The sequence below is a fragment of the Enterobacter sp. I4 genome (genome assembly GCF_022669095.1).
GTDB lineage: Bacteria > Pseudomonadota > Gammaproteobacteria > Enterobacterales > Enterobacteriaceae > Enterobacter > Enterobacter pasteurii.
On sequence record NZ_JALBUO010000002.1, the window covers coordinates 1,086,261 to 1,142,880 of the forward strand.

A 56,620-nucleotide genomic window follows, 5' to 3' on the forward strand; every position below is an offset into this window, starting at 1 on the left:
CGCCAATGTGGTACTGGTTTGCCACCGAGCAGGGCCAGGCCGTGGATATCAACAGCCTGAAGCGCTCGCAGAAGCAGCAGCAGGCGCTGGCGGCGCTGCGCCAGGGAAAAATCTGGCGCCATCAGGTGGACGAGCTTGAGGTGAGCGAAGCCGCGCTCCAGGCATTAAGAAAGAAGGGGCTGAGCGAGCTGGCCAGCGAAGCACCCGCCCTTCACGACTGGCGCGACGGCTTTTCCGTCTCGGGCGATCGCCTGCGTCTTAACACCGAGCAGGCCACCGCCGTGGGGGCGATTCACAGCGCCTCCGACCATTTTTCCGCCTGGCTGCTGGCGGGCGTCACCGGCTCCGGTAAAACCGAAGTTTATCTGAGCGTGCTGGAAAACGTGCTCGCGCAGGGCAAACAGGCGCTGGTGATGGTGCCGGAAATCGGCCTGACGCCGCAAACCATCGCCCGCTTTCGCGAGCGCTTTAATGCGCCCGTTGAGGTGCTGCACTCCGGCCTGAACGATAGCGAACGCCTCAGCGCCTGGCTGAAGGCAAAAAATGGCGAAGCGGCGATTGTGATCGGCACCCGTTCCTCGCTGTTTACGCCGTTTAAAAATCTCGGCGTTATCGTAATAGATGAAGAGCACGACAGCTCCTATAAGCAGCAGGAAGGCTGGCGCTATCACGCCCGCGACTTAGCGGTATACCGTGCACACAGCGAGCAAATTCCCATTATTCTCGGCTCCGCCACGCCCGCGCTCGAAACGCTGCACAACGTTCGCCAGCGCAAGTACCATATGCTGCGCCTGACGCGTCGCGCGGGAAATGCCCGTCCGGCGATCCAGCACGTGCTGGATCTGAAAGGTCAGCAGGTGCAGGCCGGGCTAGCCCCGGCGCTGATTAGCCGCATGCGTCAGCACCTGCAGGCGGGCAACCAGGTGATCCTGTTCCTTAACCGACGCGGCTTCGCGCCCGCCCTGCTGTGCCACGACTGCGGCTGGATTGCCGAGTGCCCGCGCTGCGATCACTATTACACCTTCCACCAGGCTCAGCGCCACCTGCGCTGCCACCACTGCGACAGCCAGCGCCCGGTGCCGCGCCAGTGCCCGTCCTGCGGCTCAACGCATATCGTACCGGTCGGTCTGGGCACGGAACAGCTTGAACAGGCGCTCGTGCCCTTCTTCCCGGACGTGCCGGTTTCCCGTATCGACAGGGACACTACCAGCCGTAAAGGGGCGCTGGAACAGCAGCTGGCGGAAGTGCATCGCGGCGGCGCGCGCATCCTGATTGGCACCCAGATGCTGGCGAAAGGGCACCATTTCCCGGACGTGACGCTGGTCGCCCTGCTGGACGTCGACGGCGCGCTGTTCTCAGCAGACTTCCGCTCCGCCGAGCGTTTCGCCCAGCTTTATACCCAGGTGGCGGGTCGTGCCGGGCGTGCCGGGAAACAGGGCGAGGTGGTGCTGCAAACGCACCATCCTGAACACCCGCTGCTGCAAACCCTGCTGCACAAAGGCTATGACGCCTTCGCAGAGCAGGCGCTGGCCGAACGCCAGACGATGCAGCTACCCCCGTGGACCAGCCACGTCCTCATCCGCGCGGAAGACCATAACAACCAGCAGGCGCCGCTTTTCCTGCAACAGCTGAGAAACCTGCTGCAAGCCAGCCCGCTGGTGGACAATCAGCTGTGGATTTTAGGCCCGGTGCCCGCGCTCGCTCCGAAGCGCGGCGGCCGTTTCCGCTGGCAAATTTTACTTCAGCACCCCTCGCGTATCCGTTTGCAGCAGATCGTCAGCGGCACGCTGGCACTAATTAATACCCTGCCGGAAGCGCGCAAAGTAAAGTGGGTACTGGACGTCGATCCGATTGAAGGCTGAATGCGGATCGAAAAATTTAACGCGCCTCACACTTTTTATGAAAATTCTGTAACCGATTCCATTAACTATCTGTAAAAATGGTGATGTCCGCAGTTCGGTGTTCAGGCGAGGAGAAGACGTTGAAGTCCAGGAAAGAGGTTGCCTCGGCGACCATGAAAGACGTTGCCGAGAAAGCACAAGTTTCAACGGCAACCGTGTCCCGCGCATTGATGAACCCTGACAAAGTCTCCCAGGCGACCCGAAACCGGGTTGAAAAGGCGGCGCTCGAGGTCGGTTATTTCCCGCAGGCCTTGGGGCGCAACGTGAAACGCAATGAATCCCGCACCATTCTGGTGATTGTGCCGGATATCTGCGATCCCTTCTTTAGTGAAATTATCCGCGGCATTGAAGTGACGGCCGCAGCCCAGGGCTATCTGGTGCTGATTGGCGACTGCGCCCATCAGAACCAGCAGGAAAAAACGTTCATTGACCTGATTATCACCAAGCAGATTGACGGCATGTTGCTGCTTGGCTCACGCCTGCCGTTTGATGCCAGCATCGAGGAACAGCGCAATTTGCCGCCGATGGTAATGGCTAACGAGTTCGCGCCGGAGCTGGAGCTGCCGACGGTGCATATCGACAACCTGACCGCCGCGTTTAACGCCGTGAACTATCTTCAGGAGCTGGGGCATAAGCGTATCGGCTGTATTGCCGGGCCGGAAGAGATGCCGCTGTGCCATTATCGCCTGCAGGGCTATGTTCAGGCGCTGCGCCGTACCGGTGCTGTCGTCGATCCGCACTACATTGCGCGCGGTGATTTCACCTTTGAAGCAGGCGGACAGGCGCTGGAAAAACTGCTGGCCTTGCCGGAGCCGCCTACCGCGGTCTTCTGTCACAGCGACGTGATGGCGCTGGGTGCCTTATCGTACGCTAAGCGCCGGGGCCTGCGCGTGCCGCAGGATCTGTCGATTATCGGCTTTGATAATATTTCGCTTTCGGAATTTTGCGATCCGCCGCTTTCTACCGTCGCACAACCACGGTATGACATCGGCCGGGAAGCGATGCTGCTTTTACTCGATCAGCTGCACGGTCAAACAGTTAGCAGCGGGTCACGGCTACTGGACTGTGAGCTAATTGTACGTGGCTCTACCCAGGCATTAACTTAAAGTAAATACCTTTCGGCACCCTTATCTGGTCAAAGCCCCGTCGCTTAAGTAACATGGCGGGCTGACGAACGAATAAATACAGCGAAACGATAGTGGCACAACGAGATTATGTACGTCGCGGCCAGCCGGCACCTTCGCGACGCAAAAAGAGTAGTTCAAAAAGCAAGCAACGTAGCCTGTCTGCTGTCTCGCCAGCTATGGTCGCCATTGCTGCGGCTGTGCTGGTGGCCTTTATTGGCGGCCTCTACTTCATTACGCACCATAAAAAAGAAGAGTCTGAAGCCCTTCAGGGTAATAAGGTTGTCGGCAACGGCCTGCCTCCGAAGCCTGAAGAGCGGTGGCGCTACATTAAAGAGCTGGAAAGCCGCCAGCCTGGCGTACGTGCGCCTACCGAACCCTCAGCCGGGGGAGAAGTGAAGAATGCCGACCAGCTGACGGACGAACAGCGTCAACTGCTTGCTCAGATGCAGGCGGACATGCGCCAGCAGCCTACGCAGCTGAACGAAGTGCCGTGGAATGAACAAACTCCGGCGCAGCGTCAGCAGACGTTACAGCGCCAGCGTCAGGCTCAGCAGCAAACGCAACAGCAGCAGTGGACGCAAACGCAGCCGGTACAACAGCCGCGCACGCAACCGCAGCAGCAGACGCGTACCGCACAAACGCAGCCTGTCCAGCAGCAGCCGAAAGCGCAGCCGCAAAAGCAAACGGCTCAGCCGTATCAGGATCTGCTGCAGACGCCTGCGCATACGACCGCGCAACAGCCTAAAACGCAGCAGGCTGCGCCGGTCTCCAGAGAGACCGAAGCACCAAAGCAGACGGCTGAGAAAAAGGATGAACGTCGCTGGATGGTTCAGTGCGGTTCATTTAAAGGCGCAGAGCAGGCAGAAACGGTGCGTGCTCAGCTGGCATTTGAAGGATTCGACTCACGCATCACCACCAATAACGGCTGGAATCGCGTGGTGATTGGCCCGGTCAAAGGCAAAGAAAATGCCGATGGCACCATTTCCCGTTTGAAAGTGGCTGGCCACACAAACTGCATTCGACTCGCCTCCGGGGGTTGAAACCCCCAAAATCTCCCCCATCTATCATTTAATTCAGCCCTGAGCACAGGCTCAGGGCTTCTGTTTCCCGAATTTGTAACCAGGGGGTCTGCTCGTGACAACAATAGTAAGTGTACGCCGTAACGGCCAGGTGGTAATTGCCGGTGATGGCCAGGCCACGCTGGGTAATACCGTCATGAAAGGCAACGTGAAGAAAGTGCGTCGTCTTTATAACGATAAGGTGATCGCCGGTTTCGCAGGCGGCACGGCGGATGCCTTCACGCTGTTTGAACTGTTTGAACGCAAGCTGGAAATGCATCAGGGCCATCTGGTGAAAGCCGCCGTTGAGCTGGCAAAAGACTGGCGTACCGACCGCATGCTGCGCAAGCTCGAAGCGCTGCTGGCCGTGGCCGACGAAAACGCCTCACTGATCATCACCGGTAACGGTGACGTGGTTCAGCCAGAAAACGACCTGATTGCCATCGGCTCTGGCGGCCCGTACGCCCAGGCTGCAGCCCGTGCGCTGTTGGAAAATACCGACATGAACGCGCGCGATATCGCGGTGAAAGCGTTGGATATTGCAGGTGATATCTGCATCTATACCAACCACAATCACACCATCGAAGAATTACCGTCTAAAGCGTAAGGATCGCCCATGTCTGAAATGACCCCACGCGAAATTGTCAGCGAACTGAACAAACACATCATCGGCCAGGATAACGCCAAGCGCTCCGTGGCTATCGCCCTGCGTAACCGCTGGCGTCGTATGCAGCTCGACGAAGAGCTGCGCCACGAGGTGACGCCGAAAAACATCCTGATGATCGGCCCGACCGGTGTCGGTAAAACCGAAATTGCCCGTCGCCTGGCCAAACTGGCTAACGCGCCGTTCATCAAAGTAGAAGCCACCAAGTTCACCGAAGTGGGCTACGTGGGTAAAGAAGTGGACTCCATCATCCGCGATCTGACCGATTCCGCGATTAAAATGGTGCGCGTCCAGGCTATCGAGAAAAACCGCTATCGCGCTGAAGAGATGGCCGAAGAGCGTATTCTCGACGTGCTGATCCCACCGGCAAAAAACAACTGGGGCCAGGCTGAACAGCAGTCTGAACCTTCCGCTGCGCGTCAGGCATTCCGTAAAAAGCTGCGCGAAGGCGAGCTGGACGACAAAGAGATTGAAATCGATCTCGCTGCCGCGCCAATGGGCGTTGAAATCATGGCCCCTCCGGGCATGGAAGAGATGACCAGCCAGCTACAGTCCATGTTCCAGAACCTGGGCGGCCAGAAGCAGAAAGCGCGTAAGCTGAAAATCAAAGACGCGATGAAGCTGCTGATTGAAGAAGAAGCCGCGAAGCTGGTTAACCCGGAAGAGCTGAAGCAGGACGCTATCGACGCGGTTGAACAGCACGGTATCGTGTTTATCGACGAAATCGACAAAATCTGTAAGCGCGGAAACGCGTCCGGCCCGGACGTCTCCCGCGAAGGCGTACAGCGCGACCTGCTGCCGCTGGTGGAAGGCTGCACCGTCTCCACCAAGCACGGGATGGTGAAAACTGACCACATCCTGTTTATCGCCTCTGGTGCGTTCCAGATTGCCAGCCCGTCTGACCTGATCCCGGAGCTGCAGGGTCGTCTGCCAATCCGCGTTGAGCTGCAGGCGCTGACCACCGAAGATTTCGAACGCATCCTGACCGAGCCAAACGCCTCTGTAACCGTACAGTACAAAGCGCTGATGGCGACCGAAGGCGTGAACATCGAGTTCACCGACGACGGCATCAAGCGCATCGCCCAGGCCGCGTGGCAGGTCAACGAAACCACCGAGAACATCGGTGCGCGTCGTCTGCACACCGTCCTGGAACGTCTGATGGAAGACATCTCTTACGATGCAAGCGACCTGAACGGCCAAAGCATTACCATTGACGCAGAATACGTGGGCAAACACCTGGATGCGTTAGTGGCAGATGAAGATCTGAGCCGTTTTATTCTATAATCGCGTTCAATGCATTTTCATCACTGTTGATGGGGGCTATGGCCCCCATTTTTATTGGCTAAATAACTATGACTGATATCAGCCGTACGCAGGCCTGGCTCGAAAGTCTGCGCCCTAAAACGCTTCCTCTGGCTTTTGCCGCCATTATTGTCGGCACCACTCTTGCCTGGTGGCAGGGCCATTTCGATCCGCTGGTTGCGGGTCTGGCGCTGATTACCGCAGGACTTCTGCAAATCCTCTCTAACCTCGCGAACGACTACGGCGATGCGGTAAAAGGCAGCGACAAGCCTGACCGTATCGGGCCACTGCGCGGAATGCAAAAAGGGGTGATTACCCAGGCACAGATGAAGCGCGCGCTGATTATCACCGTGGTACTGATTTGTCTGTCAGGGCTGGCGCTGGTGACGGTCGCCTCGAAAACCACCAGCGATTTCATTGGCTTCCTGGTGCTGGGTCTGCTCGCTATTATCGCGGCCATTACCTATACCGTTGGCACGCGCCCTTACGGATATATTGGCCTGGGCGATATTTCCGTGCTGGTGTTCTTCGGCTGGCTGAGCGTAATGGGAAGCTGGTATTTACAGGCGCATACGGTGATCCCTGCCCTGTTCCTCCCCGCGACTGCCTGTGGCCTGCTGGCGACGGCGGTACTTAACATCAACAACCTGCGCGACATCAACAGCGATCGTGAGAACGGCAAAAACACGCTGGCCGTGCGTCTGGGGCCGGTGAATGCACGCCGCTATCACGCCTGCCTGCTCATCGGCGCGCTGGTTTGCCTGGCGCTGTTTAACCTGATTTCGCTGCACAGCCTGTGGGGCTGGCTGTTCGTGCTCGCCGCACCGCTGCTGATTAAACAGGCCCGCTTTGTCATGCGTGAACTCAGCCCGGCCGCCATGCCGCCGATGCTGGAGCGCACCGTAAAAGGCGCATTGCTGACTAACCTGCTGTTCGTCATCGGGATTGTCTTAAGCCAGACGCTCAGTTAGCTGACAAATATCAATTAACAATTGATGATTTTGCCAACAACGCATTTCGCACGATATACTGAACACATTCGCAGCAACAGAGCGTTAAACCTATGAAATACGATACCTCCGAGCTTTGCGACATCTACCAGGAAGATGTCAACGTCGTTGAACCCCTGTTCTCCAACTTTGGCGGACGGTCGTCGTTTGGCGGGCAAATCATTACGGTGAAATGTTTCGAGGACAACGGGTTGCTGTACGATCTGCTCGAAGAGAACGGCCGTGGCCGCGTCCTGCTGGTCGACGGTGGCGGTTCGGTGCGCCGTGCGCTTATCGATGCGGACCTCGCTCGCCTCGCCGTGCAAAACGAGTGGGAAGGCATTGTGGTCTACGGCTCCGTACGCCAGGTAGACGATCTGGAAGACCTGGATATTGGTATTCAGGCCATCGCGGCCATTCCGGTAGGCGCGGCGGGTGACGGCATCGGCGAAAGCGACGTGCGCGTTAATTTTGGCGGCGTGACCTTCTTCTCCGGCGACCACCTTTACGCTGACAATACCGGCATTATCCTTTCCGAGGATGCGCTGGATATTGAGTAGTTAATCGGTAAGCGAGATGCATAAAAAAACCGCCAACAGGAATGTGGCGGTTTTTTTGTCCCTCGGGATTCGCGGTCCGTTGGGTGATATTGCAACCTTTAACCAGGATTTTTATCTTATCCTGGTTCATTCCTCACGTAACCCCTGTCGACCCTTTATAAATTCCTAATTATGTGTGGAAACCTTAACTCCGCAGCTGTTGCTCATTATGATGCTGTGTCCCTTTCCGCCATCTCGCAAATGGGCATCGGTCCTGGGAAAGGTGTATTCACAACCGTAAAGCAACCTTTAACCGGGCTTGTGTCCACCGACTTATCACCGGTGGTGAACGGTGGAGCGGTAAGCAGCAGGGACCGCATAATGAAACGCTATTTATGTATCGCGTTCATTGTCGCCAGCGTACTCGTTGTAAAGAGTGATGAACCTATTGGGTTTGTTGCTTTTACTACGACAGCGCAGGACAAGTAGCGTTAAGGCCGCCTCGGGCGGCCTTTTTTATGGTTATTGTCAGTTGACGAAAACCATAAAAAAAGCCGGGTGGCGGCTTCGCCTTACCCGGCCTACTCAATTCATTCCTAACGGAAATCAGACTTCTTCCATACGTCCCAGCAGCGCCTGAAGGCGATCCTGCCAGCCGTTCTGCTGTTCGCGCAGCTGGTTGTTTTCGCGCTCCAGTTCTTCGCGGCTGTGCTGAGCGTTCTGAACTTCCTGAGACAGGGAGTTGTTCTTCTCTTTCAGCTCTTCAATTTCCATTTGCAGCAGCGTGATGGTGTCAATCGCCTGCTGTACTTTCGATTCCAGTTTCTCAAACACTTCTAAAGACATGATCCTACCTCTCCTGAATTGCAAGGCGACGCTTTAACGTAAACGCGCACAACATATGTTCCGATTGTATGGAGCGCCGTCGCCCCTGTCCAGCGGCATGCCACGCAGATCGCGGTTTGCAACACTTTTCGGCCTCGTCCTGGTGCGTTCGCGGCATATACCCCTAAGTTGTTAACCCATAAGTTAAAGAAATGATTCAGCAGGCTTTCATCGGTTGATGCAAAAACGCGCTTTATGACGCGAAAACGCTCATTTTATTGACGCGTACCACACATTTTGATTTCGATATTTCTCGTTTTTGCTCGTTAACGATAAATTAACACTGTGTCTACAGGACATCGTGACCGTCACGGGCAGTCACGCTAACAATAAACATTACTCTTATGCAGGATTCCGATTATGAGTCAGACATCAACCTTAAAAGGCCAGTGCATTGCCGAGTTCCTTGGTACCGGGTTGTTGATATTCTTCGGAGTAGGCTGTGTTGCTGCACTGAAAGTGGCGGGTGCCAGTTTCGGTCAGTGGGAAATCAGTATCATCTGGGGTCTGGGCGTGGCGATGGCCATCTACCTGACCGCAGGCGTTTCCGGCGCACATCTTAACCCGGCGGTGACCATCGCGTTATGGCTGTTCGCGTGCTTTGACGGACGCAAAGTTGTTCCCTTCATCATTTCTCAGTTTGCCGGCGCCTTTTGCGCAGCGGCGTTAGTTTACGGGCTTTATTACAATCTTTTCATCGACTTCGAGCAGACGCATCATATGGTGCGTGGTAGTGTCGAAAGTCTGGATCTGGCTGGCATTTTCTCAACGTATCCAAATCCGCATATCAATTTTGTGCAGGCGTTCGCTGTTGAAATGGTGATTACCGCTATTCTGATGGGCGTCATTATGGCGCTGGGCGACGACGGTAACGGCATTCCGCGTGGCCCGCTGGCGCCGCTGCTGATTGGCCTGCTGATTGCGGTGATTGGCGCATCAATGGGTCCGCTGACCGGCTTTGCGATGAACCCGGCGCGCGATCTGGGTCCAAAAACCTTCGCCTTCTTTGCAGGATGGGGCGACGTCGCCTTCACCGGTGGCAAAGACATTCCTTACTTCCTGGTTCCGCTGTTCGGGCCGATCGTAGGGGCTGCGCTGGGCGCCTTCGGCTACCGCAAATTAATTGGTCGCCACTTGCCGTGCGACACCTGTGTGGAGGAGGAGAAAGAGACGACTTCCACCACACAACAAAAAGCTTCGCTGTAATCTGACTACGGGACACATACCATGACCGAAAAAAAATATATCGTTGCGCTCGACCAGGGCACCACCAGCTCCCGCGCTGTCGTAATGGATCATGACGCGAACATTGTCAGCGTATCTCAACGCGAATTTGAGCAAATTTATCCGCGTCCAGGCTGGGTTGAGCACGACCCGATGGAGATCTGGGCGTCACAAAGCTCCACGCTGGTGGAAGTGCTGGCGAAAGCCGATATCAGTTCCGACGAAATCGCCGCGATCGGTATCACCAACCAGCGTGAAACCACCGTGGTCTGGGAGCGTGAAACCGGAAAACCGATTTACAACGCCATCGTCTGGCAGTGCCGCCGTACGTCAGAGATCTGCGAACAGCTGAAGCGCGACGGAATGGAAGAGTACGTGCGCAGCGCCACCGGCCTGGTGGTTGACCCCTATTTCTCCGGCACCAAGGTGAAGTGGATCCTCGACCACGTGGAAGGCTCACGCGAGCGCGCAAAACGCGGCGAGCTGCTGTTCGGCACCGTCGATACCTGGCTTATCTGGAAGATGACCCAGGGGCGCGTCCACGTTACCGACTACACCAACGCCTCGCGTACCATGCTGTTCAACATCAACACTCTGGAGTGGGACGACAAGATGCTGGACGCGCTGGACATTCCGCGCGCCATGCTGCCGCAGGTGCGTAAATCGTCAGAAGTGTACGGCCAGACCAACATCGGTGGTAAAGGCGGCACGCGCATTCCTATCGCCGGTATCGCCGGTGACCAGCAGGCGGCGCTGTTCGGCCAGCTGTGCGTCAAGGAAGGGATGGCGAAGAACACCTACGGTACCGGCTGCTTTATGCTGATGAACACCGGCGAGAAAGCGGTGAAATCGGAGAACGGCCTGCTGACCACCATCGCCTGCGGCCCGCGCGGCGAAGTGAACTACGCCCTGGAAGGCGCGGTATTCATGGCGGGAGCGTCCATTCAGTGGCTGCGTGACGAGATGAAGCTGATCGGCGATGCGTTTGACTCCGAATACTTCGCGACCAAGGTGAAAGACACCAACGGCGTATACGTGGTGCCCGCGTTTACCGGCCTGGGCGCACCGTACTGGGATCCGTATGCCCGCGGCGCGATTTTCGGCCTGACGCGTGGCGTGAACGCTAACCACATCATTCGCGCCACGCTGGAATCCATTGCCTACCAGACGCGCGACGTGCTGGAAGCGATGCAGGCTGACTCCGGCATTCGCCTGCACGCCCTGCGCGTGGACGGCGGCGCGGTGGCCAACAACTTCCTGATGCAGTTCCAGTCCGACATTCTGGGTACCCGCGTGGAGCGTCCTGAGGTGCGTGAAGTGACGGCGCTGGGCGCTGCGTATCTGGCAGGTCTGGCGGTAGGCTTCTGGCAGAACCTCGACGAGCTTCAGGAAAAAGCGGTGATCGAACGCGAATTCCGCCCCGGCATCGAAACCACCGAGCGTAACTACCGCTACAGCGGCTGGAAGAAAGCGGTGAAACGCGCCCTGGCGTGGGAAGAGCACGACGAGTAAGACAGACTCACCCCTCACCCTAACCCTCTCCCCAAAGGGGCGAGGGGACTTAAAACACCCTCTCCCCTTTGGGGAGAGGGCCGGGGTGAGGGGCTCCGGCCGCACCGGTTCCCTCACCCTTCCCCACTCTATGATAAACTTCGTGCAATTCCTTTTGATTGTACGAGTACCTCATGAAACGTGAACTTGCTATCGAGTTTTCCCGCGTCACCGAAGCGGCCGCCCTCGCAGGCTATAAGTGGCTGGGTCGTGGCGACAAAAATACCGCAGACGGCGCGGCTGTCCATGCCATGCGTATTGTGCTTAATCAGGTCAATATTGACGGCACTATCGTCATTGGCGAAGGCGAAATCGACGAAGCCCCGATGCTCTACATTGGCGAAAAGTCGGAACCGGCAAAGGCGATGCGGTGGATATCGCGGTCGATCCGATTGAAGGCACGCGCATGACGGCGATGGGCCAGGCCAACGCGCTGGCAGTACTCGCCGTGGGCGATAAGGGCTGCTTCCTTAACGCGCCCGATATGTATATGGAAAAGCTGATTGTCGGCCCCGGCGCGAAGGGCGCTATCGACCTCAGCCTGCCGCTGGACGCTAACCTGCGCAATATCGCGGCGGCGCTGGGCAAGCCGCTCAGCGAGCTCACCGTAACCATTCTGGCAAAACCACGCCACGACGCCACCATCGCATACCTGCAAACGCTGGGCGTGCGCGTGTTTGCCATTCCGGATGGCGACGTTGCCGCGTCTATTCTGACCTGCATGCCGGACAGCGAGGTCGACGTGCTGTACGGCATCGGCGGCGCGCCGGAAGGCGTGGTCTCTGCGGCAGTGATCCGCGCGCTGGACGGCGATATGCAGGCGCGCCTGCTGCCGCGCCATGAGGTCAAAGGCGACAGCGACGAGAACCGTCGCATCGGTGAGGACGAGCTGGCGCGCTGCGCGGCAATGGGCATCGAAGCCAATAAGGTGCTCGCGCTGAACGAGATGGCGCGCAGCGATAACGTGGTCTTCTCCGCAACCGGCATCACCAAAGGCGATCTGCTGGACGGCATTACGCGCAAGGGCAACATGGCAACCACCGAGACCCTGCTTATCCGCGGTAAATCGCGCACCATTCGCCGCATACAGTCTATCCACTATCTGGATCGTAAAGACCCGGACGTGCAGACGCACATTCTGTAAAACCGTTTGATCGATCGAGCTTTCCGGCCCGAAGGGGCTGGAAATGTTTCCCATAAGTACGGAAGATAGAACAGAGAAACAGCACAGGAGAAGATCATGGCGGACTGGGTAACAGGTAAAGTCACAAAGGTACAGTTCTGGACCGATGCGCTATTTAGTCTCACCCTTCACGCTCCCGTTCATCCGTTTACCGCCGGGCAGTTTGCCAAGCTCGGGCTGGATATCGACGGTGAACGCGTACAGCGGGCCTACTCTTACGTTAATGCGCCTGATAACCCGGATCTCGAGTTCTACCTTGTCACCGTCCCGGACGGTAAGCTCAGCCCGCGCCTGGCCGCGCTGAAGCCGGGCGATGAAGTGCAGATTGTCAGCGACGCGGCGGGGTTCTTCGTGCTGGATGAAATCCCGGACTGCAAAACGCTCTGGATGCTGGCGACCGGCACGGCCATCGGCCCGTATCTCTCTATTTTGCAGTACGGTAAAGATCTGGAGCGCTTTAAAAACATCGTGCTGGTTCACGCCGCGCGATATGCCGCAGACCTGAGCTATCTGCCGCAGATGCAGGCGCTGGAACAGCGGTATGGCGGGAAGTTAAAAATTCAGACGGTGGTCAGCCGGGAAAACGCGGCCGGCTCGTTAACCGGCCGCGTTCCGGCGCTGATAGAAAGCGGCGCGCTGGAAGAGGCGGTTGGTTTGCCGATAAATACTGAAACCAGCCACGTGATGCTGTGCGGCAACCCGCAGATGGTGCGCGACACGCAGCAGCTGCTGAAGGATACCCGGCAGATGACGAAACACCTTCGCCGCCGGCCGGGCCATATGACCGCCGAACACTACTGGTGATCAGCGGTACTTCACCTCAAGGGTATCTTTTCCGTATTTGTTCTCGCTCTGGGTGCCGATAAACGCGCCCAGCTCGACCACCATCATCACAAAAATAATGGTCGGTAGCAGCCTGCCTACCACCCAGGGAAGGATCGAGGGCAGCATCGCCCAGTTCCCCGCCACCAGCATCCACGCCAGAATAATCAGAAATGCCCATGCGCCGGAGCGGCCACGATCGTGCAGACGCTTAACCACCACGGCGGCGGTTGGCCACAGTAAACAGACCAGCGCAAACGCCGCGGTCTGCGTGCTCAGCCAGGCGTTGAAGGCAACAAAAAACAGAAGCAGCATGGCGATAACCCACGTTGCCATCCAGATCCAGAAGTCACGGCGTCCAATACGCCCTTTGAATGAAAACAGCCACTGCTGTATGGTCATGTAAGGTTCCTTATTATCGTTTAGCCCGCATTTTACCCTGGAGTTGTGACCTTTTGACAAGCCGACCAGATATCGTTTTAATCATGGGCAATGACGGCCAGGGGCAATGTTGATGAAAAGTTCGGCACACTCTCTTTTTATGTGTTTAGCGATGCTGAGCGCCAGTTTCACCCTGCATGCCGCGGAAACCGCGTCCCCGGTCACCGCCCCCTATCTTCTGGCGGGCGCCCCCTCCTTCGATCGGTCAATCAGCCAGTTCCGCGAGGCCTTTAACAAAGACAATCCCTCGCTTCCGCTGGGAGAGTTCCGTGCGATTGACAGCGCCCGCGATACGCCGACCCTGACCCGCGCGGCCAGCAAAATTAACGAGAATCTGTATGCCTCCACCGCGCTGGAGCGCGGAACGCTGAAAATCAAAAGCATGCAGATCACCTGGCTGCCGATTCAGGGGCCAGAGCAAAAAGCGGCGAAAGCAAAAGCGCTGGAGTATATGAGCGCTATCCTGCACGCCTTTACGCCCACCTTCACCAAAGCGCAGAGCCAGCAAAAGCTGCAAAAACTGCTCGCTGCCGGTAAAAACAAACGCTATTACGCCGATACGGAAGGTGCCGTTCGCTATGTTGTGGCAGATAACGGCGAAAAGGGGCTGACCTTCGCAGTTGAACCGATTAAGCTGGCACTATCAGACGCACTCGAGGGGGCGAATTAATGACAAAAAGCAAAGCCTTTCGAGGGAAAATCTCTATACTGATTCACAGACCATGCTGCCCTTAAGGGTGGCCATATTCCTTAATTCGCTTATTGAGCGTGGAGAATTGAAATGCGACATCCTTTAGTGATGGGTAACTGGAAACTGAACGGCAGCCGCCACATGGTAAACGAACTGGTTGCTAACCTGCGTAAAGAGCTGGCTGGCGTGACCGGCTGCGCGGTTGCTATCGCTCCGCCGGATATGTACCTGGATCTGGCTAAACGTGCCGCTGACGGCAGCCACATCGTGCTGGGCGCGCAGAACGTTGACGTTAACCTGTCCGGCGCATTCACCGGTGAAACCTCCGCTGAAATGCTGAAAGATATCGGCGCGAAATACATCATTATCGGCCACTCTGAGCGTCGCACCTACCACAAAGAATCTGACGAGTTCATCGCGAAGAAATTCGCCGTGCTGAAAGAGCAGGGTCTGATCCCGGTTCTGTGCATCGGTGAAACCGAAGCAGAAAACGAAGCGGGCAAAACTGAAGAAGTGTGTGCTCGTCAGATCGACGCCGTGCTGAAAACTCAGGGTGCAGCAGCGTTCGAAGGCGCGGTTATCGCTTACGAGCCAGTATGGGCGATCGGCACCGGCAAATCTGCAACGCCAGCGCAGGCTCAGGCGGTGCACAAGTTCATCCGTGACCACATTGCTAAAGCAGACGCGAAAGTGGCTGAGCAGGTTATCATCCAGTACGGCGGTTCCGTTAACGCATCCAACGCTGCCGAGCTGTTCACCCAGCCAGACATCGACGGCGCGCTGGTTGGCGGCGCATCCCTGAAAGCTGACGCTTTCGCGGTGATCGTTAAAGCAGCAGAAGCGGCTAAACAGGCGTAATGGCCTTTGCGGCGGGTGGCGCTTGCGCTTGCCCACCGCTCTTCTCCTCCCTCTCCCTGTGGGAGAGGGTTGGGGTGAGGGGAAACCCCTCGCACCGAACTACACTTTCCCCAACACGCTAAACCACAAGTAATCCAGCGGCAGCAGCACCAGATACGTCGCAATCGCCAGCGCCAGGCAGAGCAGCATTCCCGCCTTCGCGGGCACTTTCCCTAAGCCCATCGCCACCACAATCGGCGACGCCTGATACGGCAGCAGCGGCGTGGAGTACCCCAGCACCTGAATCATAATCACCGACAGCAGCGGAAAACCGGTCGCGTCGGAAAAGCTCTGCGCCAGCGTGGTATAGAGCGCCGGAACGCCGTTGGCGGTCATAATGAAGTTGAGCGCCGTGGTGATCCCGGTCAGCGCCAGGAAGCTGGTAAACGGTCGGTCCGCATCCAGCGGCATGATATGAAGCAGCGCCTCTCCCACAGCCGAACCGATACCGGTTTGCGTCACGACGATCGCCAGCCCGAGAATACCCGCAACGTAAATACAGGTGCGCATATTTACCCCCGCCGAGAACTCCTCGCCGGTGATAAAACCAACGCGCGGGAGCATGACGATGATCGAGGCCGCCAGCCCCGTCCACGCCGGCCCCACGCCGTGCCAGCTCTCCGTCACCCACATCATCAGCACCACCGCCAGCAGCCAGGCGAGTCGTTTTTCGTCACGCCCCATCGGCTCAGACGGCGTGAGATCCTTCGCCGGTTTCGGGCTGCCGGGGAACAGCCAGCAGATCAGGCCAATCAGAATCAGGCCCTTGAGCATGCCCAGAACAGGCGTGTGCAACAGCAGGTAGGGAACGTAGTTCAGGTGAATGCCGTACGAGCCTTCTGCCGCGCCGCTCATGACCAGGTTAGGCACGTTGGCGGGCAGGATAGTGGCCGAGAGCTGGAAGGTGCCGAAGCCGACCGCCAGCGCCAGGCCAAACCAGGCGCGCGAGCCGTCGGGAATGTCGGCCCGCTTCGCCATGGCCGCGACAATCGGCATCAGCAGCGCAATACGCCCCATGTTTGACGGCATCACGAACGCCAGGGCGTAGCTCAGCAGCACCACGCTCGCCACCATCAGCACCCAGGAGTCAGTGAGTTTCGCCGACAGCGCCCGGGCGGCCCTGTCTGCCAGACCGGTTTTACGGATCGCCACGCCCAGCACAAAGCCGCTGAATACCAGCCAGAAAGCCGACGAGGCAAAACCGCCGAAGATCGCTTCCGGCGGGGCAATTCTGGCGGCCATCGCCGCCGTGAAGAACAGCAGCGCGGTGATAAATTCCGGCAATAGCGACGTCGCCCACAGGACGATGGTGACGCCGACGATCAGCGAGGGAAGCAGCAGAGGATGCGTTAACCAGAGCGACATACCTGTCTCCTGTAGAATTTTTCAGCAAGTCTACGGCGACAGGCAGGACGAGTAAACGCTATTTATGGTGGGGTCACTTCAGGATATCGCATTGATGATCCTGTAATTCCTCAGCCGACGCGCGGTTAAAGGCAAGCCAGTTACGCTCCGTCGCCAGCAGCACAAACGATCCGTCAGACTGCTGCGCCATCGCCAGCGCGAAGCGCCCCATATGGTCGCGCGCTTCCGGCAGTTCCTCCGCCAGCATCATAAAAGGACTGCGCTGCACCAGCTCGTTCTCCGTCACCCGACGGGCAAGGTACTCGTGCCCTTCCAGCCCGCCCGGAAGCGGTAGCCACTGGGTGCTGATTTGCCCCTGCGCCGCGTTAAGCTTCTCGCGCACGTCCGGGCGCAGGCAGGAGATATGGATATGGAAATGGTTTTGCGTGCGCCCGGTAGGGGAGTTGATGGTCAGCGAAACGGCGCTGTCGGGTACCTCAGCCCCCCGCTTCATGCTCATAAAGTTACGCGACTGCCATGCCAGCCAGAAGAAGTTCGGCGTCTGAGGCTCGGTCAGCAGCGGACTTTCGGTGCCGTTGATACGGTAGGTGGGCATCAGAAGATATTGCAGCGGCCCGTTGCGGTCTTTAAACACCACGTAGCCGGCATCCGGCTTCACCTCCGCGCACGGCGCCGGATTATGGTTTTGCAGCTGGTTAGGCACACACTGGTCGAGAACGATATGGCGCAACGCATTCGGATTACCCGCTTTCATCCAGTACACGCCGCCTGCGGCAAGGGCGATAATAATCAGGATCGATAAGATAATTTTTTTCACAACGCGTTCCCTGTTTTCAATAAAGGCAAAAGAGTAACGCAAAATGATGACCAAATAAAAAACCCGGTGGATTTCTCACACCGGGTAACCGTGTCGTGCGTCGTGAAACGCTTAACGCTTGCTGATCTGGGCGAAGGTGCCGCCGTTAGAGAAGTGCTCCTTCTGCGCTTTCGTCCAGCCGCCAAACACCTCATCGATAGTGAACAGCTTCAGCTTCGGAAAGGCGTTTTCATACTTCTTCGCGACAGATTCATCCCGTGGGCGGTAGTAGTTTTTCGCCGCGATTTCCTGGCCTTCCGGCGAATAGAGATACTTCAGGTAAGCTTCCGCCACCGCCCGGGACCCTTTTTTATCCACGACCTTATCAACCACGGAGACGGTCGGCTCGGCCAGAATGGATTCGCTCGGGGTCACGATCTCAAACTTGTCTTTACCCAGCTCGTGGGTTGCCAGCAGGGCTTCGTTTTCCCAGGCAATCAGCACGTCGCCAATGCCGCGCTCAACGAAGGTATTGGTCGCGCCGCGCGCGCCGGAGTCCAGCACTTCGACGTTTTTAAACAGCGCCTTGACGAAGTCCTGCGCTTTCGCCTGGTCACCGCTGTTGTGGTGCAGCGCATAGCCCCAGGCCGCCAGGTAGTTCCAGCGTGCGCCGCCGGAGCTTTTCGGGTTCGGAGTAATGACGGACACGCCCGGCTTAACCAGATCGTTCCAGTCTTTGATCTGTTTCGGGTTGCCTTTACGCACCAGGAAGACAATGGTCGAGGTATATGGCGCAGAGTTATCCGGCAGGCGCTTGATCCAGTTTTTGTCGATACGGCCACGTTCGGCAATCGCGTCCACGTCATAGGCCAGCGCGAGGGTGACCACATCGGCTTCGATGCCGTTGATCACGGACGTCGCCTGCTTGCCGGAACCGCCGTGAGACTGGCGAACCACCACGTTATCGCCGGTTTCCTGTTTCCAGTGCGCCGCGAAGGCCTTGTTGTACTGGTCGTACAGTTCACGCGTCGGATCATACGACACGTTCAGTAGCTGAATGTCCTTTGCCAGTACGCTGGTCGATGCCAGCAATAATGTTAACCCCACGCCCCATTTGTTCATCGCCCGGCTCTCTTATGCAGTGTTTTGATGAATGCAGCGTGCCAGAAAGCGAATCGATGATTAAAGAATAAAAAAAGATTGGCTATAACGTGAGGGAATAAAAAAGTGGATGATTGGCCTGATGCTCTCACCCCAGCCCTCTTCCACAGGAGAGGGAGCACACAAAAAAACGGTAACCCTGAGGTTACCGTTTTGCATTTATCCAGGATGCCGATCAGTACAGTTTTTTCGCGCAGTCCAGCCAGTCACCTTTGAAAGGACGCTTCATGTTTTCAATCGCGTCGATGATGTCATGGTGAACGAGCTGTTCGTTCTGGATGCCGACGCAACGACCGCCGTGACCCTGCAGGAGCAGCTCGATAGCGTACGCGCCCATGCGGGACGCCAGGATGCGGTCGTATGGACCCGGGGAACCGCCACGCTGGATGTGGCCCAGAACGGTTGCACGGGTTTCGCGTTTGGTTTCGGTTTCGATGTACTTCGCCAGTTCATCAACGTCACAGATGTGCTCGGTGATGGCAACGATCGCGTGTTTTTTACCCTTCGCGATACCGGCTTTGATTTCAGCAACCAGATCTTCGCGGCTGAATTCCACTTCCGGAACCACCACGAACTCACACCCACCGGCAATGGCCGCCGCCAGGGTCAGGTCACCGCAGTAACGGCCCATCACCTCAACGATAGAAATACGCTGGTGCGAAGAAGAGGTATCACGCAGGCGGTCGATAGCTTCCACAACGGTACCCAGCGCGGTGAAGTAACCGATGGTGTAATCGGTGCCTTTGATATCGTTATCGATGGTGCCAGGCAGGCCGATGCACGGGAAGCCCATTTCGGTCAGACGTTTTGCACCCATGTATGAGCCGTCGCCGCCGATAACCACCAGCGCGTCCAGGCCGCGTTTTTTCATGTTTTCGATAGCCACTTCACGGATGTGTTCGTCACGGAATTCCGGGAAGCGCGCGGAGCCGAGGAATGTACCACCACGGTTGATCATGTCAGACACGCTGTAACGGTCGAGTTGAACCATGCGGTCTTCATACAGACCCAGATAACCGTCATAGATACCAAAAACTTCCAGACCTTCCGTCAGCGCTGCACGGACAACCCCACGAATTGCCGCGTTCATGCCCGGCGCATCACCGCCGCTTGTCAACACACCGATTTTCTTAATCATGACTACCTCTGAACTTAGGAATGCAAAATTGAAATCTGCTGCCGGAAGAAACTGCTCAACCGTCGAATACTGCAAATAGTATATCAATCCCTTCCAGCTGAATTGATTCAGGTCAGGCCATATGGTGGTAATTTATCCACAAAATGCTGGTCTGGCTCACTTTTTTACAACGAATTACGAAAGCTCAAATGCCCTGGGAACGACCGAGCACGGATCCTGGTGAATAATGACGTCTGACCCAGGGAAACGCTGCAAAATCGCCTGCTCCACCTGTTCAGCTATCATATGCGCCTGAACCAGCGGCAGGTTGTCTTCCATTTCCAAATGAATCTGAATAAAGCGGGTCGGCCCTGACTGCCGCGTACGAAGATCGTGGGCACCACTGACGCCAGGCCAGGAGGTCACGATGGTATAAATTTCATCGCGTTCTGCGTCGGGTAGCGCACGGTCCAGAAGCGACTGTACCGCGTCATACCCCATGCGCAACGCGCTGTACAAAATATAGATCCCTATCCCTAACGCAAACAACGCGTCGGCCCGGTGCCAGCCATACCAGGCCAGACCAAGCGCAATAAGAATAGCCCCATTCATCATAACATCAGACTGATAATGAAGCATATCTGCCCGTACCGCCTGGCTTTGTGTTTTTCTTACCACCCAGCGCTGGAACGTTACAAGAACAAGTGTGCTTATAAGTGCAACTACCGTTACGACCACGCCAACGCCCGGATCGTTCATCGGAGAAGGCGAAATAAGGTGCTGAATGCCGGTTAAAAACAGGAACAGCGCCGAGCCGGAAATAAACATGCTTTGCGCCAGCGCGGCCAGCGATTCCGCTTTGCCGTGGCCGAACGTATGCTCTTCATCCGCCGGTTGCAGCGAGTAGCGCACCACCAGCAGGTTGGTCAGCGAGGCGGCGATATCCACCAGAGAGTCCACTAACGCCGCCAGAATACTGACCGACCCGGTGTACCACCACGCGAAAATTTTAATGATCAGCAAACACGACGCCATTACCGTCGCGGCTATTGCGGCCCGGCTTACCAGCCGTCCATAGGATTGATTCATAAACACTCCTGTCATGCCATGGCGCTAGTATAACGGATGGTGGTGGAGTGAAAGGATGAATAAAGCGTTAACAAACCTGAACGACGGGCAAAAAAAACCCCCACATCATGTGGGGGAAGACAGGGATGGTGTCTATGGCAAGGAAAACAGGGTTTACTGGTTACTACGGGTACTGCTATTGCTACTGAAAAGCGTCATATCTGAGCTTCGCTGCATCCGTGCAACCTCACGCAGCTGGTTCATACGCTGCTGATGTTTGGTATTCAAAACCGCCTGCTGCTCGGGCGTTAACAGGTGGAACATCTGGTTGCGGACCTTCGCCATTTCTACCTGGCGGGCAACCTGTTCCTGCGCCATTTTTTCTGCCTGAGCGCGTACAGCGCTTTCGTCAAAATTTTCTGCGGTGACAAGGCGATGCATTGTCTCCATTTCGCTAACATTAACAGGGGGCTGATCGTGTCGTGCCCTCTGCATCAGATCTCGCATCTGTTGACGCTGATGTTCGGTTAAACTTATGCCGTCAAACATATGGCTTTGGCTGCTGTGCTGCGTTGCGCCCTCCAGTGAGGAACCGTTATCGCTGTTGATAGCTACAGCAGCCTGGCTAAACGCACTGAACGCCAGCGTTGAGGCCATGACGGCAGCGGTAACTTTGCGCATCACTTGCTCCCAAAATCTTTCGTGTCGCGATTCAACGAGAGACAGTCTACGATTCAGGCTGCAAACATGCGTCAGGGGGTGTAAAACAACGTAAAGTCATGGATTAGATAGCCTTGATGTCGTAATTTCTGCCTCGGAGGTATTTAAACAATGAATAAAATCCTGTTAGTTGATGATGACCGAGAGCTCACATCCCTTTTAAAGGAGTTGCTCGACATGGAAGGTTTCAACGTCCTGGTTGCCCATGATGGGGAACAGGCGCTGAGTCTCCTTGACGACAGCATCGATCTACTTTTGCTCGACGTAATGATGCCGAAGAAAAACGGTATTGATACGCTGAAAGAGCTTCGCCAGACACACCAGACCCCCGTTATCATGCTGACCGCGCGCGGCAGCGAGCTTGACCGTGTACTCGGCCTTGAGCTGGGTGCGGATGACTATTTACCTAAGCCGTTCAACGATCGTGAACTGGTGGCCCGTATTCGCGCCATCCTGCGCCGTTCCCACTGGAGCGAGCAGCAGCAGAATACCGACAACAGCTCACCAACGCTGGAAGTTGACTCCCTGAGCCTGAATCCGGGCCGTCAGGAAGCGAGCTTCGACGGTGAAGTTCTTGAGCTGACCGGTACCGAGTTCACCCTGCTGTATCTGCTGGCGCAGCATCTCGGCCAGGTCGTGTCGCGTGAACATTTAAGCCAGGAAGTGCTGGGTAAACGCCTCACGCCGTTCGACCGCGCTATCGATATGCATATCTCGAACCTGCGCCGTAAGCTGCCGGAGCGTAAAGACGGTCATCCGTGGTTTAAAACCCTGCGTGGTCGCGGTTATCTGATGGTTTCCGCTTCATGATAGGCAGCTTAACTGCCCGCATCTTCGCCATCTTCTGGCTGACGCTGGCACTGGTTTTAATGCTCGTTTTGATGTTGCCAAAACTCGACTCACGCCAGATGACGGAGCTGCTGGACAGCGAGCAACGTCAGGGCGTGATGATCGAGCAGCACGTGGAAGCGGAGCTGGCAAACGATCCGCCGAACGATTTAATGTGGTGGCGCAGGCTGTTTCGCGCTATCGACAAGTGGGCGCCCCCCGGACAACGCCTTTTGCTGGTGACCAGCGAAGGCCGCGTCATTGGGGCCGATCGCAATGAGATGCAGATTATCCGCAACTTTATTGGCCAGGCGGATAACGCCGATCACCCACAGAAAAAGAAATATGGTCGGGTAGAGATGGTTGGCCCTTTCTCGGTACGGGATGGGGAAGACAACTACCAGCTCTATCTGATTCGCCCAGCGAGCAATTCCCAGTCCGACTTCATCAACCTGCTGTTTGACCGTCCGCTTCTGCTGTTGATTGTCACGATGCTGGTCAGCTCTCCGCTGCTGTTATGGCTGGCATGGAGCCTGGCGAAACCAGCCCGTAAGCTGAAAAACGCGGCGGACGAAGTGGCACAGGGCAACCTGAGGCAGCATCCGGAGCTGGAATCCGGGCCGCAGGAGTTTCTGGCCGCGGGAACCAGCTTCAACCAGATGGTAAGCGCTCTCGACCGCATGATGACCGCACAGCAACGCCTGCTGTCGGACATCTCGCATGAACTGCGTACGCCGCTCACGCGCCTGCAGCTGGGTACCGCCCTGCTGCGTCGCCGCAGCGGCGAGAGCAAAGAGCTGGAGCGTATTGAGACGGAAGCCCAGCGGCTGGACAGCATGATCAACGATCTGCTGGTGATGTCGCGCAATCAGCAGAAAAACGCGCTGGTGAGCGAAACGGTGAAAGCCAATCAGCTGTGGCACGAGGTGCTGGACAACGCGGCGTTCGAAGCGGAGCAGATGGGCAAATCCTTCACCGTCAATTTCCCGCCGGGCCCGTGGCCGCTGTACGGTAACCCCAACACGCTGGAAAGCGCGCTGGAGAATATCGTGCGTAACGCCCTGCGCTATTCCCATACGAAGATTGAAGTGGCGTTTTCGGTGGATAAAGACGGGATCACCATCATCGTGGACGACGACGGTCCAGGCGTCAGCCCGGAAGATCGCGAGCAAATTTTCCGTCCGTTCTACCGTACAGACGAAGCGCGCGACCGTGAATCTGGCGGTACGGGGCTTGGGCTGGCGATTGTCGAAACCGCCATGCAGCAGCACCGCGGCTGGGTGAAGGCCGATGACAGCCCGCTGGGCGGGTTGCGGTTAACGCTGTGGCTGCCGCTGTATAAGCGTTCGTAATCCCCTCACCCTAACCCTCTCCCCATAGGGGAGAGGGGACGGCTCGGTGCGGTCTTTTCACCCTCGCCCCTTTGGGGAGAGGGCCGGGGTGAGGGGCATTATTTACCCCACAATCTCCGCGAACTGCTCTCGATCTTCCCGCTTATCCGCCGCTTCTGCATCGTTCTGGTCCAGCTTGTCGACAGCCCCGCCGCCGACAGGAGCCGATGATACTGCTCGTCATCGAACGGCATATGCCATGCAATGGCGCAGGCCTCATGCACGGAGACATCGCTCAGGCGTGAGGCGAGCGCCAGCGGCGCATCCGCAGCAACCTCTCCCGCCTGCACCACGCGGTACAGCCAGCCGGTTTTAGCCGCGTTTTGCAGCTGGGCCGACATATCCTGAATGCCGAAATGGTAGTTAAGCTTGAAGCACGGCGAGCGTGGCTGCGTCACCTGAATCAGGACATCGCCCCAGCGGTAAATATCGCCGATAAAGACGTTCTTCTCCGTCAGCCCTTCGGTCGACAGATTTTCACCAAACGCCGGCGCGACGAACAGGTCCGCCTGTTCAGGAAATTCGGTTTTCCAGTGCTGATAGTGCTCGCGCGGATAGTGGCACAGCGCGCGCTCGGGCCCGCCGTGGATCTTCTTTTCAGCCTGCTGGTCACCCGCCAGGCCGAGCTCGGTCAGCGTCAGCTCGCCGTCGACCTGCACCTTGGCGATGGCGCTCGGGCGGCTGCCGTCGTACTCCCTTACCTTGCCTGTAAACACATTCACCGGGTAATGCATCTCTACTCCTTCAGATACAAAAAAAGCGAGTCATCAGACTCGCTTCTCACAGGCGTCAATGCAACCTTATTTTTTAGCGGCGAAACGCGCTGCTGCTTCGTCCCAGTTCACTACATCCCAGAACGCTTTGATGTAGTCAGGGCGACGGTTCTGGAACTTCAGGTAGTAAGCGTGCTCCCACACGTCCAGACCCAGGATTGGGAAACCGGATGCGCCAGAAATAGCTTCACCCATCAGCGGGGAGTCCTGGTTCGCAGTAGAAACAACCGCCAGCTTGTCGCCTTTCAGCACCAGCCACGCCCAGCCAGAGCCGAAACGGGTTGCAGCCGCTTTTTCGAATTCCGCTTTGAAGTTATCAACGGAGCCGAAGTCGCGCTCGATAGCCGCTTTCAGGTCGCCCTGAAGGGTGGTGCCGGTTTTCAGGCCTTTCCAGAACAGGCTGTGGTTAGCGTGACCGCCAGCGTTGTTACGCAGCACGGTTTTTTTGTCTGCCGGCAGCTGGTCCAGTTTGGTAATCAGCTCTTCAACAGGCAGGTTTGCGAACTCTGGCAGGCTTTCCAGCGCAGCATTCGCGTTGTTCACGTAGGTCTGGTGGTGTTTAGTGTGATGGATTTCCATCGTCTGCTTGTCGAAATGCGGTTCCAGTGCGTCGTAGGCATACGGCAGGGATGGCAGTGTATAACTCATAATCCTCTCCATTAGTGTCGGGCGGCACAGCTGTTAATGCCGCGTAAGCAGTTGGTTCATTATAGTTAATTAAATGATATTGAAAATGATTATCAATGCCGTATCTTTTATAAGGTTATTCGCGTTTCGATAAATCACAAAATTGTGAGTCTGCTCACCTGCTTAACGTGATAATTGCCACCCTGAACAAAAGTGCGGCAACCTTCTCAAGGTTACTGAACCGCCTAATTTTTACACTCATCAGGTCGGCGGGAAGCCACCGACTATAAAAACGATGAGGATGTAAAAATGAATCATGCGATTACGATGGGTATCTTCTGGCATTTGATAGGCGCGGCCAGTGCAGCCTGTTTCTATGCCCCGTTTAAAAAGATTAAGGGCTGGTCATGGGAAACCATGTGGTCCGTTGGCGGTACGGTCTCATGGCTGATTTTGCCCTGGACCATCAGCGCCATGCTGCTTCCGGATTTCTGGGGCTATTTCTCCTCCTTCAGTGCCTCCACCCTGCTGCCGGTGTTTCTGTTCGGCGCGATGTGGGGCATCGGTAATATCAATTACGGCCTGACCATGCGCTACCTCGGCATGTCGATGGGGATTGGCATCGCGATTGGCATTACGCTGATCGTCGGCACGCTGATGACGCCGATCCTCAACGGCGACTTCGACGTGCTGATCAACACCCAGGGCGGGCGGATGACCCTGCTGGGCGTGCTGGTGGCGGTGATCGGCGTGGGTATCGTCACCCGTGCGGGCCAGCTGAAAGAGCGCAGGATGGGCATCAAGGCCGAAGACTTTAACCTGAAGAAAGGGCTGCTGCTGGCGGTGATGTGCGGCATCTTCTCGGCGGGCATGTCGTTCGCCATGAACGCGGCGAAACCTATGCACGAAGCGGCCGCTGCGCTGGGCGTCGACCCGCTGTACGTGGCCCTGCCAAGCTACGTGGTGATCATGGGCGGCGGCGCGCTGGTAAACCTCGGCTTCTGCTTTATTCGTCTGGCAAAAGTGAAAAATCTGTCGGTAAAAGCCGACTTCTCGCTGGCAAAATCCTTAATCATTACCAACGTGCTGCTCTCCGCCCTTGGCGGCCTGATGTGGTATCTGCAGTTCTTTTTTTACGCCTGGGGCCACGCCAGCATTCCGCCGCAGTACGACTACATAAGCTGGATGCTGCACATGAGCTTCTACGTCCTGTGCGGCGGGCTGGTTGGGCTGGTGCTGAAGGAGTGGAATAACGCCGGGCGTCGTCCGGTGGGCGTGCTGAGCCTGGGCTGCGTGGTGATTATCATTGCCGCCAACATTGTCGGCCTCGGCATGGCGAGCTGATCAGGCCGCCTTTCGACTGCGATGACGCCACTGAACCGGCGTCATCCCCACCTCGCGGTTAAACACCACCGAAAAGTAGTTACTGTCCTCAAAGCCGCAGCGCATCGCCACCTCGCTGACCATCAGCTCCGTATGCTGCAGCAGGTACTGGGCGTGGCAGATGCGCAGCTGGCGCAGGTAGTGGTTCACCGTCATCCCCGTCTGGGTGCGGAACTGCTGGCGCAGCGCGCGCTCGCTGCACTGCTCCTGCTCGCAAAACTTTTCCAGCACGAAGCTTTTGTTCAGGCTGCCCGCGAGCCGGGCGATCAGCTTGTCCAGCAGCGCTTCCTGCGCGGTAGCGGAGGGGTTATCGGTGGCGTAACGATGGCGCCTGAGGGTTATAACCAGCTGGGCGAAAAGCAGTTCCGCCATCTGGTTAGCCACCGGATCGCTTTTCTGGCTCTCCTGCTCCAGCTGGGAGATCGTCTGGCGCACCTGAGCCATGCCGCTGCTGCTTAAGCGCCAGTGCGGTTCGCCGCCGGCATCAAGAAAACGGGGGATGCTGGCCGCCCAGTCGATATTCAGCCTGAGCCTGTCCGGGCAGTAGATGACGTTCTGCAACACCAGATCGTTAACCGAGGCGTAGGCGTGCTTGTCTTCGGCGCGGATGTAGAACAGATCCCCGCGCGTAATGCGGTAGGGCCGGTCGTTGAGGATGTGTAAACCGTTGCCGCGCCACACCAGCACTAGCTCGCAGAACTCGTGGGTGTGCCCGGCAAAGACGTTTTGCGGGTAGCGGTCCGCCACCGCGACGGCCTGACTCGCGGAGGCGAAAAAATCATCTTTGCGAAGAATTAACTGAGCGGCCACACCACAACCTCTACGGTGAATAACCGGACATTATTAGCCTTTTTGCGGTCTGAAAACGGTGACTGCCCTCGCGTTACTGAAGCAACGCGTCTTTCCCCTGCCGGATATCGCGCGGCGACCAGCTGAATTCCCGGCGAAACAGGGTCGAAAAGTGATTGCTGTCGCCGAAACCGCAGCGATAGGCGATATCCGTGACGCTTTCGTCGGTGTGGCGTAAAAGATGGCGCGCCTTGATCAGGCGCAGGCGGTTAAGGTAGCGCTGCGGCGTCAGCCCCGTGCGCTGCTTAAGCTGACGATGCAGCGTGCGCAGCGACAGCGAATAATCCTCCGCCAGCGTCTCCCAGCACACGTCCCCGGCAAAATGGTCCTCCAGCCAGGCCATCAGCTGGTTCAGCCGGCCGTCGTTATTTTCCAGGCCTTCCACCAGGCTGCCGCGGCGCAGCAGCACCAGCAGCTGCATGAACAGCAGCTCGCGGGTGACGATAGCGTGCGTCTCCTGCCCGTCTTCGCCCTGCTCCATCTGGCTCACCAGCTGGCGCACCTGCTGCAACGTGGACTGATTTACCCGCCAGTGCGACGGATAGTGTCCGTCCTGCTCCTGGGGCAACAGCTGGTTCAGCCCCGAAATAAACTGGAACGCATCCGGTGAACGATAGAGCACATTGGTCAGGCACAGATTGTCGGTATGTTCATACAGGTGCCTGTCGTGGTCGCGCACGAAGCACACCGTGCCGCCGCTGATGGTATACGGCTGGCCGTTGAAGACATGAATTCCCGTCCCGTGCTCGACAATCACAATCTCATGAAAATCATGATGATGTTCTGGAAACGCAGCCTGAGGAAGCCGTGGCTCAATCGCGACCGGAGACGCTCCCGAAGGAAAAAAATCGACGCTGTGCAGTACGGTCATAACGGCCTCCACCAATGAGAAAAGTTCTCAAAATAGTAATTAAGGCCTTTCGCGCTCACCTTAAATTTTTGACAGCAAACCGCGCAAAAGCTGCCGATTTTTCAAGAAACAGGCGGAAAGATCGGGAAATGCGGTCAACGTCACACTGCCTGAAAACCCCGCCATTCCTGGAAACTGTGAACTCCCTCACGTTCATCTTTGCTTTCTTGCCAGCGCGAGTTTTGGGCTGTCAGTGACGAGAAGGTGGCCTTTTCTTCCCTTTTTTACACTCAGCGCTAATGACTTAAGAAGGGACCTGACCATGACTTTTCGCCATTGTGTGGCTGTCGATTTAGGCGCATCCAGCGGCCGCGTAATGCTCGCCACCTGGGACTGCGGCCAGCGCGCTCTTACGCTTCGCGAAATGCACCGCTTCGCCAACTGCCTGCAAAAACGGGACGGCTTTGATACCTGGGATATTGATGCCCTGGAAGCGGAGATCCGCATCGGGCTGAACAACGTCTGCAACGACGGCATTCGCATCGACAGCATCGGGATTGATACCTGGGGCGTGGACTACGTTCTGCTCGACGGCCACGGCGAACGCGTCGGCCTGCCCGTCTCGTATCGCGACGGCCGCACCGACGGGCTGATGGCGCACGCCATCGCGCAGCTTGGCAAGGACAGCATCTACGGCCGCAGCGGCATTCAGTTTCTGCCGTTTAACACGCTGTATCAGCTGCGCGCGCTGGTTGAGCAGCAGCCGGAGCTGGCCGCAAAGGTGGCGCACGCGCTGCTGATCCCGGACTACTTAAGCTACCGGCTGACCGGCAACATGAACTGGGAATACACCAACGCCACCACCACGCAGCTGGTCAACATCAACACCGATAGCTGGGATGAAACCCTGCTTGCCTGGACCGGCGCTTCGCCTTCCTGGTTCGGCACGCCGACCCATCCGGGTAACGTGATCGGGCAGTGGATTTGCCCGCAGGGGAACGCCATCCCGGTTGTCGCCGTTGCCAGCCACGATACCGCCAGCGCGGTGATCGCATCGCCGCTGGCCGATAAAGACGCGGCCTACCTCTCTTCCGGCACCTGGTCGCTGATGGGCTTTGAGAGCAAAACGCCGTACACCAGCGACGCCGCACTGGCGGCGAACATCACTAACGAAGGCGGTGCCGAAGGGCGCTACCGCGTGCTGAAGAACATCATGGGCCTGTGGCTGCTCCAGCGGGTGCTGAAAGAGCAGCACATTGCCGACCTGCCTGCGCTTATCGCAGAAACCGAAAAGCTGAAGGCCTGCACGTTCCTGATCAACCCGAACGACGACCGCTTTATCAACCCGGTGCATATGAGCGCCGAAATCCAGGCCGCCTGTTTTGAAGCCGGGCAGCCGGTGCCTTCGCGCCCTGCCGAGCTGGCGCGCTGTATTTTTGACAGCCTGGCCCTGCTCTATGCCGACATCCTGAGCGAGCTGGCGAGCCTTCGCGGTAAACCGTTCAGCCAGCTGCACGTCGTGGGCGGCGGCTGTCAGAACCAGCTGCTGAACCAGCTCTGCGCTGACGCCTGCGGCATCACCGTGGTGGCGGGTCCGGTGGAGGCTTCGACGCTCGGCAATATCGGCATTCAGCTGATGACCCTGGACGAGCTTTCAGACGTCGACGATTTCCGCTCGGTGGTCGCCGCGAACACCCGTCTGACCACCTTCACCCCCAATCCCTGCCATGAAATTGCCCGCTACCGGGCGCAGTTTCAGCAAAAACGACTGACTAAGGAGCTTTGCGCATGACCACTCAACTTGAACAAGCCTGGGACCTGGCTAAACAGCGTTTCGCCGCCGTCGGCGTGGATGTCGAAGCGGCGCTGCGCCAGCTCGACCGTCTGCCGGTCTCCATGCACTGCTGGCAGGGCGATGACGTGGCCGGCTTCGAGAACCCGGGCGGTTCTCTGACGGGTGGCATTCAGGCGACGGGTAACTACCCGGGCAAAGCGCGCAGCGCGAGCGAGCTGCGTGCGGATCTGGAGCTGGCGCTGAGCCTGATCCCGGGGCCAAAACGCCTGAACCTGCACGCGATTTATCTGGAGTCCGACGAGCCGGTGGCGCGTAACGAGATCAAACCAGAACACTTTAAAAACTGGGTGGAGTGGGCGAAAGCTCATAAGCTGGGCCTGGACTTTAACCCCTCCTGCTTCTCGCACCCGCTGAGCGCGGACGGCTTTACCCTCGCCCACGCCAACGACGACATCCGTCAGTTCTGGATCGACCACGTCAAGGCCAGCCGCCGCGTCTCGGCGTATTTTGGCGAGCAGCTCGGCACGCCGTCGGTGATGAACATCTGGATCCCGGACGGCATGAAGGACATCACCGTCGACCGTCTGGCCCCGCGTCAGCGCCTGCTGGCCGCGCTGGATGAAGCCATCAGCGAAAAGCTGAACCCGGCGCACCACATCGACGCGGTGGAGAGCAAGCTGTTCGGCATTGGCGCAGAGAGCTACACCGTCGGCTCGAACGAGTTCTACATGGGTTACGCCACCAGCCGCCAGACCGCCCTGTGCCTGGACGCCGGCCACTTCCACCCAACAGAAGTGATCTCCGACAAAATCTCCGCCGCCATGCTCTTCGTGCCGCGCCTGCTGCTGCACGTCAGCCGCCCGGTGCGCTGGGACAGCGACCACGTGGTGCTGCTGGATGACGAAACCCAGGCGATTGCCAGCGAAATCATCCGCCATGACCTGTTTGACCGCGTGCACATTGGCCTCGACTTCTTCGACGCCTCCATCAACCGCATCGCGGCGTGGGTGATCGGCACCCGCAACATGAAGAAAGCGCTGCTGCGCGCCCTGCTGGAGCCAGTCGCCGCGCTGAAACAGCTGGAAGCAAACGGCGACTACACCGCGCGCCTGGCGCTGCTGGAAGAGCAAAAATCCCTGCCGTGGCAGGCGGTGTGGGAAATGTACTGCCAACGTCACGACGCCCCGGCAGGCAGCCAGTGGCTGGAAAACGTGCGGGCGTATGAAAAAGACGTATTGAGTCAGCGCGGGTAACTGCCCCCTCACCCCTGCCCTCTCCCCAAAGGGGAGAGGGAGCAAACCATCCCCTCTCCCCTTTGGGGAGAGGGTTAGGGTGAGGGGTTCAACCTCACCGCGATAACTGGAAAAGAAAACTATGCAGACCATCACTACCTCCTGGTTCGTCCAGGGCATGATCAAAGCCACCTCCGACGCCTGGCTGAAGGGCTGGGACGAGCGTAACGGCGGCAACCTCACGCTGCGCCTGGACGACGCGGATATCGAGCCGTTCGCCGCCGATTTTCATCAGAAGCCGCGCTATATCGCCCTGAGCCAGCCCATGCCGCTGCTCGCCAATACGCCGTTTATCGTCACCGGTTCCGGCAAGTTCTTCCGCAACGTCCAGCTCGACCCGCAGGCCAACCTCGGCGTGGTGAAGGTGGACAGCGACGGCGCGGGCTACCACATTCTGTGGGGGCTGACGGACGACGCGGTGCCAACGTCCGAGCTGCCGGCACACTTCCTCTCCCACTGCGAGCGCATTAAGGCGACCAACGGCAAGGACCGCGCGATCATGCACTGCCACGCCACCAACCTGATCGCCCTGACCTACGTGCTGGAAAACAGCTCGGACTTTATCACCCGCAAGCTGTGGGAAGGCAGCACCGAGTGTCTGGTGGTCTTCCCGGACGGCGTCGGCATTCTGCCGTGGATGGTGCCGGGTACCGACGAGATCGGCCAGGCGACCGCCAGAGATATGCAAAAACATTCGCTGGTGCTGTGGCCGTTCCACGGCGTCTTCGGCAGCGGCCCGACGCTGGATGAAACCTTTGGCCTGATCGACACCGCTGAAAAATCGGCGGAGGTGCTGGTGAAGGTCTATTCCATGGGCGGTATGAAGCAAACCATTACCCGCGAAGAGCTAATCGCGCTCGGCAAGCGCTTCGGCGTGAGCCCGCTACGGTCAGCGCTGGAATTATACGCGTAACCCCTCGCTGGCCGGACGGTACTGGCGATAGTTAAGGAGAATTATCATGAGCTTTATGTTGGCACTTCCAAAAATCAGCCTGCACGGCGCGGGCGCAATCGGCGACATGGTCATGCTGGTGGCAAACAAGCGCTGGGGAAAAGCGCTGATTGTCACCGACGGCCAGCTGGTGAAGCTGGGCCTGCTCGACAGCCTGTTTACCGCGCTGGACGCCCATCAGATGTCGTATCACCTGTTCGACGAGGTGTTCCCGAACCCGACGGAAGCGCTGGTGCAGAAAGGATTCACAGCGTACCGGGACGCGGAGTGTGATTATGTAATTGCCTTCGGCGGCGGCAGCCCGATTGATACCGCCAAAGCCATTAAGATCCTCACCGCTAACCCCGGCCCGTCCACCGACTACTCCGGCGTCGGCAAGGTGAAAAACCCGGGCGTGCCGCTGGTGGCGATCAACACCACCGCGGGCACGGCGGCGGAGATGACCAGCAACGCGGTAATTATTGACTCCGCGCGCCAGGTGAAGGAGGTGATTATCGACCCGAATATCATCCCGGATATCGCCGTGGATGACGCCAGCGTGATGCTCGATATTCCCGCCTCCGTAACCGCCGCCACCGGCATGGACGCGTTAACCCACGCCGTTGAGGCCTACGTCTCCGTTGGCGCGCACCCGCTGACCGACGCCAACGCGCTGGAAGCAATTCGCCTGATTAACCGCTGGCTGCCGGAAGCGGTCAACAACGGCCATAACCTGGAAGCGCGCGAGCAGATGGCGTTTGGTCAGTATCTGGCGGGCATGGCGTTTAACAGCGCTGGCCTCGGCCTCGTGCACGCCCTCGCGCACCAGCCGGGCGCGACGCACAACCTGCCGCACGGCGTGTGCAACGCCATCCTGCTGCCGATCGTCGAAAACTTTAACCGCCCGAACGCCGTAGCCCGCTTTGCCCGCGTGGCCCAGGCGATGGGTGTCGACACGCAGGGTATGAGCGACGAGGCGGCCAGCGCGTCAGCGATTCAGGCGATTCGCGACCTGAGCGCCCGCGTCGGCATTCCGTCAGGCTTCAGCCAGCTTGGCGTCAGCAAAGCCGATATCGAAGGCTGGCTGGATAAAGCCCTCGCTGACCCGTGCGCGCCGTGCAACCCGCGCACCGCCAGCCGCGACGAGGTTCGCGAGCTGTATCTGGAGGCATTATGATCCGCAAAGCCTTTGTCATGCAGGTTAACCCGGACGCGCACGAGGAGTACGCGCGCCGCCACAATCCGATCTGGCCCGAGCTGGAATCGGTGCTGAAAGACCACGGCGCGCACCGCTACGCCATTTATCTCGACGGTGAACGCAGCCTGCTGTTTGCCACCGTGGAGATTGAATCGGAGGAGCGCTGGAACGCGGTAGCGAATACCGACGTCTGCCAGCGCTGGTGGAAACACATGCGCGATGTGATGCCGTCGAACCCCGACAACAGCCCGGTGAGTGCCGGGCTGAAAGAGGTGTTTTACCTGGACTGACCGGTTAACGCTGCCGCGCCCGCGGCAGCGGCAATCTCCTGTCTGCTGCTCAGCGTAAACGCCGATACCACCGTAATCGCCAGCACGAAGCAGCCCAGCATCAGATACGTCTCCTGGAAGCCGATCCGGTCATACATATTTCCGGCAAAGGCGGAGAGGAAGATCGCTGCCGACTGCTTGGCAAACTGGAAGCCAATCAGGTAGATAGTGGCCGACAGACGCGTATCAAACACGCCGGTAATATACTTGAACGCCCCCACCAGCAGGAACGGGACCTCCAGCGCGTGCAGCATCTTCAGGGCAATCACCTCCACAGCGGTGGTGGCGAAAGACGAGCCGATGATGCGCGTCGCCATAATCACCCCGGCGATCAGCAGCGTGTTTTTCGCGCCGATGCGGTTAATGATCCACGGCGAGCAGAACATGATGATGGCGTTGCAAATTTCTCCCGCCGTCGTCGCAAAACCAAAGGCGCGGGTGCCCTCCTGCGGCGTGGCGAAGAAGGTTTTGAAGAAGGTGGCAAACTGCTGGTCGAAAACGTCATACACGCAGGCCACGCCGATCACGTACAGAATAAACATCCACATTCTGCGCTGGCGGAACAGGCTGAACACGGTTCTGGCGGTGATCTGCGGCTGGTTCGCGCCCAGGGCGTTCATCACCTGCGCCGTCTGGTTGGGCTTCGGCTTCGCGACCACCAGCAGCAGCATCAGCAGCAGCGCCGCCCCCGATCCCATCCAGAAAACGTACGACGGATCGATGCCGAACAGAATGCCGCCGGTTGAGGCGCACAGCCCCCAGCCGAGACAGCCGAACATGCGCGCCTTGCCGTATTCAAAGAAGCTGTTGCGGCTCACGCGCTCGATGTAGGCCTCAATCGCTCCCGACCCGGCCGAAAAGACAAAGCCGATATACAGCCCGCCGCTCAGCGCGCCCAGCCAGATATTGGTTTTCAGCAATGGCGCAAAGACGTACAGAAAGAACGGTGCGAAGAGAAACAGCAGCACCGAGATAATCCACAGCAGGTGTTTTTTCAGCCCCAGCTTGTCCGAAATCACCCCCAGCACCGGCTGGAAGGCGATAGCCGAGAGCGAAATGCAGGAGAAAACGATGCCGGTATGGGTTTTATTCAGGCCGATGATGTCCGACAGCCAGATAGGCAGAAACGGAAAGCAGGTGGCCATGATGAAGAAGTAGAGAAAGAAGAACAGCCCAAAAATCCAGAAGTTAGGGTTGTCTTTGTGGGTACAGGTTGTTGTGTTCATTATTTTTATCCTCAACGGAGGGCCGGCTACCCGGCCCGTCACCCTTACACGCGTTCCACGCCAATCAGAATGGCGGTCTCCGGATCCAGAATCGGCAGCGCAATACCCGCCTGCATCAGCCACTCACCGCTCGCCGTTTGCGGCGCGTTCATCCACGCCGGGAGCTTGCGCATGGTGTGCCCGCCCTCTCCCGTAATCTGAATATTCGGATGGTCGAGCAGCGTAACTCGGTATTGCGCGCTGGCGTCCAGCCCCGGCATGCGCAGCGGCATCATCAGGGTGTAATCCGGCATCGCGAGCTGGCTGACCATAAACAGCCCGTGCTTCCTGTCGTCGCTCACTATACCCTGCGCCAGCGTGGTGGCGTCCGGCATATCCACGCGCCACTGGGTGCCGCGGTGGATCACCTCGCGCCACTGCTTGTGCAGCGCGGCGTAATGGCGATAGCCTTCGCGCTCCTGCGCGTCCACGGTGAGCGGATCCAGCTCCAGCCCCATGTGGCCAAACAGCGCCGTCAGCCCGCGAAAGGCAATGCTGTGCTGGCGGAAGGTGGCGTGACATTTATGATGACCGATATGCGCGCCCATCACCTCCGGCGGGAAAAAGTAGCTCATGCCGCGCTGAATGGTGCTGCGCTCCAGCGCGTCGTTATTGTCGGACGCCCAGAAGCGGTGGCTGCGGGTCAGCACCTCGTAATCAATACGTCCGCCGCCGGACGAGCAGGATTCAAACTCAACGTGCGGGAAGCGCTCGCCCAGCACGTCCAGCAGGCGATAAAACTGGCGCGTCTGGGCGTCGGCGGCGGCTTTGCCGTTGTGCCCAGGCTGCACCAGCTCGCGGTTCATGTCCCACTTAACGTAGTCGACCGCATGTTCGCCCAGCAGCCAGCTCATGCGCTCCACCAGATAATCAAAGGCTTCGGGAATGTTCAGGTTAAGCACCAGCTGGTGTCGTCCGGTCGCCTGCGCGTATCCCGGCAGCGCCAGAACCCAGTCAGAATGCGCGCGGTATAAATCAGAATCCGGGTTAATCATCTCCGGCTCAACCCAGATGCCAAACTCCATGCCGAGCCGTTTAACGTGGTTAATCACCGGCGTCAGGCCGTTCGGGTATTTTTTCTCGTCCAGATACCAGTCGCCCAGCGCGGCATGGTCGTCGTTGCGGCCTTTGAACCAGCCGTCGTCGATGATAAAGCGCTCCACGCCGAGCGCCGCGGCCTCGTCGGCCATGCGCATGATGTACTTCGGATCGTGGCTGAAGTAGATCCCCTCCCAGGTGTTGAGGTGTACCGGACGCGGTTTGTTCTCCGGGAAGCGGATGATGTTGTCGCGTAGGTAGCGGTGGAACTGCTGGCTCATGCCGTTCAGCCCGTGCGCGGAGTAGCTGGCATACAGGCGCGGCGTCCAGAGCGTTTCGCCCTCGTCAATCGCCATTTCACCCGGCAGGTAGAGCGCTTCGGCCTGCATATAACGGCGGCCATCGGTTTTTGCCTCCGCGCGCAGGCGGTGGTTACCGCTCCAGCCCAGGTGCACGCCCCAGACGTCGCCGTGCATTTCGCTGAACGACGGCGTGCCCGAAATCAGCGCCGGGAAGTGTTCGTGGGAGGTTTTACCCCGACGGTTTTCGATCACAAAGCTGTCGTGCTCAAGCATGACGCGGTGCGGCTGAAATTCTCTGATCCAGCGTCCGTGGAAGGCCATTACCTCCCGCGCGCGCTCGGCCACCGGCAGCGTAACGGCGAAACGATCCACCTGCCACGCCTGCGGTTTCAGGTTGGTTAGGCCGTGGCGCACGACCAGCACGCCGCTGGCGTCCAGCGCCAGCTCGCTGGTCAGGCGCAGGCCCGCGTGTTCATCTTCTGCCGTTATCGTCAGGGTTTGCCCCTGCTGCTGCACGTCCGTGGTGCTGAAAACCGGGGAACCGTCCAGCCCCTGCCGGTGCCCCTCAATGCCGGGGGAACCAAACAGGCCGTGCCCCAGCTCGGCCATCAGCGTAACCGGTGAATCCACATCAAGCCTGCCGTTGGCCACCGGGCGCGCGAGCGTAGCGGCATTCTGCGGCGAAAAGTGCTGAAGGTGCGGCCCCCAGTAGAGAATTTCGGCGAACGGGCGCGTTTTTATTACCACGTCCACAGCGTTGCTTACGAGTCGAAATACGGAATCTTGCATCAGACATCTCCTGTCATCGGGATGTCCTGAGTGTTGATCCGAAACGTTTCGGATACAAACCAAAACGTTTCGGTTCTGTGATCGGGTTTGGAATTTTGCGTAGTTTAGGCCGTCTGGCCCGGGGAGAATTCAGGCTGCCAGAGCACCTGAAGCGTGCTGATGTCGTCGCCGTTAATCAGCTGGCGCACCATACCGGCAATCTGTTTTCCGACGCCCTGACGGGTTGACTGGATCACCGCCGCAACGTCGACATCCACAATGCTGTCCTGCGGTAAGCCGTCGTAGACCACCAGCGAGACGGCGTTTTCACCAGACAGGCGTCCCATCTGCGCCAGCGCCATTGCCGCGCCGTCGCCGTGGGTATTGCAGTCGGTGATGATGGCCGTGGGCGGCTGCGGCAGAGAGAGAAGTTCTTTCGTGGTGGCATACCCCACGCGGCGCGAAGGCGGCATGGCGCGCAGCCATTCGCTTGAAAGCCCCGCTTCCCGCAGCGCGTCGAGATAGCCCTGACGACGCTGGGTAATAAATGCCTGATTGTTGCTTTCGCCCAGCAGGGCAATGCGCTGATGGCCTTTCTCAATCAGCCAGCGGGTGGCCTGATACGTGCCGGCATAGTTGTCAAAATCGAACCACGCGTACGGCTGCGGCAGCTGGCTGCGCCCGAGCGCCAGGAACGGAAACCCGACGGCCTGAAGCTGCTCCAGGCGCGGATCGTGATCCAGCGTGTGCGCCACAATCAGCGCGTCCACGCGGCGGCTTTGCACCATGCGCATATAGCTGTGCTTGTCCGCCAGATCGTCATCGGCGATGAGCAGCAGGTCGATCTCATGTCGCGCCAGTTCGTGGCTAATTTCGCCGACCATGTCCATAAATACGCTGTTATTGAGCGGAACGGGATGGACCGGGAAAATAAGCCCGACGGCGTCAATTTTGCCCATCTTCAGGCGACGGGCAAAGGTATTAGGCCGGTAGCCACGGCGCTGGGCCTCCGCCTCCACGCGGGCGCGCGTCTCGGCAGAAACGTCATCATACCCGTTGAGGGCGCGGCTGACGGTGGTGACGGACAGCCCCAGTTCTTTAGCAATGGCTTTAAGCGACATGATTTTCCGTATCTTCGTTAGTTTTGTTCAGCCACCAGAAGCGCGTGCGTGTCTGGCTCCAGCGCCTTAAAGATATGCGGCTGGTCGGCGGAGTAGCAAATGTAATCTCCCGGACCAAGCTCTTCCGCCGCGTCGACCAGGCCAACCATCGCCCGCCCCTGCGTCACGATGATGTGTTCGACCGAGCCGGGCGGATGCGGCTGGGAAATACGGTCGGCTCCCGGCTGAGTCAGCAGCAGATAAATATCACGACGCGCGCCCGGCGGACACGCCGCCAGCAAAATAGCCTCGTAGTTCGCCTGCCCGGCGACTAATTTTGTTCCTTCGCCGCGGCGGATCACCTGCGTGGCAGGCTGCTGCGGCTCCAGAAGCCGGGCGAAGGGAATATCCAGCGCCACGCACAACGACCAGAGCGTTTCCAGGCTAGGATTGCCGTTGCCGGACTCCAGTTGAGAAAGCGTAGATTTCGCGATCCCGGCACGGCGGGCAATCTCCGCCAGCGAAAGCCCGGTTCGCAGGCGTTCCCGCACCAGGCTTTTGGCGATTACGCTGATTGGCTGCGTCATAGAAACGGCCTCTGTCTCTCTATAACGAACGAATCGTTCGTCTTGTAAAACGTTTTTGATGCGTTCATTATAATGGAAATACGTTCGATATGGCTAAAATGGTATGAAACATCACCTCTCTTGCCTGAAAGGCGACACGATAAAAGCGATTGTCCTGGTCTGCCTCGCGGTGGGCGTGGTCGGCATGTCCTACGGCTCGCTGGCGATGGCCTACGGCTTCCCGCTCTGGGTGCCGTTTGTCCTCTCCCTCACCGTGCTGGCGGGCGCGTCTGAATTTATGTTTATCGGCATCGTGGCGAGCGGCGGCAACCCGCTGGCGGCGGCCGCTGCGGGTTTACTGGTGAACGCCCGCCACGTGCCGTTCGGCGTAACGGTGCGCGACCTGGTGGGCAAGCGCGGCCTGAGCCTTTTGGGCTGCCATATCATGAACGATGAAAGCGTGGTGTTCGGCCTGTCGCAAAAAACCGCCGAGCAGCGAAAGGCGGCCTACTGGCTGTGCGGCTTAGGCGTGGCGATCGTCTGGCCGCTGGGGGCGGTGCTGGGCGCACTGGTCGGCACGCTGCTGCCTGCCCCGGAAACCATCGGGCTGGACGCGGTGTTTCCGGCGATCCTGCTGGCGCTAGTGGTACCGGCATTTAAAAACCGCACCACGCTTGTCCGCGCCTGCAGCGGCGCGGCGCTGTCGCTGGCCGCCGTGCCGTTCGCTCCGGTGGGCTTACCGGTACTGCTCTCTTTACTCGGCCTCGCCGCGAGGAAAAAATAATGGACAACATGACGGTCTTTATTGTCGGCATCGCCATTTTATCTGCGGGAACCTATCTGATGCGTCTTGGCGGAGCCAAACTCGGCAGCCGGCTGGCGCTTTCTGAACGCTCGCAGGCGCTGCTTTCAGATGCGGCCACGGTGCTGCTGTTCTCCGTCGCGCTGGCGACAACGTTTTATGAAGGGGAACATTTTGCCGGGATGGCGCGCGTGCTGGGCGTGGGATTCGCGGTGTTTCTGGCCTGGCGCAAAATGCCCTTAATCGTGGTGATCGTGGCGGCTGCGGTGGTGACGGCGCTGCTGCGCCTGGCAGGAATAGAGTAAAAAAGCCCGACAGCACGCGACCGTCGGGCAAGGCGGCGTTTACTGCGCCGCGAGGGTAACGTAATTCACCGTCAGCATTTCTTCGAGCTCCGCCGTATTGCCCGTCTTAAACGCGTTATCGTTAAGATAAGTGACCACGGAGAGCGTAACGACCAGCTGTTTGCCCGCCACCTCGCTGCCGTTCACCGCCACGAGAGACATATCCGGCGGCAGCACGACCTCCGCCGCGCCCGCGGTTATCTGCACCGATCCGCGCGGCACGGCTGCCAGCTGCACGGCACCATTATCCATGCGGGCCTCTTTCGCCGTGATTTTCAGCACGCCGCTGTCGCTGAAGCGATACGCCTTATTTCCCCGGGCCGGGCCGTCCACCTGCAAGCGGATCCTGCGCGCCTCCGGGCAGATGGCCGACACCTGGATCTCACGCTCTGACGAGGCGTAGCCCCGGTACGTTTTTCCGCCAATATCCGTGCTGACCTCGCGCATCGTCTCCCGACGCAGGAGGCCATTATTGATACTCTTTACTGAAGAAACGACCTGACACTCCTCTTCTGCCAGGACGGAGGGAGCATGGCTGAGGGCGACGCAAGCCAGCAGCAGTAAACACGTGCGACGAATAATCAGAGACATTTTCCGTTTATCTCCTCGTAGAATTGAGTGGGGTCCGCTTCCGTTAAGCTAAAGCTCAGCGAGCAGCGGCCAGTATCCTGCTTCGCATACAGCGTCTGGCTGGCGGAAATATCATTCAGGAAGATGATGCCGTCCTCCGGTGCAGAGGTGACGTACTCCCCTTTGCCGTTCACAACGGAGACGCCTTTCGGTAACGGCGTGCCGTCCGCGCGCGTAATGTTCAGCAGCACGCGGCGCTGGCTCAGGGTGGTGAACTTCCAGTGAGCAAATGCCCCGTGGGAGGCCTTCAGCGACGCGTGGCCGTTGCTGACGTCCAGGTTGCCCGGCAGGCTTTGGGTATCTATCTCAACCGTACTTTCGCTAAACGGCGTCAGGGCGGGGACAACCGCTCTGCCCCATTTGTCCGTCCAGACGTTTCCGCGCGGGGTGCCGATCGCCACTCCGGCAACGGGCTTGTCCAGCGCCACAACCGCATAGGTATCCGTCACCGGATAGGGAGAGAAGGTGACGCCATCACCGTGTGCGACAATGCCGCCGCTCAGCGCGATCGAGGAGTTACGGTTGCTTTCATTGTCACCGCCAATCCCTAACGCGAGCGTGGTGTAGTGGAGGTTACTGTTCAGCGAACCATCCCAGCTGGTTACGCTGTCGTCGCGATCCTGAGAGGCGCCCACCGTGTAGGTATTTTCATCGTTAAGTGACCCCATGGCGCGGGTGCCGTAAGAGGCTTTGCCCTCGTTTTCACGATACCAGCTGTTGGTGGATACGCCGGAGCGGCCCAGAGGCACAGAGACGTTCACGTAAAACATATCGCTGTCGCTGGCGTACTTATCACCGTGGCTGATGTCTGACTCCCAGTTTACGCTGACGTTGAAATAGCGGAACGACCGGGACCATGACGAAATGACGCGGCGGCTGTCGTATCCGCTGTTCCAGGTCTGGTTGTTGTAATAGCTCAGCGAGAAACGGCCCAGCGTCGTGTTAGCCCAGCTTACGCCAACGTTGGTGTCGTATTTCGTGGTCGAGTAATCGTCGTCGTCGCTGTAAAGCTCCTGCATTTCGCGGTACTTCGGCGTACCGTAGCTCCCGCCAAGGGACAGGCCGAGCCCCCACGGCAATGCGTAGCCGACATCCAGCGTGGTTTTGTTGCCATCGGTCTGCGAAAGGTTATCAATAGAGCCGAGAAAGCCCAGCGAGGCGTACATATGCTGCATCGGCACGGTGTCAACGTTGGCGGAGAAGCCGTAATAGTGGTTATCCGCCATCACCATGCCGGCGAGAAAGTTCATCCGGTTGTTGATAGACCAGCCGTTTGACGCGGCGACAATCCACGGCTGCGTAAAGCTCGTCTCCATGTCCTCCGCACGCCCGACGGCCAGGGAAAAGCCCGGCGCGCGGCCCACGTGGTTGCTACGGAAGGTGCTGGCGGCGACCGTGAAATGGCTTTCGCTGCCGTCGGTTTCCGCCACCGTGACGCTTAAATCCGTATTCAGGTTGGCAATGGGTACATCGCTTAAGGTGAACGGCCCGGCCGGCACCAGCGTGGAGAAAATCAGCTGTCCGCCCTGGCGAATGTCCACGCGCGCCTGGGCGTTGCGGGCAATACCGCTGACCTCAATGCCGCTGCTATAGCCCGGCTGAAGGGCGTTATCCGGCATCATCTGTACGCCATAAATGCCCGGCATACTGAAGCGGCTGTTGGCGATGTTAATTTGCCCCCCCTGAACCATCACGCCGTAGTCGGTAAAGGTGCGCTGTGCATAGGTGTAAAGCGATTCGCTCTCGAAGTCCATGCCGCTGCCGTCGCTGATAAACTGCGAGCTGCGCACAATCCAGTCGCCTGCGTTAAAGCCAAACTCAAACGAAGACTGAAAGCGATCGGATTTATCATCATCGAAGTCGTAATGGGTGCCGAACATGGAGTAGTTCAGCATAGCCGCGCGTCCGCCGCGCACGTCTGCCACCTGGCGGCCGCTTTCCGGGTTAATGGCCTCCGGTGGAACAACCAGTGAAATTTCGTCGACGTCCGTTGAAGTGACGACCGTTGCGTTTTTCCAGTACTGGTGAAGTAAGGGGCAGGTTTCGCGCTTGAGTTTTTTATATAACCCGGCGGCGTCCAGAAATTCGCTATCAATACAGGGAAGACCTTCATCATTAAACTTCACGGGCATAATGCCGCGCTTTTTGCCGTTAATTACCACGGTGACATTATGATAGCCCGGTATAAATCGCGGGGAGACGGCATAATAGTCAGCAATTGCCGGATCGAGGCCACTCTGTTTTAACGCTTCGGTATCGAAAAACGCTCTTGCCAGCTCCATAGCGGGCGCTGTAGCTGGAAGAATTTCTGCACGAATGCCGAACGCCACCGCGCTCAGGCAAAATGCCAGCACGCCTGTTTTACAGGTAGAAATTATCATGGCCACTCCGTCTGTTATTATTTTAATTCAGCAACGTAAGAACCGGCTTTATAGCCAAAGCGGGTGGCAGGGTACATTTCTACCTTGTCATTCTGCCCTGATATTGTGTTTTCTGACGTCGCTATCATCGTCTGGCCGGGAAGAATATAGCTTTTATCGAATTTGACCTTAATTCGTGACGGTAATAACGTGGCGTGTTGCTCCATACGCACCACATAAGGAGTATCGTTTACCACCGTCAGGCTGCCGTTTTTAATCTGCCAGAGCAGATCTTTCCAGGGCTCCATATTCACGTCGAGACCTGCCGGGCGAATAATGACGGGCAGATTCTGGCTGAAAACCATTTTCACTTTATTCTGCTCTCGTTGCGGAATAGTGGAAAAGATGACGCGCTTTAAGTGTTCAGTTTTTAATTTTTCCGCGCTGTCTTTTAAGACAAAGCGTACGCGCTGCGTTTTTCCGGCATTTACGCGCACCACCGGTTGAGTGACAACCACGCCGGGTTTTGGATCGTCCGGCAAATCGACAATGCGGGTATAAAGAAGCTGGGCGGTATCGTCGCTATTTTTCACATCCATGCTCGCTCCCCGCTCGTCTTCGTTAATTAACAGCAGAGAAGTTTCTGGCACCATACCGGCGGCAAACGTCTGCAACGACGAAAAGAGGCAAATGCAGAGCAACGTTTTTTTAGAAAGAATCATAATATTAGTCCGTTAATATTGATGGAAGCTGCTCCCCGGTTCTGAGGAGCAGTAAATTATCAGCAGGGCGATAATCAGAGGTAAACCAGCTCTACGTTGGTTAAACCGTCCAGCGTCACCTCATCCGTGACGTTTAAATCGTTGGTTGGGTTAATTGTGGCCTCAACAGCAACCTTAAAGTTGATTTTACTTTGTGCTGAAAGCACAGCACTAGAGCGATCTGTACCAAATCCATAAACTTCACGATTATCACTGGTGATTTGCATATACTCACTACCTTTATATGCCCAGCCGTTACCCCCATCTAAACTAAACATTGGATAAAGTGAGTCACCCGCATCGTTGGTATTAGCACCTTGAGTGTTTAATAACGCTAATGCATAGGCACCAATTTTTTTACCGTTATACATTCCCAGACCAAAGGTAAATGCTGGGGAGCCATATAACGTCTTCATCGTGATAAGATCTGTTGGGGAAGAGTCGTCACGCGAATCGGTAAACTTCACCGCAACACGCGTAGCTTCTTCACAGGTAATGGTAACGGGAATTTCTTTCGTTTCCGTCAACGGGGTTGCACTTGTCGAATTCAGAGAGGAAACTTTCATGGTACCAAAGTCAGCAACACCGCCGCCGCTTGGGAAGGCTGGGGTACAGGATGACGGAAGAATTTTACCTGTTACTTTAATATCAATGCTTTGTGCAGCCATGGCTGAATTAACCAACATGGCTAACACGGTAACCAGCATTGTTTTTTTGATATGAGCGTTCATCTATTTTCCTTAGCACTATATTGCTCCCATAACCTGAACTGAGGAGCAGTGAATTATCAGCAATGTGATAATCAGAGGTAAACCAGCTCTACGTTGGTTAAACCGTCCAGCGTCACTTCATCCGTAACGTTTAAATCGTTGGTTGGGTTAATTGTGGCGCTCACAGCAACCTTAAAGTTAATCTTGCTTTCTGCAGAAGGCGCGCCACTCGTTTTATCTGAAGTAAAGGCATATATTTCATAATTGTCACTGTTGATTTGCATATAGTCGGCGCCTCTAACAACCCAGCCTTTTCCGCCATCTATACTCGCCAATGGATAAAGCGGGTCACCATTACCGTTAGTGTTTGCGCCCTGGTTGCGGAATAACGCTAATGCATAGGCACCTATTTTTTTATCGTTATACATTCCCAGACCAAACACAGAATTTGGTGAGCCTACAAAACCATTACCTATTTTGACACTTTCTGTTGGGGAGGAGTCGTCACGCGCATCGGTAAACTTCACCGCAACACGCGTGGCTTCTTCGCAGGTAATGGCAACGGGGATTTCTTTCAACTCCGTCAGCGGCGTCATGCTGGTCGAATTGAGAGATGAAACTTTCATGGTACCGAAGTCAGCAATACCGCCGCCGCTTGGGAAGGCTGGGGTACAGGATGACGGAAGAATTTTACCGGTGACCTTAATATCAATGCTTTGTGCAGCCATAGCCGTATTAACCGACATCGCTAACGCTGTGGCCAGCACTCCTTTTTTGATAAGCGCGTTCATTCAATTTCCTTATTAAGGTGAAGTACAAATAAAGCCAAACACCAACATTTGACCAAAGGGTTAGAAAATCAATATTAATTGCAGGAAAATACCAGCATCAATAACCCCTATCAATTATCTGCTTCATCTTTAGGATTAACGCCTGAGGAATTCCTTAATTATTAAGATCAATCATTTGGAAAATGAATATGACAAGCAAGAAAATTGCTTCAGGTGAGAAAAAGCATAGATTTAAATAATATTATCGCCAACCTGGCCAGAAATATTATTTTAGAGGTTTATTTAACGACGAAGGATAAACAGAAGAGACAATAAAGCGGAAATAAGGAGAGGTAAAGCCTTTGGCAGCAATATTTAATTTACACCTGTCCCCGCTCCGAAGAGCGAGGGACAGTGGCAATACGGCTTATTTGTTCAGTTCAGCGGTCATGTGCACGCGGTTACCGGTGAACGCCTGGGTAATTTTGTAGGATGACGCGCCCGCTTCCTGAGCCTGTGCGGCGATTTTCGCTTCTGCACCATCCAGCGTGGAGGCGGAAGCGGTGACGGTCTGTGCAGCGAAAGAACCGAATGAAGCAGCCAGAGCGATTACAGCGACAAAAGTTTTGATGCTTTTCATGATTTAAACCCTTTCGTTAAGTTGTTTAGGTAAGGCACCGTGCCTTGATGAGATAAATATTAGTCCTCATCCCGTTCAACTGATAGCGGAAGGATTTGCTATTATCATTCAAAATTACTGATTAACTATTAACCGCTGTGGATGGGTATAAATCGTCGCCCTTCCCGGCTTGCAGAAACCCACCAGCGTCAGGTTGCAGCGCTCCGCCACTTCCACCGCCAGCGTGGTTGCCGCCGACACCGCAAACAGGATCTCTACCCCGCACATCGCGGACTTTTGCACCATCTCATAGCTGGCGCGGCTGGAAACCAGTGCCGCGCCCTGCTGCCAGAGCGTGCTTTCCCGTGCGCGGCGGCCTAACAGCTTATCCAGCGCCACGTGACGGCCCACATCTTCATGACCGCCCGCAATATCCCCGGACGGCAAAACCCACGCCGCCGCGTGCGTACAGCCGCTGAGCTGGCCGACAGGCTGCACGTCGTTCAGGTGCCCGAGCGCCCGGTCAAGATGCGCCAGATTAAACGTCTGGGTAAACGGCAGCGGGACAATGGGCTTGCCGATATCGTTAAGCTGTTCAACGCCGCACACGCCGCAGCCGGTTCGTCCGGCCAGCGCGCGGCGGCGCGCTTTCAGCCCCATAAAGCGACGGCTGGAGAGCTCGATTTGCACTTCAAGACCGTTGCAGGCCTGCACGACGTCCATGCCGTAGATCTCCTGCGGATGCGCAATGATGCCTTCCGAGAGGGAAAAACCAATGGCGAACAGCTCAAGATCTTTCGGCGAGGCCATCATCACCACGTGCGAAATACCGTTGTACACCAGGGCAACGGGAACTTCTTCCGCCAGAAAATCCGGCGTGGCATGCGAAATGTGGGGCGGTCTGTGCACCGACAGTTCCACGATGCCCGCAGGCAGTGGCGACGCGTGGGTAGCACGGTTTTGTTTAGACACAACGATATTCCTGAACAACCACGGAAGTGAGCCTGCTATTGCAGCATAAATCACAGGCGATACGCATAGTATGGATCAACTTTTCAGCAGCCATTTTCGACAAGTTTACCTACTCACTTGGGAGCGGTGCAACCTGCCTCCTGCTACACCCCTTTAACATGCAGGGTTAATATTGTGATTGATATCACATTTTATAATCAATGGAGTGATAATACGTTCACTTTGTTTTAACGCCGTTGGAACAGGCGTACCGACATTGTGGTATTCTGGGCATATCCCTCGGAGACATGAGGGATTAACGCAAATTTTTCTCCTTTGCGGTCCATTCTCAATCGCGAAGTAAAAACTACATATATAAGCAATGTCGAACAAGGAGTGACCCATGCAGGTCAGCAGAAGGCAGTTCTTTAAGATCTGCGCTGGCGGTATGGCAGGCACCACGGCGGCGGCACTGGGCTTTGCGCCCGGCGTAGCGCTGGCGGAAACGCGGCAGTACAAACTGCTGCGTACCCGCGAAACCCGTAACACCTGTACGTACTGCTCCGTCGGCTGTGGGCTGTTGATGTATAGCCTCGGCGACGGTGCGAAAAACGCCAAAGCATCTATCTTCCATATCGAAGGCGACCCGGATCACCCGGTCAACCGCGGCGCGCTGTGCCCGAAAGGGGCCGGTCTGGTGGACTTTATCCACTCCGAAAGCCGCCTCAAATTCCCGGAATACCGCGCGCCTGGCTCCGACAAGTGGCAGCAAATTAGCTGGGAAGAGGCGTTTGACCGCATCGCAAAACACATTAAAGAAGACCGCGATGCCAACTTTATTGAGAAAAACGCCGATGGCGTCACGGTTAACCGCTGGCTCTCCACCGGGATGCTGTGTGCTTCAGCGTCCAGTAACGAAACCGGTTATTTAACCCAGAAATTCACGCGCGCACTCGGCATGCTCGCGGTCGACAACCAGGCGCGTGTCTGACACGGACCAACGGTAGCAAGTCTTGCTCCAACATTTGGTCGCGGTGCGATGACCAACCACTGGGTCGACATCAAGAACGCCAACCTTATCGTGGTGATGGGCGGTAACGCCGCTGAAGCGCACCCTGTCGGGTTCCGCTGGGCGATGGAAGCCAAAATCCACAACGGTGCGAAACTTATTGTGATCGATCCCCGCTTTACGCGTACGGCGTCAGTGGCGGATTTCTACACCCCTATTCGTTCAGGTACTGACATCACTTTCCTGTCAGGCGTATTGCTGTACCTGATGACCAACGAAAAATATAACCGCGAATACACCGAAGCCTATACCAACGCCAGCCTGATCGTGCGCGAGGATTACCACTTCGAAGATGGTCTGTTCAGCGGATATGACGCCGAAAAACGCAGATACGACAAAACCAGCTGGAACTACGAGCTGGACGAAAACGGCTTTGCGAAGCGCGACACCACCCTGCAACACCCGCGCTGCGTGTGGAACCTGCTGAAAGAGCACGTTTCCCGCTATACGCCGGACGTTGTGGAAAACATCTGCGGAACGCCGAAGGCGGACTTCCTGAAGGTCTGCGAGCTGATTGCGGAAACCAGCGCGAAAGATAAAACCGCGTCGTTCCTGTACGCGCTCGGCTGGACGCAGCACTCCATCGGCGCGCAGAACATCCGCACCATGGCGATGGTTCAACTGCTGCTCGGCAACATGGGGATGGCAGGCGGCGGCGTGAACGCCCTGCGCGGCCACTCCAACATTCAGGGTCTGACCGACCTCGGCCTGCTGTCGCAAAGTCTGACGGGTTACATGAACCTGCCAAGCGAGAAACAGACCGACCTGCAAACCTACCTGACGGCCAGCACGCCAAAACCGCTGCTCGAGGGCCAGGTGAACTACTGGGGCAACTATCCGAAGTTCTTCGTCTCGCTGATGAAAGCCTTCTACGGCGACAAGGCGACGGCGGAAAACAGCTGGGGCTTTGACTGGCTGCCGAAGTGGGACAAAGGTTACGACGTACTCCAGTACTTCGAGATGATGCACCAGGGCCAGGTCAACGGCTACATCTGCCAGGGCTTCAACCCTGTGGCGTCGTTCCCGAACAAGAACAAGGTTGTCGAGTCTCTGTCGAAGCTGAAGTTCCTGGTGACCATTGACCCGCTCAATACCGAAACCTCGACCTTCTGGCAGAACCACGGTGAATCGAACGACGTCGATCCGTCGAAAATTCAGACCGAAGTGTTCCGTCTGCCGTCCACCTGCTTCGCGGAAGAGAACGGTTCTATCGTCAACTCCGGCCGCTGGCTGCAGTGGCACTGGAAAGGCGCGGACGCCCCGGGCATCGCCATGAACGACGGCGAGATCCTGGCCGGTATCTTCTTACGTCTGCGTAAGATGTACGCGGCTGAAGGCGGCGCGAATCCTGAACCGGTTCTGAACATGACCTGGAACTACTCGACGCCAGAAAACCCAGCGCCGGAAGAAGTGGCGATGGAGAGCAACGGTAAGGCGCTGGCGGACGTTATCGACCCGGCTACCGGTGCGGTTCTGGCGAAGAAAGGCGATCAGCTCAGCACCTTCGCGCACCTGCGCGATGACGGTACCACCTCAAGCGGCTGCTGGATTTTTGCCGGTAGCTGGACGCCGAAAGGCAACCAGATGGCCAACCGCGACAACGCCGACCCGTCGGGTCTGGGCAATACGCTCGGCTGGGCATGGGCGTGGCCGCTGAACCGCCGCATCCTCTATAACCGCGCCTCCGCTGACCCGCAGGGCAACCCGTGGGATCCGAAGCGTCAGCTGCTGAAGTGGGACGGCGCGAAATGGGGCGGCGTGGATATTCCGGACTACAGCACTGCCGCACCGGGCAGCGATGTCGGGCCGTTTATCATGCAGCCTGAAGGAATGGGCCGTCTTTTTGCTATCGACAAGATGGCGGAAGGACCTTTCCCGGAACACTACGAGCCGTTTGAAACGCCGCTGGGCACTAACCCGCTGCACCCGAACGTGGTCTCTAACCCGGCAGCCCGTATCTTCAAGGGCGACTTTGAAGCGCTGGGTAAAAAGGACAAGTTCCCGTACGTGGGTACTACCTACCGTCTGACCGAGCACTTCCACTACTGGACCAAGCACGCGCTGCTTAACGCCATCGCGCAGCCGGAACAGTTTGTGGAGATCGGCGAGAAGCTGGCGAACAAGCTCGGCATTGCCCATGGCGATACCGTGAAGGTCTCCTCCAACCGTGGCTATATCAAAGCCAAGGCGGTGGTGACCAAGCGTATTCGCACGCTGAACGTTCACGGTCAGCAGGTGGATACCATCGGTATTCCGATCCACTGGGGCTATGAGGGCGTGGCGAAGAAAGGGTTCATTGCGAACACCCTGACGCCGTTCGTCGGCGATGCGAACACGCAGACGCCGGAGTTTAAGGCCTTCCTCGTGAACGTGGAAAAGGTGTAACGGAGACGACTTATGGCTTATCAATCTCAGGATATTATCCGTCGTTCCGCGACTAACGGTTTCACGCCCGCGCCTCAGGCGCGGGACCATCAGCAGGAAGTGGCTAAGCTTATCGACGTAACCACCTGTATCGGCTGTAAAGCCTGTCAGGTGGCCTGTTCGGAGTGGAACGACATCCGTGACGAAGTGGGTCACAACGTTGGGGTGTACGACAACCCGGCGGACCTGACCGCCAAGTCCTGGACGGTAATGCGCTTCTCGGAAGTGGAGCAGAACGACAAACTGGAATGGCTTATCCGCAAAGACGGCTGTATGCACTGTGCGGATCCGGGCTGCCTGAAGGCGTGTCCGTCAGAAGGGGCTATCATTCAGTATGCCAACGGTATCGTCGACTTCCAGTCCGAGCAGTGCATTGGCTGCGGCTACTGCATCGCGGGCTGTCCGTTCGACGTGCCGCGCATGAACCCGGAAGACAACCGCGTCTACAAATGTACGCTGTGTGTTGACCGCGTAAACGTCGGCCAGGAGCCAGCGTGCGTGAAGACCTGCCCGACGGGCGCTATCCACTTTGGCTCCAAAGAGGATATGAAGACGCTGGCGGCCGAGCGCGTGGACGAGCTGAAAACCCGTGGTTACGATAACGCTGGCCTGTACGATCCGGCCGGGGTTGGCGGCACGCACGTGATGTACGTGCTGCACCATGCCGACAAGCCGAATCTGTATCACGGCCTGCCGGAGAACCCGGAAATCAGCGCCACCGTGAAGTTCTGGAAAGGCATCTGGAAACCGCTGGCAGCGGTCGGTTTTGCTGCCACCTTTGCAGCGAGCATCTTCCACTACGTCGGTGTTGGTCCGAACCGCGCGGAAGAGGAAGACGACAACCTGCATGAAGAGAAAGACGAGGTGCGCAAATGAGAAAACGTGACACCATCGTGCGCTACACCGCGCCGGAACGTATCAACCACTGGGTCACCGCCTTCTGCTTCATGCTGGCGGCGATAAGCGGGCTGGGGTTCTTCTTCCCGTCCTTCAACTGGCTGATGCAGATACTGGGTACGCCGCAGCTGGCGCGCATCCTTCACCCGTTCGTGGGTGTGGTGATGTTTGCCTCGTTTATCATCATGTTTTTCCGCTACTGGCACCATAACCTAATCAATCGGGATGATATCTTTTGGGCGAAGAATATTCGTAAGATCGTCGTCAACGAGGAAGTAGGTGATACCGGGCGTTATAACTTCGGCCAGAAATGCGTATTCTGGGCGGCGATTATCTTCCTGGTCCTGTTGCTGGTGAGCGGCGTGATCATCTGGCGTCCGTATTTTGCGCCTGCTTTCTCAATCCCGGTGATCCGATTTGCGCTGATGCTGCATTCATTTGCCGCAGTAGCGTTAATTGTGGTTATCATGGTGCATATTTACGCCGCCCTTTGGGTGAAAGGCACCATTACCGCGATGGTGGAAGGATGGGTAACCAAAACGTGGGCGAAGAAACATCACCCGCGCTGGTACCGTGAAGTCCGCCAGAAACAGGAAAAGTCATCTGAATGAGTATTCGCATAATCCCGCAAGATGAGCTGGGGTCGAGCGAGAAACGTACGGCGGAGTATATTCCGCCGTTGTTATTCCCCAGACTCAAGAACCTCTACAACCGCCGCGCAGAGCGCCTGCGCGAGCTGGCAGAGAACAACCCGCTGGGCGATTTTCTGCGTTTTGCCGCGCTGGTAGCCCATGCGCAGGAAGTGGTGCTGTACGACCACCCGCTGCAAATGGACCTCACCGCACGCATCAAAGAAGCCAACGAGCAGGGCAAGCCGCCGCTGGACATTCACGTCCTGCCGCGCGACAAGCACTGGCATAAGCTGCTGCATTCGCTGATTGCCGAGCTGAAGCCCGAGATGAGCGGCACGGCGCTGGCGGTCATTGAGAACCTGGAAAAAGCCTCCGATCAGGAGCTGGAAGAGATGGCGAGCGCGCTGTTCGCGTCCGACTTCTCGCTGGTGAGCAGCGATAAAGCGCCGTTCATCTGGGCCGCGCTATCGCTCTACTGGGCGCAAATGGCGAGCCTGATCCCGGGTAAAGCCCGCGCCGAATACGGCGAAGCGCGCCAGTTCTGTCCGGTGTGTGGCTCAATGCCTGTTTCCAGCATGGTACAGATCGGCACCACTCAGGGGCTGCGCTATCTGCACTGCAACCTGTGTGAAACCGAGTGGCACGTGGTGCGCGTGAAGTGCAGCAACTGCGAGCAGACTCGCGATCTGAACTACTGGTCGCTGGAAAATGAAGACGCGGCGGTGAAGGCCGAAAGCTGCGGCGACTGCGGAACCTACCTGAAGATTCTGTATCAGGAAAAAGACCCGAAAGTCGAAGCGGTGGCCGACGATCTCGCCTCGTTGATTCTGGACGCCAAAATGGAGCAGGAGGGCTTTGCCCGTAGCTCTATCAACCCGTTCCTGTTCCCGGGTGAAGGGGAGTAATCTCCACCAAAGCCCGGTGAGCCTCTGTGCAGCCGGGCTAATTACTGCGATAGCGCAGGGATGACATGTTGAGGGTCGTTAGCTATGGCGCGCAACAGCGCTTTAGCCGGGCCTGTTGGCGAGCGTCTGCCTTGCTCCCAGTTACGCAACGTATCAACGCTGACCGAGATTAAGTTCGCGAATTTACTCTGCGACAACCCGGACGCCTGGCGAATTTCTTTGATTTTCATCGCATCGATTTGAAAGGTGCGCGACGGCGCACGTTGGCCTCTGGCAATCTCGTTCATTTGCGCAATGCTATGGGTTAATCGCTCAAATAGCGCCTTATCCATTTACCACCTCTCAATCATCTTTTTCAGAATGGCTTTCTCCCCCGCGGACAGGTCATCTTTGATCCCTTTGCGGTAGATAAGCAGCAGCCTGATTTCAAACTCGCGCGTACGGTGAAAATAAATAAACCTTACTCCACCACGCTTTCCCGGGCCCCCTGAAAGCCAGCGAATCTTTCGCAGGCCTCCCGTATTCTGGATCAGATCGCCATAATCAGGTTGCGTTGCCAGAAAAACCTGGAGCTTATGGTATTCGTCGTCATCCAGTAACGTTTTGACGTCTTCTGTGAAGATATCCGTTTCAATGAATAGCATAAAATATACGCCATTGGCTTAGAGTAACACATCTCCAATGTACGTCAATGACGTACCCCTGTGAGAAATACGTTATTGAGATTTCGGTAACTTATCCATTGAATTCAATGAATGAAGCAGGATTTTGCGACCCTTTTTCCAGATCTCAGTTTTCACTCAAGTTGATTGTTTTCTTCCGAATTAATACAGGTTATAAGACTGTGTATGCATACAGCTAAAGGACATAACCATGGCTCTGGAAAAGGGTATTGATAAGCTTGTACAGGGATTTATTGCAGCAGGGCGGCCTTCATCGCGAAAGCAGAGTATTGATGACCGGAGAGCCGGGTATGTAGCCAGTACGGCGCTGGCCGGGAAGACAGAAACGCGCGTTCAGGTTGAAACGTTTGTTCTTGAGGAGATGACCTTTAGGATCTTTTCGCCTCTCAATGCTCCTGAAGCGTTACCTTCTGCCCTCTACTATCATGGCGGTTGTTTTGTTAGCGGTGGGTTTGAAACCCATGATAATCAGCTTCGTCAGCTGGCGTTTTACGGTAACTGCCGGGTCATTGCGGTTCAGTACAGACTCGCACCCGAACATACGTTCCCCGCTGCGCATGACGACGCAGAAAGAGCGGCGGATCTAGTCTGGCAAAACGCAGAGAAATTAGGCGTGGATGAAAACCGGATTACGCTTTGTGGAGACAGTGCGGGAGGCCATCTTGCGCTGGTAACCGCGCTTCGGCTCAAGGCCAAAGGTCTCTGGGAGCCGGCGCAGCTCATTCTTATCTACCCCATGCTCGACGCCACGGCCAGCTTTGAAAGCTATACCCTCAACGGCATGGATTATGTGATTACGCGCGATACCCTTCTGAGTGGCTATGAAATGTATCTGGCTGGAGCCGATCGTCAGCATCCTGAAATCAGCCCCCTGTGGCGGGAAGACTTTAGCGGTCTGCCGCAGGTTCACATTATTACCGCTGAGTATGATCCGCTATGCGATGAAGGTGAGGCGCTTTTTCAGCGCCTCACGAAGCAGGGAGTTAAGTGTACCGCTCAGCGATGGCTGGGTGTTATTCATGGCTTCATTCAGCTTGGCGGGGTTAGCCAGTCAGCGCGAGATGTTTTACGGGATATCGCCTGGCGAATTAATCAAGCCAGACGCTAGCAAAGAGGAGATTACTCCTCCTCGTTTCCGCCCTCTTCATACGCGCCATACGGCTTAGCGGGAAGCACGATATAGGTGCCTTCAAACACCGCGCCCGGGGTTTCATCCCCGAACAGCTCGACCTGCATCTGCACGCGTGCCTTACGGCCGCGCGCCAGACGGTCGAGATCGCCACCCAGCGCGCCCAGGTCAGCCACCGCGCTCGGCTTGCCGCTGATCGGCGCGCTGTAGCGGATATGGGCATCGGCGAGAATAATAGTGCCGCCCAGATGACGCTCGCGCAGCATGAGCCAGATCAGCCCCCAGCCGGTGAGCGTGGCCAGCGAAAACAGGCTGCCGGCAAACAGGGTATGGTGCGGGTTCTGATTGCCCGTTTCCGGCATGGTGGTGATGAATTTTTGCCCGGTATATTGCTGAATGCGCACGCCCATTTTTTCACTGAGCGGGATATGTTGATACCAGGCCTGCTGGAGCTGCCCGCACCAGTCGGCGCGATGGAGAATGTCATCGAGCGTGGCGATGGGTTTGATCATTAAAAAGTGACGGATCGGCGTGGTTTGCGGGGCGGCGATTTCCCCCTGATTCACAAAACCGAGCTTAGCAAAGAACTCGACGGCGTCTTCGCGGGCGCTACAGGTCACGCGCTTCACTCCTTCCTGACGGGCGACGGATTCCAGCGTCATCGCCATCAGCGTGCCGAGGCCTTTGTCCTGAACGGAGGGGTGAACGGCCATAAAGCGAATAGAGGCTTCGTTGTCGGCGTTGATATACAGACGCCCCACGGCGACGAGGTTACCCTCTTCATCAACCACCATCTGGTGATGCGCCATTGCATCCCAGGCGTCGCGTTCAGATCCTTTCGGCTGATGTAATGGCTTGCGCAGCATTTCCCAGCGGAAATGGTAATAAGCGTCTAATTCTTCTTCCGTTTGCGGTACTCGAAGGTGATACATAGCTGTACTCTCTCTTGTTACCCGCGGCCAGGCCGCCAGTTGGCTCATACCTGGAGCCAGAACGTGACGGGGCCATCGTTTACCAGCGATACCTGCATATCCGCAGCGAATCGTCCGGTTTGTGTAGGCATTTCCTGTTGGCGACAGCGCTCAACAAAATATTCGTAAAGGGCTTCTGCGCGATCCGGGGCCGCGCCTTTTGAGAAACTCGGGCGCATGCCGCGTTCGGTATCGGCGGCCAGCGTAAACTGGGAGACCACCAGCACGCTGCCGCCAGCCTGCTGGACGTTCAGGTTCATCTTGCCCTCCGCATCGCTGAAAATGCGGTAGCCCAGCACGCGCTCGCACAGGCGGTTGGCTTTTTGCTCGTCGTCATCCTTTTCGACACCCAGGAGCACCAAAAGTCCTGGGCCGATTTCACCCGTCACCACATCCGCCACGGTGACGCTGGCACGGGTTACGCGCTGAATTAATGCAATCATGGTTGGTCTGCTTCTTGTTGTTTTTCAGCTTCTGCTGCTTTTTTGAGTTCCCGGTAGACCCCGAGAGTGACAGTTATTTCCGCACCAAGCAAGACGATACACCACGTCCAGTAGACCCAGACAAACAAAATGGGGATCACCGCCAGCACGCCGTAAATCAGCTGATAGGAGGGGAACATGGTGATATAAAGCGCGAATCCTTTCTTGCCCAGCTCAAAGAGCAACGCCGCCACCAGCGCGCCGATAACCGCGTCCCGGTTGGGTACGCGGATAGTCGGCACTACGCTGTAAAGCAGCCAGAACGAGAGCCACGACAGGATCAGCGGGAAGATGCGCAGCACGTTATCAATCACGCTGTTTAAATCGCTCGCCCAGCGCAGCGAAAGAAGATAAGAGCTGATGGCCAGGCTTGCCCCCGCCAGCAACGGGCCGAGGGTTAAAATCATCCAGTAGACGGCAAAGGAATACACCTTAGGCCGGACTTTTTTACTCCGCCAGATGGCGTTGAGCGCGCTGTCGATGGAATACATCAGCAGCAGCGCGGTGACGATAAGCCCGCACGCCCCCACTGCCGTCATCTTGCTGGAGTTAGCCACAAACTGTTCTATGTAGTTCTGGATAACGTCGCCGGTGGCAGGAATAAAGTTCGCGAAAACGAAGTGGCGAAGCTGCATGCTCACATCGGCAAACATCGGAAACGCGGAAAAAAGCGCAAAAACCACCGCCACCAGCGG

55 protein-coding genes and 2 pseudogenes (2 of these 57 only partly in view) are annotated in these 56,620 nt (G+C 57.2%); 28 read left to right on the forward strand and 29 right to left on the reverse strand.

From position 1 onward, the window contains the following. From priA to rraA, 7 genes are all read left to right on the forward strand, one after another. On the forward strand, positions 1–1,862 hold the 3' portion of the coding sequence (priA, locus tag MOQ06_RS17495; RefSeq protein WP_242174171.1) for a primosomal protein N'. Its footprint begins 334 nt before the window's first position; 1,862 of the gene's 2,196 nt are visible here — the last part of the coding sequence; its start codon lies beyond the left edge, outside the window; the stop codon is at positions 1,860–1,862. Between the two features lie 119 nt (positions 1,863–1,981). Beyond that, on the forward strand, positions 1,982–3,007 hold the full coding sequence (gene cytR / locus MOQ06_RS17500) for a DNA-binding transcriptional regulator CytR (protein ID WP_242174173.1): 1,026 nt from the start codon (positions 1,982–1,984) through the stop codon (positions 3,005–3,007). 92 nt (positions 3,008–3,099) lie between these two features. Next, entirely contained in the window at positions 3,100–4,068 is a 969-nt protein-coding gene (gene ftsN, locus MOQ06_RS17505; protein ID WP_193355901.1) for a cell division protein FtsN, read from the forward strand. 94 nt (positions 4,069–4,162) lie between these two features. Further along, positions 4,163–4,693 carry an ATP-dependent protease subunit HslV gene (hslV, locus tag MOQ06_RS17510; protein WP_003862036.1) on the forward strand — a complete coding sequence of 177 codons (531 nt, stop codon included), beginning with the start codon at positions 4,163–4,165 and terminating at the stop codon, positions 4,691–4,693. A 9-nt stretch (positions 4,694–4,702) separates the two neighbouring features. Continuing rightward, positions 4,703–6,034 carry an HslU--HslV peptidase ATPase subunit gene (gene hslU / locus MOQ06_RS17515; protein WP_148422560.1) on the forward strand — a complete coding sequence of 444 codons (1,332 nt, stop codon included), beginning with the start codon at positions 4,703–4,705 and terminating at the stop codon, positions 6,032–6,034. A gap of 68 nt (positions 6,035–6,102) precedes the next feature. Beyond that, on the forward strand, positions 6,103–7,023 hold the full coding sequence (menA, locus tag MOQ06_RS17520; RefSeq protein ID WP_193355902.1) for a 1,4-dihydroxy-2-naphthoate polyprenyltransferase: 921 nt from the start codon (positions 6,103–6,105) through the stop codon (positions 7,021–7,023). Positions 7,024–7,115: 92 nt separating this feature from the next. Further along, entirely contained in the window at positions 7,116–7,601 is a 486-nt protein-coding gene (gene rraA / locus MOQ06_RS17525) for a ribonuclease E activity regulator RraA (protein WP_023304635.1), read from the forward strand. 585 nt (positions 7,602–8,186) lie between these two features. Here the strand turns inward: rraA and zapB are convergent. Then, a complete protein-coding gene (zapB, locus tag MOQ06_RS17530; RefSeq protein WP_022649799.1) occupies positions 8,187–8,426 on the reverse strand; it encodes a septal ring assembly protein ZapB in 240 nt (79 codons plus the stop codon). A 399-nt stretch (positions 8,427–8,825) separates the two neighbouring features. On the opposite strand from zapB, the gene MOQ06_RS17535 reads away from it, so the two are divergent. The 4 genes and pseudogenes from MOQ06_RS17535 (at position 8,826) to fpr (ending at position 13,227) form a co-directional block, all read left to right on the forward strand. Continuing rightward, complete coding sequence (locus MOQ06_RS17535; RefSeq protein WP_003862030.1) at positions 8,826–9,671, forward strand: MIP/aquaporin family protein; 846 nt, start codon at positions 8,826–8,828, stop codon at positions 9,669–9,671. 21 nt (positions 9,672–9,692) lie between these two features. Beyond that, positions 9,693–11,201, forward strand: a complete 1,509-nt coding sequence (glpK, locus tag MOQ06_RS17540; protein ID WP_176609189.1) for a glycerol kinase GlpK — start codon at positions 9,693–9,695, stop codon at positions 11,199–11,201. A 173-nt stretch (positions 11,202–11,374) separates the two neighbouring features. After that, a pseudogene (gene glpX, locus MOQ06_RS17545) lies at positions 11,375–12,384 on the forward strand (class II fructose-bisphosphatase). Between the two features lie 96 nt (positions 12,385–12,480). Beyond that, positions 12,481–13,227, forward strand: a complete 747-nt coding sequence (gene fpr / locus MOQ06_RS17550) for a ferredoxin--NADP(+) reductase (RefSeq protein ID WP_242174175.1) — start codon at positions 12,481–12,483, stop codon at positions 13,225–13,227. Here the strand turns inward: fpr and MOQ06_RS17555 are convergent, their stop codons facing one another. Continuing rightward, a complete protein-coding gene (locus tag MOQ06_RS17555; RefSeq protein ID WP_148422774.1) occupies positions 13,228–13,647 on the reverse strand; it encodes a DUF805 domain-containing protein in 420 nt (139 codons plus the stop codon). Between the two features lie 112 nt (positions 13,648–13,759). Between MOQ06_RS17555 and MOQ06_RS17560 the strand changes: the two genes are divergently transcribed. Next, complete coding sequence (locus tag MOQ06_RS17560; protein WP_148422773.1) at positions 13,760–14,356, forward strand: DUF1454 family protein; 597 nt, start codon at positions 13,760–13,762, stop codon at positions 14,354–14,356. 111 nt (positions 14,357–14,467) lie between these two features. Continuing rightward, complete coding sequence (tpiA, locus tag MOQ06_RS17565) at positions 14,468–15,235, forward strand: triose-phosphate isomerase (RefSeq protein ID WP_006808674.1); 768 nt, start codon at positions 14,468–14,470, stop codon at positions 15,233–15,235. A 99-nt stretch (positions 15,236–15,334) separates the two neighbouring features. On the opposite strand, the gene MOQ06_RS17570 is transcribed toward tpiA, so the two are convergent. The 6 genes from MOQ06_RS17570 to cpxP all read right to left on the reverse strand — a co-directional run bounded on the left by MOQ06_RS17570 (position 15,335) and on the right by cpxP (position 21,462). Continuing rightward, positions 15,335–16,639, reverse strand: coding sequence for an SLC13 family permease (locus MOQ06_RS17570; RefSeq protein WP_242174177.1), 1,305 nt, complete (start codon positions 16,637–16,639; stop codon positions 15,335–15,337). 73 nt (positions 16,640–16,712) lie between these two features. Further along, on the reverse strand, positions 16,713–17,456 hold the full coding sequence (locus tag MOQ06_RS17575) for a CDP-diacylglycerol diphosphatase (RefSeq protein WP_148422771.1): 744 nt from the start codon (positions 17,454–17,456) through the stop codon (positions 16,713–16,715). Between the two features lie 111 nt (positions 17,457–17,567). Further along, positions 17,568–18,557: a sulfate ABC transporter substrate-binding protein gene (locus MOQ06_RS17580; protein ID WP_242174179.1), complete on the reverse strand. Its 990-nt coding sequence runs from the start codon at positions 18,555–18,557 to the stop codon at positions 17,568–17,570. Between the two features lie 214 nt (positions 18,558–18,771). Then, positions 18,772–19,734: a 6-phosphofructokinase gene (pfkA, locus tag MOQ06_RS17585; RefSeq protein WP_028014852.1), complete on the reverse strand. Its 963-nt coding sequence runs from the start codon at positions 19,732–19,734 to the stop codon at positions 18,772–18,774. A gap of 174 nt (positions 19,735–19,908) precedes the next feature. Next, entirely contained in the window at positions 19,909–20,802 is an 894-nt protein-coding gene (fieF, locus tag MOQ06_RS17590) for a CDF family cation-efflux transporter FieF (protein ID WP_148422769.1), read from the reverse strand. A gap of 153 nt (positions 20,803–20,955) precedes the next feature. Further along, entirely contained in the window at positions 20,956–21,462 is a 507-nt protein-coding gene (gene cpxP / locus MOQ06_RS17595) for a cell-envelope stress modulator CpxP (RefSeq protein ID WP_148422768.1), read from the reverse strand. Positions 21,463–21,612: 150 nt separating this feature from the next. Between cpxP and cpxR the strand changes: the two genes are divergently transcribed. Together cpxR and cpxA are read left to right on the forward strand one after the other, a co-directional pair. Continuing rightward, positions 21,613–22,311: an envelope stress response regulator transcription factor CpxR gene (cpxR, locus tag MOQ06_RS17600; RefSeq protein ID WP_148422767.1), complete on the forward strand. Its 699-nt coding sequence runs from the start codon at positions 21,613–21,615 to the stop codon at positions 22,309–22,311. Further along, positions 22,308–23,681, forward strand: a complete 1,374-nt coding sequence (gene cpxA, locus MOQ06_RS17605; RefSeq protein WP_148422766.1) for an envelope stress sensor histidine kinase CpxA — start codon at positions 22,308–22,310, stop codon at positions 23,679–23,681. Before cpxR ends, cpxA begins: the two co-directional genes overlap by 4 nt. A 98-nt stretch (positions 23,682–23,779) precedes the next feature. Here cpxA and yiiM read toward each other — a convergent pair. Beyond that, positions 23,780–24,513 (reverse strand): annotated as a pseudogene (gene yiiM / locus MOQ06_RS17610) (6-hydroxyaminopurine reductase). Between the two features lie 7 nt (positions 24,514–24,520). Further along, on the reverse strand, positions 24,521–25,141 hold the full coding sequence (gene sodA, locus MOQ06_RS17615; protein ID WP_003861999.1) for a superoxide dismutase [Mn]: 621 nt from the start codon (positions 25,139–25,141) through the stop codon (positions 24,521–24,523). Between the two features lie 288 nt (positions 25,142–25,429). On the opposite strand from sodA, the gene rhaT reads away from it, so the two are divergent. Continuing rightward, positions 25,430–26,464, forward strand: coding sequence for an L-rhamnose/proton symporter RhaT (gene rhaT, locus MOQ06_RS17620; RefSeq protein WP_148422508.1), 1,035 nt, complete (start codon positions 25,430–25,432; stop codon positions 26,462–26,464). On the opposite strand, the gene rhaR is transcribed toward rhaT, so the two are convergent. From rhaR to MOQ06_RS22560, 3 genes are all read right to left on the reverse strand, one after another. Continuing rightward, positions 26,465–27,313, reverse strand: a complete 849-nt coding sequence (gene rhaR / locus MOQ06_RS17625; RefSeq protein ID WP_148422509.1) for an HTH-type transcriptional activator RhaR — start codon at positions 27,311–27,313, stop codon at positions 26,465–26,467. A 73-nt stretch (positions 27,314–27,386) separates the two neighbouring features. Continuing rightward, complete coding sequence (gene rhaS / locus MOQ06_RS17630) at positions 27,387–28,223, reverse strand: HTH-type transcriptional activator RhaS (protein WP_242174181.1); 837 nt, start codon at positions 28,221–28,223, stop codon at positions 27,387–27,389. Positions 28,224–28,283: 60 nt separating this feature from the next. Continuing rightward, positions 28,284–28,388: an ABC transporter ATP-binding protein gene (locus tag MOQ06_RS22560; RefSeq protein WP_322091058.1), complete on the reverse strand. Its 105-nt coding sequence runs from the start codon at positions 28,386–28,388 to the stop codon at positions 28,284–28,286. 136 nt (positions 28,389–28,524) lie between these two features. Between MOQ06_RS22560 and rhaB the strand changes: the two genes are divergently transcribed. The 5 genes from rhaB (at position 28,525) to rhaM (ending at position 33,708) form a co-directional block, all read left to right on the forward strand. Next, positions 28,525–29,994, forward strand: coding sequence for a rhamnulokinase (gene rhaB / locus MOQ06_RS17635; protein ID WP_242174183.1), 1,470 nt, complete (start codon positions 28,525–28,527; stop codon positions 29,992–29,994). Then, entirely contained in the window at positions 29,991–31,250 is a 1,260-nt protein-coding gene (gene rhaA, locus MOQ06_RS17640) for an L-rhamnose isomerase (protein ID WP_176609179.1), read from the forward strand. The genes rhaB and rhaA overlap by 4 nt, the downstream gene beginning before the upstream one ends. 121 nt (positions 31,251–31,371) lie before the next feature. Beyond that, positions 31,372–32,202, forward strand: a complete 831-nt coding sequence (gene rhaD, locus MOQ06_RS17645; protein ID WP_176609178.1) for a rhamnulose-1-phosphate aldolase — start codon at positions 31,372–31,374, stop codon at positions 32,200–32,202. Between the two features lie 46 nt (positions 32,203–32,248). Continuing rightward, the gene (fucO, locus tag MOQ06_RS17650; protein ID WP_242174185.1) at positions 32,249–33,397 is read left to right on the forward strand and encodes a lactaldehyde reductase; all 1,149 of its coding nucleotides are present in this window, start codon (positions 32,249–32,251) and stop codon (positions 33,395–33,397) included. After that, the gene (rhaM, locus tag MOQ06_RS17655) at positions 33,394–33,708 is read left to right on the forward strand and encodes an L-rhamnose mutarotase (protein ID WP_176609176.1); all 315 of its coding nucleotides are present in this window, start codon (positions 33,394–33,396) and stop codon (positions 33,706–33,708) included. The genes fucO and rhaM overlap by 4 nt, the downstream gene beginning before the upstream one ends. Here the strand turns inward: rhaM and MOQ06_RS17660 are convergent. The 4 genes from MOQ06_RS17660 to MOQ06_RS17675 form a co-directional block, all read right to left on the reverse strand. Then, positions 33,696–34,973 (reverse strand): MFS transporter, encoded by a 1,278-nt coding sequence (locus MOQ06_RS17660; RefSeq protein ID WP_242174187.1) that lies wholly within the window; start codon positions 34,971–34,973, stop codon positions 33,696–33,698. The two genes, rhaM and MOQ06_RS17660, sit on opposite strands and share 13 nt — an antisense overlap. Positions 34,974–35,017: 44 nt before the next feature. Continuing rightward, positions 35,018–37,141, reverse strand: coding sequence for an alpha-galactosidase (locus MOQ06_RS17665; protein WP_242174189.1), 2,124 nt, complete (start codon positions 37,139–37,141; stop codon positions 35,018–35,020). Positions 37,142–37,245: 104 nt separating this feature from the next. Continuing rightward, on the reverse strand, positions 37,246–38,241 hold the full coding sequence (locus MOQ06_RS17670; protein WP_242174192.1) for a LacI family DNA-binding transcriptional regulator: 996 nt from the start codon (positions 38,239–38,241) through the stop codon (positions 37,246–37,248). Positions 38,242–38,258: 17 nt separating this feature from the next. Further along, positions 38,259–38,807, reverse strand: a complete 549-nt coding sequence (locus tag MOQ06_RS17675) for an XRE family transcriptional regulator (protein WP_242174194.1) — start codon at positions 38,805–38,807, stop codon at positions 38,259–38,261. Positions 38,808–38,910: 103 nt separating this feature from the next. On the opposite strand from MOQ06_RS17675, the gene MOQ06_RS17680 reads away from it, so the two are divergent. Continuing rightward, positions 38,911–39,570, forward strand: a complete 660-nt coding sequence (locus tag MOQ06_RS17680) for an AzlC family ABC transporter permease (protein WP_148422520.1) — start codon at positions 38,911–38,913, stop codon at positions 39,568–39,570. Next, positions 39,570–39,893, forward strand: coding sequence for an AzlD domain-containing protein (locus MOQ06_RS17685; RefSeq protein WP_242174196.1), 324 nt, complete (start codon positions 39,570–39,572; stop codon positions 39,891–39,893). Before MOQ06_RS17680 ends, MOQ06_RS17685 begins: the two co-directional genes overlap by 1 nt. 39 nt (positions 39,894–39,932) lie before the next feature. Here MOQ06_RS17685 and MOQ06_RS17690 read toward each other — a convergent pair whose 3' ends face one another. From MOQ06_RS17690 to fdhD, 7 genes are all read right to left on the reverse strand, one after another. After that, positions 39,933–40,523, reverse strand: coding sequence for a hypothetical protein (locus MOQ06_RS17690; RefSeq protein ID WP_242174198.1), 591 nt, complete (start codon positions 40,521–40,523; stop codon positions 39,933–39,935). Beyond that, complete coding sequence (locus MOQ06_RS17695; RefSeq protein ID WP_242174202.1) at positions 40,514–42,943, reverse strand: fimbrial biogenesis outer membrane usher protein; 2,430 nt, start codon at positions 42,941–42,943, stop codon at positions 40,514–40,516. The genes MOQ06_RS17690 and MOQ06_RS17695 overlap by 10 nt, the downstream gene beginning before the upstream one ends. A gap of 17 nt (positions 42,944–42,960) precedes the next feature. Beyond that, complete coding sequence (locus tag MOQ06_RS17700) at positions 42,961–43,644, reverse strand: fimbria/pilus chaperone family protein (protein WP_242174205.1); 684 nt, start codon at positions 43,642–43,644, stop codon at positions 42,961–42,963. A 74-nt stretch (positions 43,645–43,718) separates the two neighbouring features. Next, entirely contained in the window at positions 43,719–44,414 is a 696-nt protein-coding gene (locus tag MOQ06_RS17705; RefSeq protein WP_242174207.1) for a DUF1120 domain-containing protein, read from the reverse strand. Between the two features lie 71 nt (positions 44,415–44,485). Then, positions 44,486–45,184, reverse strand: coding sequence for a DUF1120 domain-containing protein (locus MOQ06_RS17710; protein ID WP_242174208.1), 699 nt, complete (start codon positions 45,182–45,184; stop codon positions 44,486–44,488). Positions 45,185–45,590: 406 nt separating this feature from the next. Next, a complete protein-coding gene (locus MOQ06_RS17715; RefSeq protein ID WP_015569916.1) occupies positions 45,591–45,803 on the reverse strand; it encodes a DUF1471 domain-containing protein in 213 nt (70 codons plus the stop codon). Between the two features lie 114 nt (positions 45,804–45,917). Next, positions 45,918–46,754 (reverse strand): formate dehydrogenase accessory sulfurtransferase FdhD, encoded by an 837-nt coding sequence (gene fdhD, locus MOQ06_RS17720; protein ID WP_148422526.1) that lies wholly within the window; start codon positions 46,752–46,754, stop codon positions 45,918–45,920. Between the two features lie 382 nt (positions 46,755–47,136). Between fdhD and fdnG the strand changes: the two genes are divergently transcribed. From fdnG to fdhE, 4 genes are read left to right on the forward strand one after another with little or no spacing between them, the layout of a single operon-like run. Further along, positions 47,137–50,187: a formate dehydrogenase-N subunit alpha gene (fdnG, locus tag MOQ06_RS17725; protein WP_148422527.1), complete on the forward strand. Its 3,051-nt coding sequence runs from the start codon at positions 47,137–47,139 to the stop codon at positions 50,185–50,187. Between the two features lie 12 nt (positions 50,188–50,199). After that, a complete protein-coding gene (fdxH, locus tag MOQ06_RS17730) occupies positions 50,200–51,102 on the forward strand; it encodes a formate dehydrogenase subunit beta (protein WP_242174210.1) in 903 nt (300 codons plus the stop codon). Continuing rightward, positions 51,099–51,734 carry a formate dehydrogenase cytochrome b556 subunit gene (fdoI, locus tag MOQ06_RS17735; protein ID WP_015569914.1) on the forward strand — a complete coding sequence of 212 codons (636 nt, stop codon included), beginning with the start codon at positions 51,099–51,101 and terminating at the stop codon, positions 51,732–51,734. The genes fdxH and fdoI overlap by 4 nt, the downstream gene beginning before the upstream one ends. Further along, positions 51,731–52,660 carry a formate dehydrogenase accessory protein FdhE gene (gene fdhE / locus MOQ06_RS17740; protein WP_022652077.1) on the forward strand — a complete coding sequence of 310 codons (930 nt, stop codon included), beginning with the start codon at positions 51,731–51,733 and terminating at the stop codon, positions 52,658–52,660. Before fdoI ends, fdhE begins: the two co-directional genes overlap by 4 nt. 41 nt (positions 52,661–52,701) lie before the next feature. Here the strand turns inward: fdhE and nadS are convergent, their stop codons facing one another. After that, entirely contained in the window at positions 52,702–52,992 is a 291-nt protein-coding gene (gene nadS / locus MOQ06_RS17745; protein ID WP_242174212.1) for a NadS family protein, read from the reverse strand. Further along, the gene (locus MOQ06_RS17750; RefSeq protein WP_242174214.1) at positions 52,993–53,304 is read right to left on the reverse strand and encodes a type II toxin-antitoxin system RelE/ParE family toxin; all 312 of its coding nucleotides are present in this window, start codon (positions 53,302–53,304) and stop codon (positions 52,993–52,995) included. A gap of 229 nt (positions 53,305–53,533) precedes the next feature. On the opposite strand from MOQ06_RS17750, the gene MOQ06_RS17755 reads away from it, so the two are divergent. After that, positions 53,534–54,451, forward strand: a complete 918-nt coding sequence (locus tag MOQ06_RS17755; protein ID WP_242174216.1) for an alpha/beta hydrolase — start codon at positions 53,534–53,536, stop codon at positions 54,449–54,451. Between the two features lie 11 nt (positions 54,452–54,462). Here the strand turns inward: MOQ06_RS17755 and fabY are convergent, their stop codons facing one another. The 3 genes in view from fabY to MOQ06_RS17770 are tightly spaced (at most 44 nt apart) and all read right to left on the reverse strand, a layout consistent with a single transcriptional unit that may run on beyond the window. Then, positions 54,463–55,404: a fatty acid biosynthesis protein FabY gene (fabY, locus tag MOQ06_RS17760; protein ID WP_176609165.1), complete on the reverse strand. Its 942-nt coding sequence runs from the start codon at positions 55,402–55,404 to the stop codon at positions 54,463–54,465. Positions 55,405–55,448: 44 nt separating this feature from the next. Beyond that, positions 55,449–55,886, reverse strand: a complete 438-nt coding sequence (gene dtd / locus MOQ06_RS17765; RefSeq protein WP_242174218.1) for a D-aminoacyl-tRNA deacylase — start codon at positions 55,884–55,886, stop codon at positions 55,449–55,451. Beyond that, on the reverse strand, positions 55,883–56,620 hold the 3' portion of the coding sequence (locus tag MOQ06_RS17770) for a virulence factor BrkB family protein (protein ID WP_176609164.1). 144 nt of this gene lie beyond the right edge of the window; 738 of the gene's 882 nt are visible here — the last part of the coding sequence; the start codon falls outside the window, past its right edge; it ends in the stop codon at positions 55,883–55,885. Before MOQ06_RS17770 ends, dtd begins: the two co-directional genes overlap by 4 nt.

What these genes read in the sequence shown, in the direction of transcription:
- MOQ06_RS17580 (WP_242174179.1), bottom strand. Translation starts at nt 18,557, where the DNA reads ATGAACAAATGGGGCGTGGGGTTAACATTATTGCTGGCATCGACCAGC.
- MOQ06_RS17705 (WP_242174207.1), bottom strand. Translation starts at nt 44,414, where the DNA reads ATGAACGCTCATATCAAAAAAACAATGCTGGTTACCGTGTTAGCCATG.
- rraA (WP_023304635.1), top strand. Translation starts at nt 7,116, where the DNA reads ATGAAATACGATACCTCCGAGCTTTGCGACATCTACCAGGAAGATGTC.
- tpiA (WP_006808674.1), top strand. Translation starts at nt 14,468, where the DNA reads ATGCGACATCCTTTAGTGATGGGTAACTGGAAACTGAACGGCAGCCGC.
- MOQ06_RS22560 (WP_322091058.1), bottom strand. Translation starts at nt 28,388, where the DNA reads ATGGCGGGGTTTTCAGGCAGTGTGACGTTGACCGCATTTCCCGATCTT.
- MOQ06_RS17555 (WP_148422774.1), bottom strand. Translation starts at nt 13,647, where the DNA reads ATGACCATACAGCAGTGGCTGTTTTCATTCAAAGGGCGTATTGGACGC.
- cpxR (WP_148422767.1), top strand. Translation starts at nt 21,613, where the DNA reads ATGAATAAAATCCTGTTAGTTGATGATGACCGAGAGCTCACATCCCTT.
- MOQ06_RS17710 (WP_242174208.1), bottom strand. Translation starts at nt 45,184, where the DNA reads ATGAACGCGCTTATCAAAAAAGGAGTGCTGGCCACAGCGTTAGCGATG.
- MOQ06_RS17570 (WP_242174177.1), bottom strand. Translation starts at nt 16,639, where the DNA reads ATGTCGCTCTGGTTAACGCATCCTCTGCTGCTTCCCTCGCTGATCGTC.
- rhaB (WP_242174183.1), top strand. Translation starts at nt 28,525, where the DNA reads ATGACTTTTCGCCATTGTGTGGCTGTCGATTTAGGCGCATCCAGCGGC.
- MOQ06_RS17560 (WP_148422773.1), top strand. Translation starts at nt 13,760, where the DNA reads ATGAAAAGTTCGGCACACTCTCTTTTTATGTGTTTAGCGATGCTGAGC.
- MOQ06_RS17695 (WP_242174202.1), bottom strand. Translation starts at nt 42,943, where the DNA reads ATGATAATTTCTACCTGTAAAACAGGCGTGCTGGCATTTTGCCTGAGC.
- MOQ06_RS17685 (WP_242174196.1), top strand. Translation starts at nt 39,570, where the DNA reads ATGGACAACATGACGGTCTTTATTGTCGGCATCGCCATTTTATCTGCG.
- MOQ06_RS17675 (WP_242174194.1), bottom strand. Translation starts at nt 38,807, where the DNA reads ATGACGCAGCCAATCAGCGTAATCGCCAAAAGCCTGGTGCGGGAACGC.
- MOQ06_RS17535 (WP_003862030.1), top strand. Translation starts at nt 8,826, where the DNA reads ATGAGTCAGACATCAACCTTAAAAGGCCAGTGCATTGCCGAGTTCCTT.
- rhaM (WP_176609176.1), top strand. Translation starts at nt 33,394, where the DNA reads ATGATCCGCAAAGCCTTTGTCATGCAGGTTAACCCGGACGCGCACGAG.
- sodA (WP_003861999.1), bottom strand. Translation starts at nt 25,141, where the DNA reads ATGAGTTATACACTGCCATCCCTGCCGTATGCCTACGACGCACTGGAA.
- rhaT (WP_148422508.1), top strand. Translation starts at nt 25,430, where the DNA reads ATGAATCATGCGATTACGATGGGTATCTTCTGGCATTTGATAGGCGCG.
- fpr (WP_242174175.1), top strand. Translation starts at nt 12,481, where the DNA reads ATGGCGGACTGGGTAACAGGTAAAGTCACAAAGGTACAGTTCTGGACC.
- MOQ06_RS17660 (WP_242174187.1), bottom strand. Translation starts at nt 34,973, where the DNA reads ATGAACACAACAACCTGTACCCACAAAGACAACCCTAACTTCTGGATT.
- rhaD (WP_176609178.1), top strand. Translation starts at nt 31,372, where the DNA reads ATGCAGACCATCACTACCTCCTGGTTCGTCCAGGGCATGATCAAAGCC.
- rhaA (WP_176609179.1), top strand. Translation starts at nt 29,991, where the DNA reads ATGACCACTCAACTTGAACAAGCCTGGGACCTGGCTAAACAGCGTTTC.
- fdhE (WP_022652077.1), top strand. Translation starts at nt 51,731, where the DNA reads ATGAGTATTCGCATAATCCCGCAAGATGAGCTGGGGTCGAGCGAGAAA.
- rhaS (WP_242174181.1), bottom strand. Translation starts at nt 28,223, where the DNA reads ATGACCGTACTGCACAGCGTCGATTTTTTTCCTTCGGGAGCGTCTCCG.
- nadS (WP_242174212.1), bottom strand. Translation starts at nt 52,992, where the DNA reads ATGGATAAGGCGCTATTTGAGCGATTAACCCATAGCATTGCGCAAATG.
- zapB (WP_022649799.1), bottom strand. Translation starts at nt 8,426, where the DNA reads ATGTCTTTAGAAGTGTTTGAGAAACTGGAATCGAAAGTACAGCAGGCG.
- pfkA (WP_028014852.1), bottom strand. Translation starts at nt 19,734, where the DNA reads ATGATTAAGAAAATCGGTGTGTTGACAAGCGGCGGTGATGCGCCGGGC.
- MOQ06_RS17715 (WP_015569916.1), bottom strand. Translation starts at nt 45,803, where the DNA reads ATGAAAAGCATCAAAACTTTTGTCGCTGTAATCGCTCTGGCTGCTTCA.
- MOQ06_RS17700 (WP_242174205.1), bottom strand. Translation starts at nt 43,644, where the DNA reads ATGATTCTTTCTAAAAAAACGTTGCTCTGCATTTGCCTCTTTTCGTCG.
- menA (WP_193355902.1), top strand. Translation starts at nt 6,103, where the DNA reads ATGACTGATATCAGCCGTACGCAGGCCTGGCTCGAAAGTCTGCGCCCT.
- glpK (WP_176609189.1), top strand. Translation starts at nt 9,693, where the DNA reads ATGACCGAAAAAAAATATATCGTTGCGCTCGACCAGGGCACCACCAGC.
- MOQ06_RS17670 (WP_242174192.1), bottom strand. Translation starts at nt 38,241, where the DNA reads ATGTCGCTTAAAGCCATTGCTAAAGAACTGGGGCTGTCCGTCACCACC.
- dtd (WP_242174218.1), bottom strand. Translation starts at nt 55,886, where the DNA reads ATGATTGCATTAATTCAGCGCGTAACCCGTGCCAGCGTCACCGTGGCG.
- MOQ06_RS17755 (WP_242174216.1), top strand. Translation starts at nt 53,534, where the DNA reads ATGGCTCTGGAAAAGGGTATTGATAAGCTTGTACAGGGATTTATTGCA.
- cpxA (WP_148422766.1), top strand. Translation starts at nt 22,308, where the DNA reads ATGATAGGCAGCTTAACTGCCCGCATCTTCGCCATCTTCTGGCTGACG.
- fdoI (WP_015569914.1), top strand. Translation starts at nt 51,099, where the DNA reads ATGAGAAAACGTGACACCATCGTGCGCTACACCGCGCCGGAACGTATC.
- fucO (WP_242174185.1), top strand. Translation starts at nt 32,249, where the DNA reads ATGAGCTTTATGTTGGCACTTCCAAAAATCAGCCTGCACGGCGCGGGC.
- fabY (WP_176609165.1), bottom strand. Translation starts at nt 55,404, where the DNA reads ATGTATCACCTTCGAGTACCGCAAACGGAAGAAGAATTAGACGCTTAT.
- hslU (WP_148422560.1), top strand. Translation starts at nt 4,703, where the DNA reads ATGTCTGAAATGACCCCACGCGAAATTGTCAGCGAACTGAACAAACAC.
- MOQ06_RS17665 (WP_242174189.1), bottom strand. Translation starts at nt 37,141, where the DNA reads ATGCAAGATTCCGTATTTCGACTCGTAAGCAACGCTGTGGACGTGGTA.
- fdxH (WP_242174210.1), top strand. Translation starts at nt 50,200, where the DNA reads ATGGCTTATCAATCTCAGGATATTATCCGTCGTTCCGCGACTAACGGT.
- fieF (WP_148422769.1), bottom strand. Translation starts at nt 20,802, where the DNA reads ATGAATCAATCCTATGGACGGCTGGTAAGCCGGGCCGCAATAGCCGCG.
- MOQ06_RS17680 (WP_148422520.1), top strand. Translation starts at nt 38,911, where the DNA reads ATGAAACATCACCTCTCTTGCCTGAAAGGCGACACGATAAAAGCGATT.
- MOQ06_RS17690 (WP_242174198.1), bottom strand. Translation starts at nt 40,523, where the DNA reads ATGTCTCTGATTATTCGTCGCACGTGTTTACTGCTGCTGGCTTGCGTC.
- MOQ06_RS17750 (WP_242174214.1), bottom strand. Translation starts at nt 53,304, where the DNA reads ATGCTATTCATTGAAACGGATATCTTCACAGAAGACGTCAAAACGTTA.
- cpxP (WP_148422768.1), bottom strand. Translation starts at nt 21,462, where the DNA reads ATGCGCAAAGTTACCGCTGCCGTCATGGCCTCAACGCTGGCGTTCAGT.